This window comes from Haloplanus salinarum (assembly GCF_024498175.1).
In the GTDB taxonomy this organism is placed as follows: Archaea; Halobacteriota; Halobacteria; order Halobacteriales; family Haloferacaceae; genus Haloplanus; species Haloplanus salinarum.
The window spans coordinates 2,576,768-2,633,500 of record NZ_CP101823.1; the positions used below are offsets into that span (position 1 = coordinate 2,576,768).

General features: G+C 66.4%; 58 protein-coding genes and 1 pseudogene (2 of these 59 only partly in view). 30 read left to right on the top strand and 29 right to left on the bottom strand.

The window, feature by feature from the left end; all coding sequences use genetic code 11:
• The 3 genes from NO364_RS13490 to NO364_RS13500 all read left to right on the top strand — a co-directional run.
• Positions 1-1,718: the 3' portion of a hypothetical protein gene (locus NO364_RS13490; RefSeq protein WP_257627786.1), read on the top strand. The gene continues 961 nt to the left of window position 1, outside the view; only the last 1,718 of its 2,679 coding nucleotides appear in the window; its start codon lies beyond the left edge, outside the window; the stop codon is at positions 1,716-1,718.
• A 100-nt stretch (positions 1,719-1,818) separates the two neighbouring features.
• Positions 1,819-3,219 (top strand): ribonuclease FAU-1 family protein, encoded by a 1,401-nt coding sequence (locus NO364_RS13495; protein ID WP_257627787.1) that lies wholly within the window; start codon positions 1,819-1,821, stop codon positions 3,217-3,219.
• A gap of 46 nt (positions 3,220-3,265) precedes the next feature.
• Positions 3,266-4,003, top strand: a complete 738-nt coding sequence (locus NO364_RS13500) for an SDR family NAD(P)-dependent oxidoreductase (protein ID WP_157690347.1) — start codon at positions 3,266-3,268, stop codon at positions 4,001-4,003.
• Here the strand turns inward: NO364_RS13500 and NO364_RS13505 are convergent.
• Together NO364_RS13505 and NO364_RS13510 are read right to left on the bottom strand one after the other, a co-directional pair.
• On the bottom strand, positions 4,000-4,392 hold the full coding sequence (locus NO364_RS13505; RefSeq protein WP_157690346.1) for a DUF5611 family protein: 393 nt from the start codon (positions 4,390-4,392) through the stop codon (positions 4,000-4,002). The two genes, NO364_RS13500 and NO364_RS13505, sit on opposite strands and share 4 nt — an antisense overlap.
• Positions 4,393-4,444: 52 nt before the next feature.
• A complete protein-coding gene (locus NO364_RS13510; protein ID WP_157690345.1) occupies positions 4,445-5,401 on the bottom strand; it encodes a DUF7093 family protein in 957 nt (318 codons plus the stop codon).
• A 108-nt stretch (positions 5,402-5,509) separates the two neighbouring features.
• Here NO364_RS13510 and NO364_RS13515 point away from each other — a divergent pair, with 108 nt between their 5' ends.
• Entirely contained in the window at positions 5,510-5,809 is a 300-nt protein-coding gene (locus NO364_RS13515) for a DUF6432 family protein (protein ID WP_157690344.1), read from the top strand.
• A gap of 99 nt (positions 5,810-5,908) precedes the next feature.
• Positions 5,909-7,000: a CAF17-like 4Fe-4S cluster assembly/insertion protein YgfZ gene (gene ygfZ, locus NO364_RS13520; protein WP_257627788.1), complete on the top strand. Its 1,092-nt coding sequence runs from the start codon at positions 5,909-5,911 to the stop codon at positions 6,998-7,000.
• Here the strand turns inward: ygfZ and NO364_RS13525 are convergent.
• From NO364_RS13525 to NO364_RS13535, 3 genes are all read right to left on the bottom strand, one after another.
• The gene (locus tag NO364_RS13525; protein WP_257627789.1) at positions 6,988-8,127 is read right to left on the bottom strand and encodes a geranylgeranyl reductase family protein; all 1,140 of its coding nucleotides are present in this window, start codon (positions 8,125-8,127) and stop codon (positions 6,988-6,990) included. The genes ygfZ and NO364_RS13525 overlap by 13 nt on opposite strands.
• A 153-nt stretch (positions 8,128-8,280) precedes the next feature.
• A complete protein-coding gene (locus NO364_RS13530; RefSeq protein WP_157690341.1) occupies positions 8,281-9,675 on the bottom strand; it encodes an FAD-dependent oxidoreductase in 1,395 nt (464 codons plus the stop codon).
• 114 nt (positions 9,676-9,789) lie between these two features.
• Complete coding sequence (locus NO364_RS13535; protein WP_157691240.1) at positions 9,790-11,025, bottom strand: MFS transporter; 1,236 nt, start codon at positions 11,023-11,025, stop codon at positions 9,790-9,792.
• A 112-nt stretch (positions 11,026-11,137) separates the two neighbouring features.
• Between NO364_RS13535 and NO364_RS13540 the strand changes: the two genes are divergently transcribed.
• Positions 11,138-12,148: a PrsW family intramembrane metalloprotease gene (locus NO364_RS13540; RefSeq protein ID WP_157690340.1), complete on the top strand. Its 1,011-nt coding sequence runs from the start codon at positions 11,138-11,140 to the stop codon at positions 12,146-12,148.
• On the opposite strand, the gene NO364_RS13545 is transcribed toward NO364_RS13540, so the two are convergent.
• On the bottom strand, positions 12,145-12,723 hold the full coding sequence (locus tag NO364_RS13545) for a riboflavin synthase (RefSeq protein WP_157690339.1): 579 nt from the start codon (positions 12,721-12,723) through the stop codon (positions 12,145-12,147). The genes NO364_RS13540 and NO364_RS13545 overlap by 4 nt on opposite strands.
• 83 nt (positions 12,724-12,806) lie before the next feature.
• Here NO364_RS13545 and NO364_RS13550 point away from each other — a divergent pair, with 83 nt between their 5' ends.
• Positions 12,807-13,052 (top strand): DUF7533 family protein, encoded by a 246-nt coding sequence (locus NO364_RS13550; RefSeq protein ID WP_157690338.1) that lies wholly within the window; start codon positions 12,807-12,809, stop codon positions 13,050-13,052.
• Here NO364_RS13550 and NO364_RS13555 read toward each other — a convergent pair whose 3' ends face one another.
• The 4 genes from NO364_RS13555 to NO364_RS13570 form a co-directional block, all read right to left on the bottom strand.
• Entirely contained in the window at positions 13,053-13,721 is a 669-nt protein-coding gene (locus NO364_RS13555) for a M24 family metallopeptidase (RefSeq protein WP_257627790.1), read from the bottom strand.
• 4 nt (positions 13,722-13,725) lie between these two features.
• Positions 13,726-15,570 (bottom strand): UvrD-helicase domain-containing protein, encoded by a 1,845-nt coding sequence (locus tag NO364_RS13560; protein ID WP_157690336.1) that lies wholly within the window; start codon positions 15,568-15,570, stop codon positions 13,726-13,728.
• A 51-nt stretch (positions 15,571-15,621) separates the two neighbouring features.
• Positions 15,622-15,807, bottom strand: a complete 186-nt coding sequence (locus NO364_RS13565) for an HVO_0416 family zinc finger protein (protein WP_199243647.1) — start codon at positions 15,805-15,807, stop codon at positions 15,622-15,624.
• Between the two features lie 66 nt (positions 15,808-15,873).
• A complete protein-coding gene (locus NO364_RS13570) occupies positions 15,874-17,376 on the bottom strand; it encodes a carboxypeptidase M32 (RefSeq protein ID WP_257627791.1) in 1,503 nt (500 codons plus the stop codon).
• Positions 17,377-17,474: 98 nt separating this feature from the next.
• On the opposite strand from NO364_RS13570, the gene NO364_RS13575 reads away from it, so the two are divergent.
• Both NO364_RS13575 and NO364_RS13580 read left to right on the top strand, forming a co-directional pair.
• Complete coding sequence (locus NO364_RS13575) at positions 17,475-18,797, top strand: divalent metal cation transporter (protein WP_157690333.1); 1,323 nt, start codon at positions 17,475-17,477, stop codon at positions 18,795-18,797.
• 6 nt (positions 18,798-18,803) lie between these two features.
• Positions 18,804-19,373, top strand: a complete 570-nt coding sequence (locus tag NO364_RS13580; RefSeq protein ID WP_257627792.1) for a hypothetical protein — start codon at positions 18,804-18,806, stop codon at positions 19,371-19,373.
• Between the two features lie 23 nt (positions 19,374-19,396).
• On the opposite strand, the gene NO364_RS13585 is transcribed toward NO364_RS13580, so the two are convergent.
• Together NO364_RS13585 and NO364_RS13590 are read right to left on the bottom strand one after the other, a co-directional pair.
• A complete protein-coding gene (locus NO364_RS13585; protein WP_257627793.1) occupies positions 19,397-20,500 on the bottom strand; it encodes a glycosyltransferase in 1,104 nt (367 codons plus the stop codon).
• 422 nt (positions 20,501-20,922) lie between these two features.
• Positions 20,923-21,999 carry a M20 family metallopeptidase gene (locus NO364_RS13590; RefSeq protein WP_257627794.1) on the bottom strand — a complete coding sequence of 359 codons (1,077 nt, stop codon included), beginning with the start codon at positions 21,997-21,999 and terminating at the stop codon, positions 20,923-20,925.
• 100 nt (positions 22,000-22,099) lie between these two features.
• On the opposite strand from NO364_RS13590, the gene NO364_RS13595 reads away from it, so the two are divergent.
• Complete coding sequence (locus NO364_RS13595; RefSeq protein ID WP_257627795.1) at positions 22,100-23,974, top strand: PINc/VapC family ATPase; 1,875 nt, start codon at positions 22,100-22,102, stop codon at positions 23,972-23,974.
• Here NO364_RS13595 and NO364_RS13600 read toward each other — a convergent pair.
• Positions 23,971-24,255, bottom strand: coding sequence for a winged helix-turn-helix domain-containing protein (locus NO364_RS13600; protein WP_157690328.1), 285 nt, complete (start codon positions 24,253-24,255; stop codon positions 23,971-23,973). The two genes, NO364_RS13595 and NO364_RS13600, sit on opposite strands and share 4 nt — an antisense overlap.
• A gap of 117 nt (positions 24,256-24,372) precedes the next feature.
• On the opposite strand from NO364_RS13600, the gene NO364_RS13605 reads away from it, so the two are divergent.
• The 5 genes from NO364_RS13605 (at position 24,373) to pyrF (ending at position 29,125) form a co-directional block, all read left to right on the top strand.
• Positions 24,373-24,687 carry an EMC6-like membrane protein gene (locus tag NO364_RS13605; protein ID WP_157690327.1) on the top strand — a complete coding sequence of 105 codons (315 nt, stop codon included), beginning with the start codon at positions 24,373-24,375 and terminating at the stop codon, positions 24,685-24,687.
• A gap of 1 nt (position 24,688) precedes the next feature.
• Positions 24,689-26,518: a ribosome biogenesis/translation initiation ATPase RLI gene (locus NO364_RS13610; RefSeq protein WP_257627796.1), complete on the top strand. Its 1,830-nt coding sequence runs from the start codon at positions 24,689-24,691 to the stop codon at positions 26,516-26,518.
• A gap of 64 nt (positions 26,519-26,582) precedes the next feature.
• Positions 26,583-26,708 carry a hypothetical protein gene (locus tag NO364_RS13615; protein WP_257627797.1) on the top strand — a complete coding sequence of 42 codons (126 nt, stop codon included), beginning with the start codon at positions 26,583-26,585 and terminating at the stop codon, positions 26,706-26,708.
• Between the two features lie 37 nt (positions 26,709-26,745).
• On the top strand, positions 26,746-28,275 hold the full coding sequence (locus NO364_RS13620; RefSeq protein WP_257627798.1) for an amidohydrolase: 1,530 nt from the start codon (positions 26,746-26,748) through the stop codon (positions 28,273-28,275).
• Positions 28,276-28,312: 37 nt separating this feature from the next.
• Complete coding sequence (gene pyrF, locus NO364_RS13625; RefSeq protein ID WP_157690324.1) at positions 28,313-29,125, top strand: orotidine-5'-phosphate decarboxylase; 813 nt, start codon at positions 28,313-28,315, stop codon at positions 29,123-29,125.
• On the opposite strand, the gene NO364_RS13630 is transcribed toward pyrF, so the two are convergent.
• A complete protein-coding gene (locus NO364_RS13630) occupies positions 29,126-29,263 on the bottom strand; it encodes a hypothetical protein (RefSeq protein WP_199243646.1) in 138 nt (45 codons plus the stop codon).
• 25 nt (positions 29,264-29,288) lie between these two features.
• Positions 29,289-30,017 (bottom strand): DUF7847 domain-containing protein, encoded by a 729-nt coding sequence (locus tag NO364_RS13635; protein WP_257627799.1) that lies wholly within the window; start codon positions 30,015-30,017, stop codon positions 29,289-29,291.
• A gap of 92 nt (positions 30,018-30,109) precedes the next feature.
• Between NO364_RS13635 and NO364_RS13640 the strand changes: the two genes are divergently transcribed.
• From NO364_RS13640 to NO364_RS13675, 8 genes and pseudogenes are all read left to right on the top strand, one after another.
• Positions 30,110-30,598, top strand: coding sequence for a J domain-containing protein (locus NO364_RS13640; RefSeq protein ID WP_157690322.1), 489 nt, complete (start codon positions 30,110-30,112; stop codon positions 30,596-30,598).
• A 74-nt stretch (positions 30,599-30,672) separates the two neighbouring features.
• Positions 30,673-32,277: a GTPBP1 family GTP-binding protein gene (locus tag NO364_RS13645; protein WP_257627800.1), complete on the top strand. Its 1,605-nt coding sequence runs from the start codon at positions 30,673-30,675 to the stop codon at positions 32,275-32,277.
• A 173-nt stretch (positions 32,278-32,450) separates the two neighbouring features.
• Positions 32,451-35,435, top strand: coding sequence for an HVO_2072 family ArtA-dependent S-layer glycoprotein (gene csg / locus NO364_RS13650; protein WP_257627801.1), 2,985 nt, complete (start codon positions 32,451-32,453; stop codon positions 35,433-35,435).
• A 121-nt stretch (positions 35,436-35,556) separates the two neighbouring features.
• Positions 35,557-35,901: a hypothetical protein gene (locus tag NO364_RS13655; RefSeq protein ID WP_257627802.1), complete on the top strand. Its 345-nt coding sequence runs from the start codon at positions 35,557-35,559 to the stop codon at positions 35,899-35,901.
• Positions 35,902-35,989: 88 nt separating this feature from the next.
• A pseudogene (locus NO364_RS13660) lies at positions 35,990-36,475 on the top strand (peroxiredoxin family protein).
• A gap of 74 nt (positions 36,476-36,549) precedes the next feature.
• Positions 36,550-36,861 (top strand): ASCH domain-containing protein, encoded by a 312-nt coding sequence (locus NO364_RS13665; protein ID WP_257627803.1) that lies wholly within the window; start codon positions 36,550-36,552, stop codon positions 36,859-36,861.
• Between the two features lie 168 nt (positions 36,862-37,029).
• Positions 37,030-39,219: a bacterio-opsin activator domain-containing protein gene (locus NO364_RS13670; protein WP_257627804.1), complete on the top strand. Its 2,190-nt coding sequence runs from the start codon at positions 37,030-37,032 to the stop codon at positions 39,217-39,219.
• A gap of 68 nt (positions 39,220-39,287) precedes the next feature.
• The gene (locus NO364_RS13675) at positions 39,288-39,938 is read left to right on the top strand and encodes a DUF7344 domain-containing protein (RefSeq protein WP_257627805.1); all 651 of its coding nucleotides are present in this window, start codon (positions 39,288-39,290) and stop codon (positions 39,936-39,938) included.
• 676 nt (positions 39,939-40,614) lie between these two features.
• On the opposite strand, the gene NO364_RS13680 is transcribed toward NO364_RS13675, so the two are convergent.
• The 3 genes from NO364_RS13680 to NO364_RS13690 are packed head-to-tail and all read right to left on the bottom strand — an operon-like array spanning position 40,615 to position 42,577.
• Positions 40,615-41,628, bottom strand: a complete 1,014-nt coding sequence (locus tag NO364_RS13680) for a tyrosine-type recombinase/integrase (RefSeq protein ID WP_257627806.1) — start codon at positions 41,626-41,628, stop codon at positions 40,615-40,617.
• Positions 41,625-41,951, bottom strand: a complete 327-nt coding sequence (locus tag NO364_RS13685) for a hypothetical protein (RefSeq protein ID WP_257627807.1) — start codon at positions 41,949-41,951, stop codon at positions 41,625-41,627. The genes NO364_RS13680 and NO364_RS13685 overlap by 4 nt, the downstream gene beginning before the upstream one ends.
• Positions 41,948-42,577 (bottom strand): hypothetical protein, encoded by a 630-nt coding sequence (locus NO364_RS13690; protein ID WP_257627808.1) that lies wholly within the window; start codon positions 42,575-42,577, stop codon positions 41,948-41,950. The genes NO364_RS13685 and NO364_RS13690 overlap by 4 nt, the downstream gene beginning before the upstream one ends.
• Positions 42,578-42,811: 234 nt before the next feature.
• On the opposite strand from NO364_RS13690, the gene NO364_RS13695 reads away from it, so the two are divergent.
• The 5 genes from NO364_RS13695 (at position 42,812) to NO364_RS13715 (ending at position 46,515) form a co-directional block, all read left to right on the top strand.
• A complete protein-coding gene (locus NO364_RS13695; protein ID WP_257627809.1) occupies positions 42,812-43,081 on the top strand; it encodes a type IV toxin-antitoxin system AbiEi family antitoxin domain-containing protein in 270 nt (89 codons plus the stop codon).
• 34 nt (positions 43,082-43,115) lie between these two features.
• Positions 43,116-43,421: a winged helix-turn-helix domain-containing protein gene (locus NO364_RS13700; protein WP_257627810.1), complete on the top strand. Its 306-nt coding sequence runs from the start codon at positions 43,116-43,118 to the stop codon at positions 43,419-43,421.
• 195 nt (positions 43,422-43,616) lie between these two features.
• Complete coding sequence (locus NO364_RS13705) at positions 43,617-44,261, top strand: hypothetical protein (RefSeq protein WP_257627811.1); 645 nt, start codon at positions 43,617-43,619, stop codon at positions 44,259-44,261.
• Between the two features lie 103 nt (positions 44,262-44,364).
• Entirely contained in the window at positions 44,365-45,600 is a 1,236-nt protein-coding gene (locus NO364_RS13710) for a hypothetical protein (protein ID WP_257627812.1), read from the top strand.
• On the top strand, positions 45,601-46,515 hold the full coding sequence (locus NO364_RS13715) for a hypothetical protein (RefSeq protein WP_257627813.1): 915 nt from the start codon (positions 45,601-45,603) through the stop codon (positions 46,513-46,515). It abuts the gene before it with no gap.
• Between the two features lie 47 nt (positions 46,516-46,562).
• Here the strand turns inward: NO364_RS13715 and NO364_RS13720 are convergent, their stop codons facing one another.
• Positions 46,563-46,931: a hypothetical protein gene (locus NO364_RS13720; protein WP_257627814.1), complete on the bottom strand. Its 369-nt coding sequence runs from the start codon at positions 46,929-46,931 to the stop codon at positions 46,563-46,565.
• 100 nt (positions 46,932-47,031) lie between these two features.
• Between NO364_RS13720 and NO364_RS13725 the strand changes: the two genes are divergently transcribed.
• Complete coding sequence (locus tag NO364_RS13725) at positions 47,032-47,742, top strand: HNH endonuclease (RefSeq protein WP_257627815.1); 711 nt, start codon at positions 47,032-47,034, stop codon at positions 47,740-47,742.
• Positions 47,743-48,158: 416 nt separating this feature from the next.
• Positions 48,159-48,389, top strand: a complete 231-nt coding sequence (locus tag NO364_RS13730) for a hypothetical protein (protein WP_257627816.1) — start codon at positions 48,159-48,161, stop codon at positions 48,387-48,389.
• Here the strand turns inward: NO364_RS13730 and NO364_RS13735 are convergent.
• The 10 genes from NO364_RS13735 to NO364_RS13780 all read right to left on the bottom strand — a co-directional run.
• A complete protein-coding gene (locus NO364_RS13735; RefSeq protein ID WP_257627817.1) occupies positions 48,386-48,679 on the bottom strand; it encodes a hypothetical protein in 294 nt (97 codons plus the stop codon). The two genes, NO364_RS13730 and NO364_RS13735, sit on opposite strands and share 4 nt — an antisense overlap.
• Positions 48,676-51,438 (bottom strand): hypothetical protein, encoded by a 2,763-nt coding sequence (locus NO364_RS13740; RefSeq protein ID WP_257627818.1) that lies wholly within the window; start codon positions 51,436-51,438, stop codon positions 48,676-48,678. The genes NO364_RS13735 and NO364_RS13740 overlap by 4 nt, the downstream gene beginning before the upstream one ends.
• 151 nt (positions 51,439-51,589) lie before the next feature.
• Positions 51,590-52,702 carry an ATP-binding protein gene (locus NO364_RS13745; RefSeq protein ID WP_257627819.1) on the bottom strand — a complete coding sequence of 371 codons (1,113 nt, stop codon included), beginning with the start codon at positions 52,700-52,702 and terminating at the stop codon, positions 51,590-51,592.
• Positions 52,699-53,493: a hypothetical protein gene (locus tag NO364_RS13750; protein ID WP_257627820.1), complete on the bottom strand. Its 795-nt coding sequence runs from the start codon at positions 53,491-53,493 to the stop codon at positions 52,699-52,701. The genes NO364_RS13745 and NO364_RS13750 overlap by 4 nt, the downstream gene beginning before the upstream one ends.
• A complete protein-coding gene (locus tag NO364_RS13755; RefSeq protein ID WP_257627821.1) occupies positions 53,486-55,096 on the bottom strand; it encodes a hypothetical protein in 1,611 nt (536 codons plus the stop codon). The genes NO364_RS13750 and NO364_RS13755 overlap by 8 nt, the downstream gene beginning before the upstream one ends.
• Positions 55,097-55,339 (bottom strand): hypothetical protein, encoded by a 243-nt coding sequence (locus NO364_RS13760; protein ID WP_257627822.1) that lies wholly within the window; start codon positions 55,337-55,339, stop codon positions 55,097-55,099.
• On the bottom strand, positions 55,340-55,678 hold the full coding sequence (locus NO364_RS13765) for a hypothetical protein (protein ID WP_257627823.1): 339 nt from the start codon (positions 55,676-55,678) through the stop codon (positions 55,340-55,342).
• Positions 55,675-56,019 carry a hypothetical protein gene (locus NO364_RS13770; protein WP_257627824.1) on the bottom strand — a complete coding sequence of 115 codons (345 nt, stop codon included), beginning with the start codon at positions 56,017-56,019 and terminating at the stop codon, positions 55,675-55,677. Before NO364_RS13770 ends, NO364_RS13765 begins: the two co-directional genes overlap by 4 nt.
• Entirely contained in the window at positions 56,012-56,479 is a 468-nt protein-coding gene (locus tag NO364_RS13775; protein ID WP_257627825.1) for a hypothetical protein, read from the bottom strand. Before NO364_RS13775 ends, NO364_RS13770 begins: the two co-directional genes overlap by 8 nt.
• Before the next feature lie 46 nt (positions 56,480-56,525).
• On the bottom strand, positions 56,526-56,733 hold the 3' portion of the coding sequence (locus NO364_RS13780; RefSeq protein ID WP_257627826.1) for a hypothetical protein. 86 nt of this gene lie beyond the right edge of the window; only the last 208 of its 294 coding nucleotides appear in the window; its start codon lies off the right edge, out of view; it ends in the stop codon at positions 56,526-56,528.

The window sequence follows — 56,733 nt, forward strand, 5'->3', positions numbered from 1 at the left end:
ACGGGACGGTCACCATGGACGTCTCGGAGCTCTCGACCGGCACCTACACGATCAGGGTCGAGGGCGCTACCGACCTCGATCACGTAAACGGATCGACGACGGTGCGAATCCGTCCCGAAGCCCGCACCGTCTCGCTGAGTCGGACGCGCGTCGTCCACGGCGAGTCGACGGTAGCGACGGTGAGCGGCGCGCCGGGCGCGACCCGGTACGTCCGACTGTCGGGCGACGCCCTGCGCGACGGCCAGTCGGTGACGGTCCCCACCGCGAACGCCGTCTTCGGCGGGGCCGAAGGACTGGTGTTCGTCGACGCCGACGACGCGGCCAACGTCATCTACGCCGTCGTTTCCCTCGACGAGGACGGCTTCGCTCGGGTGAAAATCGGGACGGACCGACTCGCCGAGGGCGACCACGACGTCGCGGTGGCACGCGACGCCACGGCCGACGACGAGGCGACGGTGCCGCTCACGGTGGCCGACCGTGACGTCTCGGTGACGCCCGCACGGTCGACACTGGCGGTCGGCGAGACGGTGACCGTCTCGGGGACGGCCCGCGGCGCCGACGATGTGAAGCTGTACGCCGCCGTCGGCGGCGAGTACGCCCCGCTGTACGAGGACGACGACGAACTCGCGGAGGCACGCGTCCGCAACGACGGCTCGTGGACCGTCGACCTCGACACCCGTTCGGTCCTGACCGTCCCGGGACGGTACCGGATCGTCGCACTCCCCGACCCCGGCGACGACCGCCTGGGATCGACCACCCGTCTGTCCGAATCGACGGTCGAGGACGTCGACGACCGCGGCACCACGACCGTCCGGACGGTCGATCCGTCGCCGTCGGCGTCGGTCTCGCGGTCGTACGCCGCCACCGGCACCGACGACGACGTACGGATCACGGGCCGGGCACCCGGGCCGGCCGAGACCGTCCGCCTCCACGTCGTCGGACCACGCGGCGCGGTCGACTCCCGGGACGTGTCCGTCGACGACGACGACGGGTTCGACGTCGACTACACCGCATTCGACGAGACCGGCACCTACCGGCTCCTGGTCGTGACGGCCGGCCGCGACGGCACGTTCGGCGCCGACGGCGATGCGACGACGGCCGTCGAGGCGGAACTCTCCGGCTCCGAGACACGACGCGAGGCGATTGCCATCCTCCGCGACGCCTACGGTGGCGCCGGCGTCGACGACCGGCTCGTCGCACTGAACGTCACCGCGGCCGACCCCCGAGTCGGCATCGCGGCGGTGCGCGAACGTGACGGGGGACTCGTCGTATCGGGGACCTCGAACCGCGAGAACGGGACGGTCGTCCTCCTCGACCTCCGAGACGGGAGTCGAACCGTCGCCGCCGCCGACGCCACGGTGAACGCCTCCGGCCGGTGGCGGACCGCCGTCGACGCAACCGCCCTCGACGCCGGCCGCTACACGCTCCATGCCGAGATACCCGAGGCGAACGACGAACGGACCGTCGAAGTCGGGACGGCACCCACGGCAACGGCGGCGCCAGCCGGAACCCCGACGCCCGACTCGGCTGGGGCGGGAGCGGCGACACCGACGTCGACACCCACGGCGACCCCGGCCGGCGCCACGGGCGGGACCGCCGGAGCAACCGAGCGGGCGAACCGAGCCGAGACGACCGGCGACGGCGCCGGGTTCGGCGTCGGCCCCGCGCTCCTCACGTGGGTCGTGGCGTGCCTCGTGGCGGCGGGACGGCGGCGGTAAGGCGTCTCCGTCGCAGTCAAAACCCCACGGCTCCAAGCGCCGGTGTGATGTACGTCGAACTCCCCGCCCGGCCGTCGGCCGGCCGCCGATCGCGTCGCGCATGAACGTCCGCATCCGTGGCATCTACACGACGGCGCTCACCCGCCGTTTTCTCGACGCCGATCACGCCGTCGTCGACGCCTCCGACCCCATCCGCGACCGGTTCGACGCGTCGTTCGGGACGGCCCCGTACGACGTCCACGTCGGGACGACCCGGGACCGGCAGGGCGTCGAGGCGACGGGAGACCCCGACGCGGTGGCGACGGCGGTCGAGCACCTGGACGCGACCCGCGACACTTTCGCGTGGCCCGCCGCGGCCCCGAAGGAGGCCGTCTTCGACGCCCGCGTGACCGAGACGCTGGGGAGCGGAGCCGTGTGTGACCTCGGCGACGCGGAGGGCTTTCTCCCCTTCGGCAACGCCACCGACCACGTCGCGGTCGGGGACCACCGCCGCGTCCGCGTCGCGGAGCCGGCGGCGCCGTGGATCGATCGCCGGCCCGTCCTCGACACCGACCTGCGGGTGCGGGCGGGACCGGCGACGCTCGTCCACGGCGAGTCGGGCGTGACCGTCGACACCCGCGACGAGGCGGCCGGGCGTGAACTCGCCGGCATGACGGATCTGCTGGGGATCGAACCGCCCGACGGCTGGGGGCTTCGGTGGAGCGACGCGGCGACCGACGCCGACATGGGACGGCTGGAGGCGGCGCTCTCGCGGGCGGTCGAGCGGGCCCAGGCGCTCCCCGTGGACGACCCGGTCGAACCGGTCCGTCGGCTGGCCGCACCCGCGGCGACGACGTGGGTGTGGTTCGGCCGCGAGGCGCGCTTCGCCCTCGATTCGGACCGGCGGGCGGTGACGACGACCATGACCGGCCACCACCGCGTCAAGGCGGCCTCGTCGGACGCGAGCCGCGCGGTCGACCTCGTGGAGGCGCTGTCGGACGACGACGCGGGACCGGCGGGCGAGGAGTTCCCCTTCGAGGCCGTCACCGACACCTTCGGCCCCGTCGCCGGCGACGACGTCCGCCTCGAACACGGCAAGCCCGACGGCCGGCTGATCGTCCTCGGTCGGGCCGCGGTGACGGACCGCGACCCCGACGGCACGCTCACGCTCCGCCGCGAGATGACCGCCGGCGGCACCTACGACGCCCTCGGCGTCGACCGTGAGGCCGGCGACGTGGCGACCACGAAGGTCCGCGAGGGGCGGTGGTGGTATCCGACCGTCTACCGCGACGCGGACGGGGAGCGCAAGGGGACGTACGTCAACGTCTGTACCCCCGTCGAGTGTTTCCCCGACGCCGTCCGCTACGTCGACCTCCACGTCGACGTGGTGAAAGGACCGGACGGCGAGGTTCGCCGAGTCGACGACGACGAACTCGACGCCGCCGTCGACGCCGGGCTGGTCTCCGCGGACGCCGCCGAGAAGGCGCGGTCGGTGGCCTCGGGACTGGTCGAGGCCATCTGACCGGGCCGACCCGTATCTCTTTGCGCGTCCCCGTCCATCCACGGGTATGCTCACGACCGACCTCTCCGACCGGGTCGCACTGGTGACGGGTAGCGCGAAGGGCGTCGGCCGCGAACTGGCCCTCTCGATGGCCGAGGCGGGGGCGGCGGTGGCGGTCCACTACCACACGAGCGCCGAGGCGGCGCGGGCGACGGCCGCGGTGGCCAGGGAGGAGAGCGGTCGCGCGACGACGGTACAGGGCGACGTGACCGACCCCGACGACGTCGACGCGATGTTCGACGCCGTCGAGACGGACCTCGGCACCGTCGACGTCCTCGTCAACAACGTCGGCGACTTCGCGCCCCGCCACTGGGAGGACATCGACTTCGAGACGTGGAACCGGGTGCTGGAGACGAACCTCAACGGCACCTACCTCTGTTCGAAACGGGCGCTCCCGGCGATGCGCGAGGCCGAGTTCGGCCGCATCGTCAACGTCGGCTACGCGGGCACCGAGCGGGCGCTGGTCTACCCGAAGAACTTCCCCTACCTCGTCGCGAAAACGGGCGTCATCATGTTCACGCGGATGCTCGCCAACGACACCACCGAGGACGGCATCACCGTCAACTGCATCTCGCCGTACGTCGTCGAGAACTCCGACGAGTTCCCCGACGAGGCGCCGCGCGGCCGGTGGGCCTCCTTCGCCGACCTGCGGCAGGTGCTCTTTTTCTTCCTCGATGCCGACAGCGACTACGTGAGCGGCGAGAACGTGGAGGTGGACGGCGGCTGGATTCCGGAGGCGCTCTAGGCGTTCGGGACGTCGTCGGGGTCGTCCTCGACGGAGCGTTTCATCGAGTCGCGGCGGGATTTGGCGTCCCGACCCGTCACCTCGAGCAGGAAGTCGTTTTTCGCGTTCACCGCGTCCTCGGCGGCGTCGGCGTGACCCTCCTCGATGACCTGTGCGGCCGGCTTCTCCTCGAAGTGCACCGCGAGCTTGTCCTTCTTGCCGCTGTACTCCGCCGCACCGGCGACGATGCGCTCGAACACGGGGTTGTCGGGCTCGCCGACCACGAAGAGGTCGTTCCCTTCGTACTCCTCGGTTCCCGTGACCGAGCCGAAGTACTCCTCGACCGTCCCTTTCAGATCCGGCGCGTTCTCGTCCAGAGTTTCCCCGCGACGCATCTTGTACTCCTTCATGCCGTCCGATTCGGAAGGCGACGGTTTACCAGTTTCGTCCTCCCGACGACCGTCACCGCTCGCGCTCGGCGATGTAGCCCTGGTGACACTCGGGACAGATGTCGCCGGCGCGCATCGACGACCCGCCCGCACCCCGGGCGTGACCACAGTTGGGACAGAAGAACTCCGTCTCCGCCGCCGTCGTTCGGTCGTCGCCGACGGGTTCGACCTCCTGGGCGGCGACGAACTGCTTGCCCGCGGCGCCGCCGGCCGCCTCGGTCGTCCCGTTCGCGGCGGTGCCGTCCCCGACGGCGGGCCCCACCTCCTCGTCGAGAGCGACGTCGTCCGGCGCCGCGTCGCCGGGCGCCGCGTCGAATCCCTCGTCCTCGCCCTCGGGGTCGGGCCACCCCTCGCCTTCGACCACGGTCGTGCCGTCGTCGGCCTCCGGGACGGCCGCCGTCTCCTCCGCGTCGTCGGCGGTGTCGGCGGTGGTGTCGTCGGCACCGGGCCACTCCCCGGGCTCCCGGTCGACACTCGGTCCGTCGTCGTCGAGGATAACCGCGTCGTCCTCCTCCGCGCTGGGCGACGGATCGGTATCGGCCTCGGCGGTCGCCGGGTCGTGGGCGGGCGACGGGTCGGCCTCGGCGGTCTCCGACTCGTGGGCGGACACCGGATCGACGTCGGCCTCGACGGCCGGCTCCGACCCCGAGTCCGGATCCACCTCGGCGCCGTCGTCCGCCGGCTTCCCCCCGGTGGCCGGCGTCTCCGCGTCCGTCGTCGCCTCCGCCTCGGCGTCGTCGGCGTCCAGATCGGGCGTCACGCCGCCGCCGAGTCCCGTCGTCACGCCCTCCTCGGTCGGGTCCCGCACGGGGCGGACCTCCTTGTTCTCGCTGACGATCCGGCGTTCCCCACACCGCTCACAGGTCTCGACGGTCCGGTACGTCACGACCACCTCGTCGCCGCGCTCCTCCCGCTCACGCTCCACCTCGCGGTTCGCGTATTCGTGTCCCAGTAGGCACCTGAGTCCCATTGGGCACGGATAGCGGGGGCACCACCAAAAGCCTCCGTCAGACGCCCGTCCGACGGGTGAGCCCGGCGGTCGGTACTGGTAAACCGACCGCGGCCGTTACCACCGCTCATGAAGGCCAAACGGGAGTTCCGGGACCGCGCGGACGTCGAGGTGGCGGTCCTCGACGCGCTGGTCGACCGCGGCGAGGACGGCATGACCGTCTTCGAACTCCGTGCGGCCGTCGAAGTCGACATCGACACGCTCGAAGACGCCCTCGCGGAGCTGAAGTCGGACTCGCTCATCGTCGTCGAATCGAACGACGGCCGGACGGTCGTGCTCCCGGACGACCGCGTCGTCCCCGACCCGAGGGAGGCGCCCGCGGAGGACGAAAGCCTGCTCGACGCCGTCCGCGACCGGCTGGGACTCTGAACCCCCGGCCGCCGTCCACACCCTCGCCGTCGCCACCGGCCAGTCCCGACGCACCCCCGACCGCGGCGCTTTTTCCCCCTGCCCGCCTACGGGTCGTCGATGACACGGGGTCTCCACGCCGACTACGGCGCCGAGTTCGAGACGCGCGACGGGCGAACCGTCGTCGCCCACTACGGCCGTCCCGAGCGCACCCACCTCGCGGTCCGCAACGGCGTCGGCGTCATCGAGATGGACTACGGCGTCGTCGTCGTCGAGGGAGCCGACGCCGTCGACTTCGTCGACAACACCGTCTCGAACCGCGTCCCCGCGGCCGACGGCGAGGGCTGTTACGCGCTCCTGCTCGACCCCCAGGGCGGCATCGAGACCGACTGTTACGTCTACAGCGCCGACGAGCGCCTGCTCTGTTTCACCCCGGCGGAGCGTGCGACGCCCCTCGCCGAGGACTGGAGCGACAAGGTGTTCATCCAGGACGTCTCGGTCCGCGACGCCACCGACGAGTTCGCCGTCTTCGGCGTCCACGGCCCGTCGGCGACCGAGACGGTCGCCACCCTTCTGGCGGGGGCGAGCGTCCCCGAGACGCCCCTGACGTTCGTCCGCGGCTCCCTCGCCGGCACCGGCGTGACCGTCGTCGCGACGGACGAGCAGACCGGCGAGACGGGCTACGAGGTCGTCTGTGCCGCTGACGACGCCGAGGACGTCCTCGACGCCCTCCTCACCCGCGGCACGCCGACGACGCCGGTCGGCCACCGGACCTGGAACACGTTGACCCTCGAGGCGGGGACGCCGCGTTTCGACACCGAACTCGTCGGCCGCGTGCCGAACGTCGCCGGCGTGCGCAACGCGCTCGACTTCGACAAGGGATGTTACGTCGGCCAGGAGGTCGTCTCCCGCGTCGAGAACCAGGGGCGGCCCAGCGAGCGACTGGTCGGCCTCACCCTCGATACCGTCCCCGACGCGGGCGCGACGGTCGTCGACGCCGACGGCGCCGACGTCGGCGCGGTGACCCGCGGCGCCACGAGTCCGTCGCTCGATCGCCCGGTCGCGCTCGCGTACGTCGACAGCGGAACCCTCGAGGACGGCCCCGACCTCGCAGTATCCGTCGACGGCGAGACCGTCGACGTGACGGTGACGGCCCTCCCCTTCGTCGAGGGGAGCGGTCGCTCGGCCCGCCTGCCCCGTTACTCCGACTGACCCGCGTCCGTCCGCGTCGGATCGTCGTCCCCCCGCCAGGGGAGGAGGCCACCCGCGAGCGCGCGGAGGTGTGCCGCCGAGAAGAAGGAGGTCGGCCGATCCATGTGGACCCCGATTTCGCCGTCGAGCGCCCCGAGTCCGAGCCGCTGGACCGGATCGGGCAGGGAGTACGCCCGGCGGATCAGCCCCCCGAGTCGGATCTCGCGGCCGAGTTCGGCCCGCCACGCTCGCTCGTAGGCCGCGAGCGTCGTGGGGTCGTCGGGATCGATCGTCTCGGCGGCACGGTCCGCCGCCGTCATGCCGTAGAGGATGCCGCCGCCGGTGAAGGGTTTGGTCTGGGCGGCGGCGTCGCCGACGAGGAAGACCCGGTCGCCCGTGACGGTGTCGGGCGGACCGATGGGGATCCCCCCCGAGCAGCGGCGATCCGTCTCGACGCCGTAGGCGTCGGTCAGGCGCTCGAAGCGCTCGGTCACGTCGGCGCCGGGCGGCGCCGCGAGGCCGTACTCGACGCCCGCGTCGCCGCGAGGGATACGCCACGCGAAGAAGCGCGGCACCGTCAGGTGGACGTCGACGAAGTCGCCGTGGTCCGGCGTCTCGTCGAACGCGAGGACGCCGTGGAGCGTCTCGGACGGCTCCGGGAGGCCGGCCTCGCGGCGCACCCGCGAGGCGGGACCGTCACAGCCGGCGACCAGTCGCGTCTCGAACGTGACAGTCCCCCCGTCGGCCCGGGCGGTCACCGTCGCGCGGTCGTCCGCGACGGTCACGCCGGTGACGGTGTGGCCCTCGCGCACGTCGGCGCCGGCGGCCCGCGCGGCGTCGGCGAGGGTGCGATCAAGCGCCACGCGGTCGATGACGTTCGACACCTCGTCGGTCTTGTAGAAGGGGTAGGCGCGGGACCCGGGGCCGCCGAGGTGGAAGTTCGCGCCGTAGACGCGGTTCTGTCGGAGGTCGGCCGCGCTCCCCTCGGGCACGTAGTCCCAGATGTCGGTGCTGACGTGGCCGGAGCAGGCGAGCGGCGTTCCTACCGTCCCCTTCTCGAGGGCGAGGACGTCGTACCCGGCCTCGGCGGTCCGGCGGGCGAGGCGTGCCCCCGCCGGCCCGACGCCGACCACGACGAGATCGTACATAGCCGTACTAGCCGCTCGGCGGGACAAATACTCGGCGGTCCGGGTCGTCGCGGCGAGCGCCCGGGCGTCGTCATAGTGTTTATTGTAACTGTTTACCGGTGGTTCGCCGGGACGGGTCGGCGAACCACCGGCAATGACTTACGATAATCACTATCAGTCGTCGGCGGCGGGGACGCCGGCGGGGTCGGTGCCGGTCGACTCGTCGCCCTCGGTCCCGCGGGGGAAGTTGTCGATGGTGTCCGCGCGGAACGCCGCCTCGTCGAACTCGTAGTCCGCGTCGAGGAAGTCGAGCACCGTCCGCGTGTCACGCATGGCGTTTTTCAGACACGTCGAGGCGCCCGGCGAGGGCGTGATGTTGAAGACGATGTCGTCGCCGACGATCTTCGCCTCGCCCATGTCGAGGGACTTCGCCGAGGTATCGACGATCTGTGGACGGACACCCCCGTACCCCTTCGCGCGCTCGATGTCGTCGAGGTCGACGTCCGGGACGACCTTCCGGACGTGCGGGAGGAACTGCCGGCGCCCCACCTCGGGGAGGTCGTACACGAGGTTCCGCAGGACGTAGGGGAGGAGGACCCGATCGGAGAGGATGTTGGCGTAGCTGAGCGCCGCGGCGGCGTTCAGCCCGAACACGTCGAGGAAGTCGGTCACCGTCGAGAGGCGGCCGCGTTCGAGCGCGGGCACGAGCTTCGCGGTCGGCCCGAAGCGCGTGATGCTCGAATCGTGGACGTCGGCGTCGCCGTGGACGGCCGCGAAGGGGAGTTTCTTCATCTGCAGGGTGTATACCTTCCCGTTCAGGAGGTCGTCCGCGAGGAAGAAGCTCCCGGCGACGGGGAGCAACACCTTGTCCTGGCCGTAGCCGAGTTCCTTCGCGATCTGGAGGCTGTGACAGCCGGCGGCGACGACGGCCGCCGAACAGTCGAAGCGGCCGTCCTCGGTCTCGATCGTGTAGCCGTCGAGCGTCGGCGTGACGTCCGTGACCGCGGTCCCCGTGTAGACGTCGACGTGTGGCTCGTCGTCCGCGCGGTCGACGAAGGACTTCGCCGTCTCGCCGTAGTCGACGACGTAGCCGTCGGGGGTCTGGAGCGCCAGGAGTTCGGTCTCGGGATCCCGCCCCTCGACGACAGCGGGTTCGATCTCCGCGATCTCCTCGCGCTCGATCGGCCGCAGTTTGGGGAAGAGGTCGCCGAACCCCTCCTCGTCGTAGCGGCGTTCGAGCTTTGACACCTCCTCGTCGCCGACCGCGAGCACCATCTTGCTCCGCTTTGCGTGCATCTCGCGGTCCGCGTCGTGGTGCTCCAGGTAGCCAGCGAGGAGTTCCGCCCCCTCCTTTACCTCCTCCGCCTTCTCTAAGGTGTAGTTCGTCTCGATGTCGCCGAAGTGGAGGGTCTGGGAGTTGTTCGTGTGATGTGAGTTGATGGCCGCGATCTCCGACTCCTTCTCGATCAACGCGATCGAGTCGATGTCGGTGAACTTCGCGGTGGTGTAGAGGAGCGATGCGCCGCTGATACCGCCGCCGACGATGACCAGATCGTACGTACCAGACATAGTTGCCCCGTGGTAGCTACGTCCACGACTGCGCTCCAGCCTCATAACTCATTTTTTCTCCGTCTCGTTATCGACAATTAACGAAGCAGCTTCTCGACGGGAGACGGCGGCGGCTCACCACTGCTGGAGGGCCCGCGAGCCGTGGGTCCGCGAGAGGACGCCGAGAAACGTCGCGGCGCCGGCGAGGGCGGCGAACCCGCCGAGGAAAAAGACCCACTCGATCCCGAACCGGCCCATCACCCAGCCCCCGGCGAGCGGCGCGAGGACGCTCCCCGGCTTCCAGACGAGCGAGCGGACGCCGAAACTGCTGGCGATGCCCTCGCCTTTCCCCTCGTCGGCGAAGAGAGCCATGCTGGCCGGCTCCCGGACGGCGTCGGCGATCCCGAGCAGCCCGTTCAGGACCAGCGCGGCGACCACGGCGCCGGTCACCCGGCCCGCGGTCGGGACGGAGAGGTCGACGAGGCCGGCGACGGCGGGGGCGAAGGGAAAGGCGAGCGCGACCAGTCCGTAGGCGCCGCCGCCGAGGAAAACGAAGAGGGCCCGCCCCCGTCGGTCCGAGAGCTGGCCGACGACCGGCTGACAGAGCATGTTCGTGAACTTCTCGACGGCGAGGACCGCCCCGACCACGACCGTCCCGTACGCGAGGCCGCCCTGGGCGGCGGAGACGCCGACGAAGATGGGCACCCACTGGCGGACGAGCGAGACGGCGACGGCGTACTGGGCGCGGAAACTCGTGAGCGTCAGGATGCGGCGGTTCAGGGCGAAGTCGGTGAACGCGAACCCGCCGATTCGCGTCCGGTCGCCCTCGACGAACAGACGAACGGCCACCGCGGCGACGAACAGGAGCGTCGCCAGGAGTCCGAACACGACGCGAAAGCCCGTGAGCGTATACAGCACGCCGGCCCCGAGGGTGCCCACGATGCCGGCGGCCATCCGGAAGGCGTTGTACCTGCCGATGCGGTTGGCTCGGCCGTCGTCGGGGGCGAGTTCGCCCACGAGCGCGAGGCTCAACAGCCCGGCGCCGGCGAGGCCGAACCCCTGGAGCACCCGCGCGATCAGGAACCCCTGAACCGTCGTCACGCCGGCGAACAGGACGTACGCGACGACGCTCACGAGGAGGGCCCCGACGAGGAGGGCCCGCTTGCTGTACCGGTCCCCCGCCCACCCCAGCGGGACGATGCCGGCCGTCCGGGCGAGTTCGAGGGCCGTGATGAACAGCCCGACCGTCACCCCCGTCGCCCCGAGCGCGTCGATGTAGTCCGGGAGGAGCGTCAAGACCGTCATGTAGCCGAAACTGGCGGCGAACCGGGTGACGTAGAGCGAGGAGAACTGCAGGTCGTCGCGAGCGATGTCCATCCGGACGCCGCCTCACGGTGAGCACACAAAACCGGTTCGGAACGCGCGCGACGTGCCGACGGCGGTCCGGGCCAAGAAATTAAACGCTGGACGCCGAGTCGGAGGTATGTCGCGTAGACGGGACCCGGTCGAGGAGCGCGCCGGCGCCGACGTCGACCTGTACGACATCGCCACGTGGGAACCGCGCGGGGTGCTCGACGGGGTGGCGTCGGGCATCTATCGCGTCTTCGTGGCGTCGACTCGGCTGTTCGTCGTCGGCGTCGCCCTCCTCATCCTGATCGGGATCGGGGGGCTGAGCGCGCTGACCGATCCACAGATCGGTGCGCTGACGCTCCTCTCGGCGCTCCCGGCGCTCGCGCTCGCGCTCTACGTCCGCCGCTCCGACGTGACCAGCGGCGAACCGCTCTCCGTACTCGTCGCAACCTTCCTGCTCGGCGTGTTGACCGCGAACTTCGCGGCCGTGCTCAACTCCTACTCGCAGGGGCTGTTCGCCGGGTTCGGCTTCCTCGGCACCGCGCTGTTCTTCTATCTCGTCGTCGGGCCCGTCGAGGAGACGGTGAAACTCCTCGCGGTCCGGCTCTACGCCTACGGCCACGACCGGTTCGAGGCCGTCCTCGACGGCACGGTGTACGGGGCCGTCGCCGGCCTCGGATTCGCCACCATCGAGAACGCCCTCTACATCACCCAGAGTCTCGACGCGCCGACGGCCACCGCCGGCCTCGGCCTCATCGGCGTCGGCGGCGGCATCACCGCCGTCCGCGCGCTCGCCGGCCCCGGCCACGTCATCTACTCCGCCTTCGCCGGCTACTACCTCGGCCTCGCGAAGTTCAACCGCGAACACCGCGGCCCGATCATCGTCAAGGGCCTCATCGTCGCCGCCCTCATCCACGCCACCTACAACACCACCGTCGGCATCGGGACGGGGCTGATCGGCTTCGCGACCGGTCTCGGTCAACTCCCCTCGTTCCTGCTCTACGTCCTGCTCTACGACGGGGTCTTCGGGTTCGTGCTCTTCCGGAAGATCCGACGGTACAACCGCACCTACCGCACGGTACACGACGACGAGCGGGCCGAGGAGTCGGCCTTCGCGTCCGAGCCGACGGAGTTCGACCCCTAATCGACCAGCCGCTCGACGTATTTCGCCACCACGTCCACCTCGACGTGGACCGGATCGCCCGGCGCCTTCGACGAGAGCGTCGTCAGATCGTAGGTCGTGGGGATCACCGCGACGCCGATCCGGTCGCCGTCCCGGTCGGCGACGGTGAGGCTGATCCCGTCGAGCGCGATCGAGCCCTTGTCGACGACGTACCGCCCCAAATCGGCGGGCAGGTCGAACTCGAACCGCCAGTCGTCGCCGACGCGTTCGACCGCCGCGACCGTCGCCACGCCGTCGACGTGTCCCTGCACGATGTGGCCGTCGAAGCGCCCGTCGGCGGGCATCGCCCGCTCCAGGTTGACGGCGTCGCCGACCTCGACCGCCCCGAGGTACGTCTTCGCGACCGTCTCGGCCGCCAGGAACACTTCGAACCAGTCGTCGCCGTAGCCCTCGACGGTGAGACAGACGCCGGAGACGCTGATCGACTGTCCCGCCGCGAGCCCGTCGAAGTCGTGACCGATCCGGAGGCGACGGCCCCCGTCGGCGTCGTCGACGCCGATCACGTCGCCCGTCCCCTCGACGATACCGGTGAACATACTCCCCCTTGGCCGCCGCGGGGGTAAGTGGTTACGACATCCGTCGCGGCCGTTTTTTCATCCCCCACCACGTAGCGTCGGCGATGCGACTCGGGATCCTCGACACGCTCGGGCTGGTGGCGACCGTGATCTTCGCCGTCCCGGTGGGGGTGTTCGGGGTCGAGACGGCCCTCGCCGGGCGGCCGATGCTCGGCGTCGGACTGATCGTCGTCGCGGCGCTGATGGTGCTCCTGCCCCAGCGGCTCACCACCCCAACCGACCTGCCGGCGGCAGTCGTCGAACGCGTGGTCGGGGGCGCGGTGACGGAGCCGGACGACGACGAGGAGTGACTACCGGTACGCGTCCGGCGACAGCGACGTGGGGAGGTCACCGAGGACCCGACAGCCCGACTCGGTGACGACGTAGAACGCCCCGATCCGGATCCGGCCGCGGTCGGCCGCGGGGTCGGGGTCGACCGCCGTCGGATCGAGGACGAACACCTGCCCCGCGGCGAGCGGCGTCTCGTCCGAGCGGTCGATCGGGTCGCCCGCGGCCGTGCGGGCCACGGGGTCCTCCGTCGGGGTCAGCCCGTAGGCCCCCAGTTCCGCGACCGCCTCGTCGACGAGTCGTCCGGCGGGGCGGCCGGGTTCGGCGACGCGGGAGACGGCGTCGTGGGCCATCTCGACGGCCACGGCCGCACGGCGGTCCCACCCGCCGCCGCCGTCGACGACGAAGGTGCGGGCGAGGGGGGCACCGAGGACCGCCGGACGGACCGCCACGACGACCGGTTCGCCCGGCTGGATCCGGTCGCCGCTCGGACGGACCCGTGTGTCGGCGTCGCCGCCCGCCTCGGCGACGGCGGCCTCGGCGGCGGTCGCCAGCCGTTCGGCCGTGAGGGGGTCGCCGTCGGCACGGAGGCGACCGTCGACTACCGTGGCTCCGTCGAGGCGGGTCGCCACGGCGCGGTGGCCGGCGGCGACCGTCGAGAGGGCACGCTCCGTCTCGGTGGCGTCGACCACGGCCTCAGGGCTCCGGTTCGGGCACCGGCGTCGCCTGGGCCTCGTCCAGCATCTCCTCGGCGTCCGTCTCGCGGAGTTCGTCGTGCAGGAGGACGCTGATGGGGAGCGTGGGGGCGCCGCCGATCAGGTTCTCCAGCAACACGAGCCGTTCGCGGGCACGGCTCATCCCGACGTAGAACACGCGGCGCTCGTTGTCGGTGAGGAGGGGCACGGGGCTGGTGTGGGCGGTGAACTCCTCGACGCCGGGGACGTCGGTCGGATCGTCGACGCTCGCGGCCATCTGCTCGACCACCTTCTCCGTGAGGTCGGTACAGACGAACACGTGGTCGGCCTCGCGACCCTTCGCGGAGTGGATGGTGCCGACGCGGACGCGGCTCGGATCCATGCCCGCGTAGTCGCCGCCGAAGTAGGCGTCGACGGCCTTCCGCTGGAAGCTCGTCACCTTGCGGAGCATGTCGCCGGCGGCGGCGGGTTCGGGCATGAACGGCGCGTGATCGCTCACGACGTCGGGGTCGATACTGATCTCGGCGATGTCGTCGGTGTCGGCGGCCTCCTCCCGGTCGTCGAGGTGGTCGTAGAAGTCGTCGCGGTCGTTGGTGCCGAACGCCGAGTCCTGGAGCATGTCGGCGAGGCGACGCGCCTCCAGTCCCGTGATCGGCTCGTCGGCGTCGATCTTCTCGACCGCGCGGACGTACTGGGTGAGGCGGTCGGTCCACATCCGCTGGTCGGTCATGACCGAGAAGGGGATGCCCTTGGGGAGGAAGTCGTCGATGAACTGGAACATCTGGTAGCGTGCCCGGAACAGGACCATGATCGTCTCGTCGGTGGTGTCGACGGTGTGCTGGACGTTCCGCACCACCTCGAACATCGAGGGGCTCTCGATACCCTCGACGACGCCGCCCTCCTTGCGGGGGTTGAGGTCCTTCTCCTGGCGTTTCGTGATGTGACGGATCTCGCGGTTGACGACGTTGAGGATGCGCGAGGGGAGCCGATAGGAGTTGGGGAGGACGACGTCCTCGTCGACCTCGGCGTCGAGCAGGATGCTCGGGTCGGCGCCCTGCCACGCGTAGACGACCTGGTCGTCGTCGCCCGCGATCAACACCCCCTCCATGTGCGGTTTCCACTCCTCGTACACCTCGTACTGGAGCGTGGTGATGTCCTGGAACTCGTCGATGACGAGGTAGTCGACGTGCGGGACCAGGGAGCGTTCGGCGACGCGTTCCAGCATGTCGGCGAAGCCGACCAGCCCGTGTTCACCCTTGTACGAGCGCCACGCCCGGATCACCTTCGGCACGTCGATGCGCTCGTCGTCGGCGGGCCAGGTCGGCGTGTACTTGTTCCCCTCCTGGGCGTTGGGGTCGACGTCGGGGGGGAGACGGACCGTCTCGACGTCCCACTGGAAGGGCACGTCGTACCAGTCGGCGACGTCGCGCCGGGTGCGCTGGAGCCACTGGCTCGTCGCGATGATCTTGTTGCCGAGCGTCGTCGACCGGGCGGTTCGGCGGCCGGCGCCGCCGTACTCGTCCTCGTACTCGACGCCGTACTCCTCGCAGAACTCCTGTTTGTCGCTCTCGCCGACCACGTCGCCCCGCGAGAGGTCGAGCAGTTCGTACGCCTTCGCGTGCATCGTACAGACGTTGCCCTGGAGCGCCCGGGGCGACGTATCGAGGCGTTCGGCGAGTCGCTCGCGGACCTCCGCGGCGGCGGCACGGGTGTAGGAGACCACGAGCACGTCGCGAACGTCGACGTCGTCGTCCTCCAACAGGTCGTCGACGCGGTCGAGGAGGGCGGTCGTCTTCCCGCTACCGGGGCCCCCGAAGAGGCGGGTGACCGTGGCGTCGTCGCTCATAATCCGTTCACACGCCCCCAGTCGTGATAAACGACGTGGCTCGCCGACCCGTCAGGCCGCGGGGTCCCAGCCACAGACGGAACAGTCGGCGGCCGACTCGTCGTGCAGCGCCCCACAGTCCGGGCACTGCAGCTTGTTATAGGATCGTTCCCAGCGTACCGGTGTGGTCTCGTGGCCGTTGTCCGCGAGGAACTGGTCGAACAGTTCGTCGTCGCGTGCGCTGGGTTCGGCTGCCATACACGCTATGGTACGCCATACCATTACTTAGTCGTACTGGTGTGGGTAATTGTGACACGCTGACACCTACAGCCCGTACAGCGACCCGTATTTCTCCCTCGCGTAGTCGACGAAGGCGTCGGCGGACACGTCGTCGCCGGTCGCCCGGGAGACGAGTTCGTTCGTCTCGAAGCGCTTGCCGTGGCGGTGGATCCGATCGGTCAACCAGTCGTGGAGCGGGTCGAACTCGCCCGCCCGGATCGCGTCGTCGAGGCCCTCGACCTCCGCCTCGGCGGCGTCGAACAGCTGTGCGGCGATCACGCTCCCCAACGAGTAGGTGGGGAAGTAGCCGAAACTGCCGTGGGACCAGTGGATGTCCTGCAGACACCCCTCGGCGTCCGTCTCCGGCCGGACGCCCAGGTACGACTCCATCTTCTCGTTCCAGACGGCGGGCACCTCCGTCACGTCGAGGTCGCCCCGGATGAGGTCCCGCTCGATTTCGAACCGCAGGACGATATGCAGGTGGTAGGTGAGTTCGTCGGCCTCGACCCGAATGAGATTGGAGGGGTCGACGGCGTTGACCGCCTCGTAGGCCTCGCGGACGCTCGGGTCGCCGACGGCGGGGAACGCCTCGACGACGCGGGGGAGAAAGCCCTCCCAGAACGCTCGCGAGCGCCCGACGTGGTTCTCCCACAGCCGGGACTGTGACTCGTGGATCGAGAGGTCGCGGGCCTCGCCGAGCGGCGTCCCGTGGGCCTCGTCGGGCAGGCCGAGCGTGTAGGTGGCGTGGCCGAACTCGTGGACCGTCGAGAGGAGGGCGCCGATCGGATCGGTCTCGTCGTACCGGGTGGTGATCCGGGCGTCGTAGGTCGTCCCCGTCGAGAACGGATGCGGCGCGGCGTCGAGACGGCCCCGCTCCCAGGGGTAGCCCAGGTCGTCGAGCGCGTCCCGGACGAGCGCCTCCTGACGATCGGCGTCGAACGTTCCGGCGAAGGTGTCGGTCGCCAGGTCGGCGTCGGCCCCCCTGATGTCGTCGACCAGGGGTACCACCGCCTCGCGGAGCGTCGTCAGTACGTCCTCGGCGTGGTCGAGGGGGAGGCAGGGTTCGTACTCCTCGAACAGCACCGCGTAGGGGTCGCGGTCCGGGTCGACGTGCTCCGCGTACCGCCGCTTCAGGTCGAGGAGCTCCCGCAGGTGGGGCGCGAAGGTCCCGAAGTCGTCCGCCTCCCGGGCCTCGCGCCACGCGGTCAGCGCCTCCGAGGACGCCGCGGAGATGCGTTCGACGAGGTCGGTCGGGACGCGGACGGCGCGTTCCTGTTCGCGGCGCACCTCGCGGACGACCGCCCGTTGCTCGGGGGTGAGATCCGCCGTTTCGAGTTCGTCGAGCAGGCGGCCGAGTTCGTCGGCGACGAGCAGGTCGTGTTCGACCGCCGAGAGCGCCGAGAGCTGCCGGGAGCGGGCGGGTGTCCCCTCGTCGGGCATCATCACCTGCTGGTCCCAGGAGAGCAGGTCGGAGGCGTGCGAGACGTTCGCGATCCGGCCGACCCGATCGAGCAGGTCGTCGTAGGCCGCCGGCGTCGTGTCGCTCATGTCCGGACGTGGGTCCGGGTCGTAATCAACCCCCCGCCGGCCCCGGGTGATACCACGGAGTGGTAACACCTATACGGGCGAGGCGTCGACCGGGTGGCATGACGGACAACGCGGGCGTGGAGTCGGCCGGACCGGCCGAACGGATCCGAGGGTACGCCGGAGAGATGGGACCGTCGTGGATCGCCGGGGCCATCGCCGCGGGGCCGGCGACCATCGCCAGCCTGGTGACCGGGGGGGCGCTCTTCGGCTACGGCCTCCTCTGGGTGGTCGTCCTCTCGGCGGGCGCGGGCGCGCTCGTCCAGTACCTGTCGATGCGGCTCGGCCTCCTCACCGAGCGGGGCATCGTCGCCGTCGTCGAGGACCACCTCGGCACGACCTGGGCGTGGCTCCTCGTCGCCGACGCGGTGCTCGCGGCCGGCGTCGCCCAACTGGTCATCATGAAGACCGTCGCGACGGTGTCGGCGACGGTGACGGGCGTCGACGCCCGGATCTGGGGCGTCGTCTGGGCGCTCGTGCTCGCGCTCGGGCTGGCCGGGCGGGGGTATCGCTTCCTCGAACTAGCCGCGAAGCTCCTCGTCTCGCTGGTCGTCGTCGCCTTCGTCGCCAGCCTCTTCGTCGTCCCCGTCGACTACGGCGCGGCGGCGGGGGGTCTGGTGCCGAGCGTCCCCAGCGGGGGCGCGCTCGTCGCGGCCGGCATCCTCGGCGGCGCGGTCCACATCACGCTCATCACGATGCAGTCGTACACGATGCGCTCGCGCGGCTGGACCCGCGACGACTACGGGACCGCCGCCTTCGACGTCGGCGCGTCGATGCTCGTCGCCTTCGGGGTCTACAGCCTCGCCATCTTCCTCGTGGCCGCGAGCGTCCTCACTCCCGAGGACCCCTCGACGGCGGTGGGGGCGGCACAGGCGCTGGGCCCGCTGGTCGGCGCCGACGCCAAGTGGCTGTTCCTGCTCGGTCTCTGGGGGGCCGCCGTCTCGACGCTCGGCGGCAACACCATCGTCCCGCCGTTCCTCCTCGCGGACAAACTCGGCTGGGGGACCACCATCGACGACGCCCGCTACCGCTGGCTGCTCGTCGCCGCCGCCCTCCTCTCGGCGCCGGGGGCGTTCATCGGCGGCGCCGTCATCGGCCAGCTCGTGCTCGTCCTCGCGGTCGGCACCGTCGGCACCCCCTTCGCCATCGCCGTCGTCCTCTACCTCCTGAACTCCGACGCCGTGAGCGACCGGAACTCCCGGCTCGCCAACGTCGGCGGCGTCGCGCTGTTGCTCGTCACCGGCGCGCTCGCGGCCAACTTCGTCCGCGAGCAGGTCGCGGGCGGCATCGGGCCGCTGTCGGGGTTCGTGCTGGCCTTCGCCGTCGCGCTCGGCGTCGCCATCGTCGGCCTCGGCGGCAAGTACGCCGTCGAGGAGGTCGGCTGACCGGCCGTGACCGACGCTCTGCCCCGCCCGGGAACGACCCTGATCGTCGGTCCCTCGAACGCCGGCAAGACCCGCCGGACCGCGGCGGCGCTCGACGCCTGGCTGGACCGCGAGGGGCCCGAGGGAGTGGTCGTCTTCGAGTTCGCCCCGGAACTCGAACGGGACGGGCGGATCCTCGGCGGCCGCCTCGACCGGTTCACGACCGTCCCCGGCGACGTCTGGCACGGCGTCCTCGACGCCCACGCGCCGCGGGCGACCGCCGACGCCGACGCCGAGGCCGTCGAACTGGCGGCCGACAACGCCCGGCGGGCCGCCTCGCTGTTCGACGCCGCACCCGCCGACCCGCGGGCGGTCTTCGTCAACGACGCCACCATCCCTTTCCAGCACGCCGACGGCGACCCGAACCGCCTGCTCGACTACTGTGCGCGGGCCGAGACGGCGGTCCTGAACGCCCTCGCCGGCGACGCCCTCGCCGGCGAGGACCCCGTTTCGCGGGCCGAACGGGAGACGCTCTCGACTTTCCGACGACGGGCCGACCGGGTGGTGGAGCTGGGGAGCGAACCGTCGCGACGGTAGCGACCGCCGCTCGGTCGACCCCGTTAGTCGTCGGCGAGTGGCGTCTCGTCGATTAGGGTTTCCAGTATCTCTTCCGACATCTCGACGATCCTGTGCTCCGCCCGTTCTCCGTGAATGAGTGACCCGATGTCGAATTCGGCGTACGACAGGTTTCGCTTCGAGACCAGCAGCGTCAGCCCGATGTCGAACTCCCAGCCGGTGTACTCCGTGAGGCTACGCCGGTAGGAGCGCCGGAAGAAGACGATTCCCCCGAGCGGCTGATCGGCGCCCGCCACCGAGGGGAAGAAACGCCGTAACAGCGGTTTGACACACTGTACGACTAGCGGTGGATAGTAGTCGGGATCCGCGCGAACGATGTCATTCCCCTGGTCGTGTCGGTCGATCGCCTCGTACAGCCAGTCTGCCGACGGGTTCTCGATATCCCCGTCTATCGAAAAGACGAAGTCCGTGTCGGCCGCGTCGAGGCCGGCGAGGACCGCGTGTCCTTTGCCCACTCGCGTCTCCTTGATCACGTGGGCACCTGCCTGGCCGGCGGCGGTGGCTGTGGAGTCGTTCGAATCGTTGTCGACGACGATCACTTCCTCGACGGGAGCGAGGCCACGAAAGGTCGTGACTATCTTCGGGACGGTCTCCGCTTCGTTGCGACACGGGACGACGACAGTCACCTCGTTTTCGTATCTCTCGGGGGGGCGCCGGTGGTCGAGAACCCAGTCGTCTTTCGGGGATCGAGGCTCGATGGATTGCAGGTGATCCCAGTAGATATCACCGTCCATGAGCTGTCCTTTCTCGTCGAACACCACTCGATACGTGAACTGAAAGAACTCTCCGCTCGTTTTGCGCCAGATCTCGTCGATGTTCCGAACGACCAGTTCGACGCCCCCGAGGGTCCCCTGACCCCAGCAGCCGGCGACTAGAAAGACGACGTCGCCGTCGTACGGATGTGGCAGAAGGGACACGATTCCGTAGTCTTCCATCCGCTCTTTGGGATTCGGATCGGGCGGGTCATGAACCACGTAGTCATTGCTGAGCACACGATTCCGGTCGGTATCGAAATAAAACTCCAACCCCAGATTCCGCTCCGGATTCAGAACGCGTTCGGCGATAGTGTTGTTCACCGGGCCGCCCAACGCGATGACGTTCTTGTCCCGCCAGTCACCGGGATGTTGTTCGGTCACTGACGACGGCGTCCGGTCCGGCGAAGAGATTCCCGCCAGATGTGACGTCAGTTCCTGGAGGGCGCGAGCGTCGAACGGGCCAGTACCCCTAGTTCGGCCCGGATGCCTGTTTTCGGTCGTCGCGGAGATGATGATCGAGTCGTGATCGAGCCACGGCTCCCAGAAGTTGCGGGAAGCACGAACCTCGTATCGGTCGAGCAGATATCGGGCCGAACGATCGGCGGCGACACCGAGAAGTCCCGAAACGAGCGCGATACCGATAGAGCCTGTCACACTCATGACTGCGTACGATGATTAGTCAATAGATAAATATGTTTGTCGCCCTGCAGGCCGCGTGCGGCCCCGTCGGACGTGCAAACGGATCCGACCCCGGGTTAGCCGAGATCCGATTCGGCGGCCCCACGATAGATCCGCACGCACCGCTCGACGACGTCCACGGAGACGCTCTCGGCGTCGGTGTGGGCCTCGCCGGGTTCGGCCGCGCCACAGACCACGCAGGTCGTCCCCGCGGCGGCCAGCCAGCCCGCGTCGGTGGCGTGTGGTTTGACCACCCGCTCCGGGTCCCCCTCCTGGGCCGTTCGGGCTGCCTCGACCACCCCGTCCGCGAACCCGGCGTCGTCGCAGGCCATCGGCGGGAGGTCCTGGTCGACGACCCACTCGACGCCGTCGACCGCCTCCGTCCGTTCCAGCGCCGCCCGGTCGCCGGGGACCGTCCGCTCGTCGACGGTGACGGCACACGACTCGGGGATCACGTTCCAGGCCGATCCGCCCTCGATTTCGGTGACCGCGACGCTCCCGCGTACGTCGTGACCGAGCACCGTCGTCGCCGGGGCGTCGAGGTCCCGGACGACGTCGACGGCGTCGCAGGCACGGTAGACGGCGTTGGCGCCGGCCTCGGGCTCGCTGGCGTGGGCGCTCTCGCCGGCGACGCGGAGCGTGCTCCCGCGCCGGCCCTTGTGGGCGACGGCGACGTCGGTGACGCCCGGCGCTGAGTAGCCGGTCGACCCCTCGCCGACGACGGCGAAGTCGGGGGCGAAGCCGTCGTCGACGGCCGCGCGGGCGCCGACGCCACCCCGTTCCTCGCCGACGAAGGAGGCGAAGACGAGTTCGTGTTCGGGGGCGGCGTCGCGGAAGGCCACCATCGCCGCCGCGAGGCTCCCCTTCATGTCGGCGGTGCCGCGGCCGTACAGGCGGCCGTCGCGCTCCGCGATCACGTAGCCGTCGTCGGCGACCTGTTCGTCGGCGGGCGGCACCACGTCGTGGTGGCCGACGAGCGCGAGCGAGCGCTCGCCCGCGCCGCGGCGGGCGATCACGTTCCCGTGGGCGTCCCGCTCGACGGCGGCGTCGGTCTCCGTGCGGAGCCACGACTCGACGGCGTCGCCCGCGGCGCGTTCGTCCTCGTGGCTCGGTATCTCGGCGAGCCGGTGGGTCAGATCGACGGCGTCGTGCATGGCTCCGCCGAGGGGGGCCGGCCCCTTAGGCCCTGTCGGTCGTGCGGTCGCCGGAACGTCGCTTGAATACGCTTATCCGTCTCGCCGCCCGAATTCCGGCATGAACATCGTCCCGGACACGAGCGCGGTCGTCGACGGCCGCGTGTCCGAACGCGTCGAGTCGGGGGCCTACGAGGGAGCGACGATCACCGTTCCCGAGGCCGTCGTCGGCGAACTCGAGTGGCAGGCCAACGAGGGTCACGACACCGGCTGGGAGGGCATCGAGGAGCTCCAGCGGCTGATCGGCCTGGCCGAGGACGGCACGATCACCGTCGAGTACCACGGCGCGCGGCCCGACGCCGGACAGAAGCGCGACGCCGACGAGGGCGAGATCGACGCCATCGTCCGCGACGTGGCCGCCGACCTGGACGCCACGCTGCTGACCAGCGACGTAGTGCAGGCCGAGGTGAGCAAGGCCAAGGGCCTGACCGTCGAGTACGTCGAACCCCGGGGTCGCGAGGAGGGCGGCGACGAGGGCCTGGAGATCGAGCAGTTCTTCGACGAGACGACGATGAGCGTCCACCTCCGGGCAGGGGCGAAGCCCAAGGCCAAGCGCGGCGCCATCGGCGACATGCATTACGAGACCATCCGGGACGGGGCGACGACCGAGGCGGAGATGAAGGAGTTCGCCCACGACGTCATGGAGACGGCACGGGCGAGTCCGGACGGCTTCGTCGAACTCGACGAGCCGGGGATGACCATCGTCCAGTACCGCTCCTACCGGATCGCGGTCGCGCGCCCGCCCTTCGCCGACGGCTTCGAGATCACCGCCGTCCGGCCGATCGTCAAGACCGACTTGGACGACTACGAGTTCGCCGACGACCTCAAGCAGCGCCTGCTCGAACGCCAGCGGGGCGTGCTCATCTCGGGGGCACCCGGCGCCGGCAAGTCCACGTTCGCCCAGGCGGTCGCGGAGTTCCTCGCGAGCCACGACAACGCGGTCAAGACGATGGAGAAGCCCCGCGACCTGCAGGTCGGGTCCGATATCACCCAGTACACGGCGCTCGGCGGCGACATGGCCAAGACCGCCGATTCGCTCCTCTTGGTCCGCCCGGACTACACCATCTACGACGAGGTGCGCAAGACCGACGACTTCGAGGTCTTCGCCGACATGCGACTGGCGGGGGTCGGCATGGTCGGCGTCGTCCACGCCACCCGCGCCATCGACGCGCTGCAACGACTCGTGGGCCGGGTCGAACTCGGCATGATCCCGCAGGTCGTCGACACGGTGGTCTACATCGAGGCCGGCCGCGTCGACACCGTCTACGACGTGACGACCGAGGTAAAGGTGCCCGAGGGGCTGACCGCCGAGGACCTCGCGCGCCCGGTCATCCAGATCGCCGACTTCGAGACCGGCAAACCCGCCTACGAGATCTACACCTTCAACCGGCAGGTCGTCACGGTCCCCCTCGACGACGATGAGGGGAGCGAGACCGGCGTCTCCCGACTCGCCCGCAAGGAGGTCGAACGCGAGATCCGCTCCATCGCCCGCGGCCACGTCGAGGTGGAGTTGAAGGGGCAAAACGAGGCCGTCGTCTACGTCGAGGAGGACGACATCTCCTACGTGATCGGCAAGGGTGGCGGCCGGATCAGCGACGTGGAGGACCGCCTCGGCATCGACATCGACGTGCGGACCCTCGACGAGCGGCCGGGCGGGAGCGGCGGCTCGGGCGGATCGAGCGGGAGCGACGGGAGCGCCGCCGGCCGCGAGGGCACCGTCGTCACGCCCGAGGTCACTTCCCGACACGTCGTCGTCGACGCGGGGTCGGCCGCCGAAGTGGGCCAGACGGTCGAGGTGCGGGCCGACGGCGAGTACCTGTTCACCGCGACGGTGGGCCGCGGGGGCGAGATTCAGGTGTCACGGGGGAGCGCCATCGCCGACGAACTCGAGCGGGCCATCGACGACAAGCGACGGATCACGGTCGTCCAGGCCTAGTCGCACTCGGCGCAGGCCGCCTCCGTCTCGCCGCACTCCTCGGCCAGTTTCGCCTCGTTGAGTTGATAGAGGTTCTGTCGGGCGTCGGCGAAGTAGACGTCCTCGTCGACGACGCCGATATCTTCGAGTCGTTCGAGCGCGTACCGAACCGTCCGAGCCGAGAGCATCGACTCCTCGACGATCCCCTTCTGGGTCAGCGACCCGTTGTATTCGAGGACCTTGAAAACCAGTTTCGCGCTCGGGGGAAGGTCGTCCAGACCTTCCTCTTCAGTTCCAGCCATCGTGTGATGGAAGCGTAGCCACCGGCATAAATCTTCACGACCGACGCCGGTACGATGGACGACCGACCGGTTCCCCGTATCGAACGCCTTTTGACGCCCGGTGCCGGAGGGGCGTGTATGGCTACGGAAACGCAGACGGGCCTCACGGGACACATTCGTGGGGTGACCGTCACCACGCTCGCCTGCCTCGGCGGCCTCGTCGCCGCGGTGGTCGCGGGCGTCGTCGTCGGGACCGGACCCGAGGCGGCGAGCGACACCCGGGCGCTCGCCTTCCTGGTGGCCGCCGTCGCCGTCCAGTATCCGGTGCTGAAGGCGATCGGCGTCGACGTCTCGGACTTCGGCGCGAAGGACCACCTCTACGTGGCGTTCATGACCTTCGCGCTCTGGTTCATCACGTTCGCAATCCTGCTCACCACTGGCGCCTCGCTCTAACATGGCCGACGACAGCATCGCGGTCGTCGACCTCGACCGGTGCCAGCCGGACCGGTGTAACTACGAGTGTGCGAACTTCTGCCCGCCGAACCGCACCGGCGAGGAGTGTATCGTCACGCTGGAGGAGCGCCACGACGACCCGGACCTCTACGACGGCGGGCCCGACCAGATCAGCATCTCCGAGGAACTCTGTCTCGGCGAGACCTGTGGCATCTGCGTCGAGAAGTGTCCGTTCGACGCCATCGAGATCATCAACCTGCCCTCGGAACTCGACGACGATCCGGTCCACCGCTACGGCGAGAACGCCTTCTCGCTGTACGGCCTGCCGGTCCCCGAGTCGGGGACGGTCACGGGGCTGCTCGGTCCGAACGGCATCGGGAAGTCCACGGCGGTCCACGCCCTCGCAGGCGAGACCGTCCCCAACCTCGGTCGCTACAACGACCCGCCGGAGTGGGAGACGGTACTCGACCGCTACCGCGGCACCGCGCTCCAGAACTACCTCGAACGGCTGATGGCCGACGAGGTGAGCATCGCGCGCAAGCCCCAGTACGTCGACCGCATCCCGGACAGCTTCGACGGGAAGACCCGCGAACTGCTCGCGGGGACCGACGAGCGCGGCGTCGTCGACGACCTGGTCGACCGCCTGTCGATCCGGCCGGTGATGGACCAGGCCATCGACACGCTGTCGGGCGGCGAACTCCAGCGGGTGGCCCTCGCCGCGACGCTGGCCCGCGACGCCGACTTCTACTTCCTCGACGAGATCACCCCCTATCTCGACATCGGCCAGCGGGTGACCGCCGCGAGGCTCGTCCGCGAACTCGCCGAGGAGGAGGACCGCTCGATGCTCGTGGTCGAACACGACCTGGCCGTCCTCGACCTGCTCGGCGACCGCCTCCACGTCGCCTACGGTGAACCCGGGGCGTACGGCGTCGTCACCGACCCCAAATCGGTGCGCAACGGCATCAACGAGTATCTCCAGGGCTACCTCGACAACGAGAACATGCGTATCCGGCCCGAGGCGATCACGTTCGAGGAACACGCCCCCCGCCAGTCGACCACCGGGACGCCCCTGGTCGACTACCCCGACCTGCGGAAGTCCTACGGCGAGGGGGAGTTCTCCCTCGCCGTCGAGGGCGGGACCATCTACGAGAACGAGGTGCTGGGCGTCGTCGGGCCGAACGGTATCGGGAAGTCGACGCTCGCGAAGCTGTTCGCGGGCGCCATCGACCCCGACGCGGGCGAACTCGCCTTCAGTCTCGACATCGCCTACAAGCCACAGTACGTCGAGGTCGACCAGCCGATGCGGGTCGACACCTTCCTCTCGACGATCACCGACGACTTCGGCACCTCCTTCTGGAACACCGAAATCGCCCGTCCCCTCCAGCTGGAGCGGATCATGGAACAGCAGTTGACGGACCTCTCGGGCGGGGAGCGCCAGCGGGTCGCCATCGCGGCCTGCCTCTCGGAGGACGCCGACCTCTACGTGCTCGACGAGCCCTCGGCGCACCTCGACGTCGAACAGCGGGTGCAGGCGACGACCGCCATCCGCCGGTACGCCGAGAACCACGACGCCACGGCGATGGTCATCGACCACGACATCTACATGATCGACCTGCTGGCCGACCGCCTGATGGTGTTCGACGGCGAACCCGCCGAGCGCGGCCACGCATCGACGCCACAGGGCATGCGCTCGGGGATGAACGACTTCCTCGCGGACCTCGACATCACCTTCCGCCGCGACGAGCGGACGGGGCGTCCCCGCATCAACAAGCCCGACAGCCAACTCGACCGGAAACAGAAGCGCCAAGGCGAGTACTACTACGCCCCCTGACGCTCGGGCACCGCACGCACACGACCGCTTCAGAGGTTTACCGCTCCCGTCCCGAATCGTAGGTATGGCCACCGCGACCGACGACGCCGACGAGGCAGCCGAGGAACCCACGCGACCCCGCTTCCGGGGTTGCGTGATCTGTTACAGCGCCGAGTGGCTCGCCTACGGCGCGCGGACACTGTGGCGGTAGGGACAAGCGTTAGGTCCCTCGCCCGCGGCCATCCGCCATGACCGAGGCCGCCGACCTCCTCCTGACGAACGCGGAGGTCCACACGCTGACCCGCCCCGACGAGACCCACGAGGCGGTCGCCATCCGCGACGGGCGGATCGTTCGCGTCGGCGACGCCTACGAACTGAACTTTCTCGCCGGCGTCGACACCCACACCCTCGACCTCGGGGGGCGGGTCCTCCTGCCCGGGTTCGTCGACGCCCACACCCACCTGGACGTTGTCGGGCGAAAGCTCGTCCACGCCGACCTCTCGACGGCCGGGAGCCGCGCGGACGCGCTCGACGCGCTCCGCGAACGGGCCGACGCCGTCCCGGACGGCGACCCGGTCCTCGGGTTCGGGTACGACGAGTCGACGTGGGAGACGGCCGGCCACCTCACCCGGCGCGACTTGGACGCCGTCGACGCCGCGGGGCCCGTCGTCGCCGTCCGCGAGGACCTCCACGTCGTCTCGCTGTCCTCGACGGGTATCGAACGGTTCGGCGACGACCTGCCCGAGGCGGGGGTTCGGCACGAGGGTGGGGAGCCGACGGGCGTGGTCGTCGAGGCGGCCGCCGAGGCGGTCCTCGACGCCCTCGCGCCCGACGAATCGGGGACCGAGCGACTCCTCCGGGCCGCCCAGGAGCACGCGAACGAGCGGGGCGTGACGGGCGTCCACGACATGGTCCGGCGGTCCCACGCGCCGCGGGTCTACCGCGACCTGGCGGCGGCCGGGGAGTTGACCCTCCGGGTCCGGCTCAACTACTGGGCGGACCACCTCGACGCCCTCGTGGAGACGGGGCTGCGGACGAACCACGGCGAGGGGCCGGTCCGGGTGGGCGCGATCAAGACGTTCACCGACGGGAGCATCGGCGGGCGGACGGCGCGACTCTCGTCGCCGTACGCGGACGCCCCCGACGAGCGCGGCGGGTGGACCGTCGGCCCCGAGGCGTTCCAGGACCTGCTGGACAGCGCCGGGGCGGCGGGGTTCCAAGTCGCCGCCCACGCCATCGGCGACGTGGCGGTCGGGGCCGTGGTCGACGCCTACGCCGACGCCGACCCCGCGACCGTCCGCCACCGGATCGAACACGCCGAACTCGCGAGCGACGCGGCCATCGAGCGGATGGCCGACCTGGGCGTCGTCGCCTCCGTCCAGCCGAACTTCCACCGGTGGGCGGGCGAGTCGGGGCTGTACGCCGACCGCCTGGGCGACCGGCGGACCGAGACGAACCGGCTGGGTCGGCTGGCCGACGCGGACGTCCCGCTCGCCTTCGGGAGCGACTGCATGCCCCTCGACCCGCTGGTCGGCGTCGCCCACGCCGTCGACGCGCCGACCGACGCCCAAGGGCTCGGCGTGACCGAGGCGCTGCGGGCGTACACGCTCGGCAGCGCGTACGCCGGCTTCGACGAGGACCGACTGGGGACGGTCGAACCCGGCAAGCGTGCCGACCTGGTGGTCCTCGACGACTCGCCGTGGACGGCCGACGATATCGCCGCCGTCGACGTGGCGCTGACCGTCGTCGACGGCCGGATCGTCCACGAGGCGCTGTAGTCGCAACCTTCTAGTCCGCGCCCCGCGGAGTCGGTCCATGACCGCCTTCTTCGACCGTCTGAGCGAGCGGATCGACCGCGTCGACAGCGTCGTCTCGGTCGGCCTCGACGCCGACCCCGACCGGATCCCCGACTTCCTCGCCGACCGCGACCTGCCGCGGTGGGCGTTCAACCGCCGGATCATCGACGCCACCCACGAACACGCGGCCTGCTACAAGCCGAACGCCGCCTTCTACGAGGACGCCGACGGCTGGCGGGCGCTCCGCGAGACGGTCGCCTACGCCCACGGGAAGGACGTGCCGGTCCTCTTGGACGCCAAGCGCGCCGACATCGGCAACACCTCCCGGCGGTACGCCGATCTGCTCGACGTCGCCGACGCGATCACCGTCAACCCCTACATGGGACGGGACTCGCTCGATCCCTTCCTCTCCCGTGCGGACGCGGGCGTGTTCGTCCTCTGTCGCACCTCGAACCCCGGCGGGGCCGACCTGCAGGACCTCGAACTCGCCGCCGGCGAACCGCTCTACCGGCGGGTGGCAGCGCTCGCGGATCTGTGGAACGAACACGGGAACGTCGGCCTGGTCGTCGGCGCGACGGCGCCGGCGGAACTGGAGACGCTGCGGGCCGAGGTGCCCGACCTCCCCTTCCTCGTCCCCGGCGTCGGGGCACAGGGGGGCGACGTCGAGGCGGCCGTCGAGTACGGCCTCGCCGACGGCGTCGGCCTCGTCAACTCCTCGCGAGGGATCATCTTCTCGGGCGAAGACGCCCCTCGCGACGATCCGGACGCCTACTTCGGCGCGGCGGGCGAGGCGGCGAAACGGCTCAAGGGACGTCTCAACCGCCACCGCTGATTACGTCCGCGCCGCGCAGTCGGCACACAGCCCGGTCGCGCGGTCGTAGTGGGTCCCACAGACGGCCGCCCCGCACCCGTCACAGGTGTCCACGGCCGCCGCGGACTCACAGATCTGACAGAGGTTCGTGACGCTCACGTCCGGCGTAGGGACGCGGCCGGTTTCAGAGTTCGGGGCGGTCCGTCCCGCGCAGTTGTTCGAAGGCGGCCGACACCGCCGCGACGTTGTACATCGTCATCGGGGCGACGAGGACGGCGGTCAGCAGAGGTGTCAGGGGTTCGAGGCCGGCGAGCGCGAGGACGAGACTCGCCAGCCCGAAGCCGACGCCGGCGGCCGCGCCGAGCGCCGCCACGACGACGACGAGGCCGAGGATCGACAGGCGGTTGCCGCGGGCCAGCCCCCAGCTTCGCCGCATCGCGGTGACGAAGTCGTCGCCTTCGACGGCGATATACATCGCCATGAACGCCAGCCCGACGAGCAGGAACAGGCCGGGAAGGATCAGGAAGACGAACCCGACGGTCACGAGGACCGACGTCAGGAGGCCGCCGACGACGAGGTTGGGGAGCGCCCACCCGACCCCGTCGGTCCAGAAGCCACGCGGGATGGCGTCGCGTTCGCCGGCGACGAAGGTCCGGATGGCCACGAGGCTCACCCAGGTGAGCACGAGGAGGGCGGCCGCGACGACGGCGGCCGCGACCGGCAGGGGGAGGCCGATCGGCGCGGGAATCGCAGCTGGGAGCCCGATCCGGGCGTAGAGGGCGTTCATCAGGACGTTGAAGCCGGTCTGGTAGACGGCGTACAGGCCGAGATAGCTGACGGTGAGGAGGGTGCCTGTCCGGCTGACGAGCCGGGAGCCGCCGCTCTGCAGGGCGGCACCGATACGGAGGGACATACGGCGACTCGCCGGGGAACCGACCTGAACCTTTCGCCGGGTCGCCGGCGACGGGCGAGACGCTTACAACGGTGGCGGACGGAGTAGGGGGCGTGGACAGGGACCGGCTCGTACTCGGCCTGGCGGCGGTGTTCGCCGGCGTCACCACCGTACTGGTGGTGCTCGCGTTCGTCAGACAGCTGTTCTTGCTGTTTCTGGCGCTCCCCTTCGCGGCGACGACGTACATCATGTGGAGCCACGCGACGGGACGGCTGGCGGCGCGTACCCGACGGCGGGCGCGGCGGGCGTCGGGAGCGAGGACGGCACGGGCCGGGTCGAACCCCGGCCCCGGCGGCTTCGGCGCCACGGCCCGCGGTGCGGCCGGCCGGGGGGCCACCGGCGGACGGACCGACACCGCGGCCGAGACCGGCCCGACCCGGCGGGAAGCGTACGAGCGGCTCGACCTCGACCCGGACGCCGCCGACGACGAGGTGCGGCGCGCCTACCGGGCGAAAGTCAAGGAGGTCCATCCCGACACCGAGGGCGGCGACGAGGAGCGGTTCAAGCGCGTGAACCGCGCGTACGAGCGACTGCAGGACTGACTCCGGACCGCTCGTGTGTCGAACGTACCCACACGACGGAAAGGGTTTTGCCGGGTGATAGCGTACCACGGTCCATGACCGCCGATCGGGCCGCGCTGGAGCAGGCCCTGGAACGCGGCGAGGAGGAGGGCGGCCCAATCGAGTTCAAGGAACGGCTCTCCCGGGACGTCCACCTCGTGGACGGGCGGATGGAGAGTCTGGCGGCACAGCTTCGCCACCGCGTGCTGTCGGGCGACGGCGAGGCAACCTACGTCGTGGGCGTCACGGACGACGGCCACGTGGCCGGCATCGAACCGTCGGCGTTCTCGGAGTCGATGGACGTGCTCTCCTTGCTCGCCGAGGAGGCAGGGACTCACATCGAGGACGTGGAGACTTGGGGGGTCGGGCGCGAGGACGAGGACGGACTGGTCGGCGTCGCCACGGTCCGCGAGGGTTCCATCCTCGACACGGACGACACCCACATCGTCGTCGGCACCGCCGGGCACGTCGACCACGGCAAGAGCACGCTCGTCGGGACGCTCGTCACCGGGCAGGCCGACGACGGGGAGGGAGGGACCCGGTCGTATCTCGACGTCCAGCCCCACGAGGTCGAACGCGGCCTCTCGGCTGACCTCTCCTATGCGGTGTACGGCTTCGACGGCGACGGCCCGGTGCGGATGGACAACCCCCACCGGAAGTCGGACCGCGCACGCGTCGTCGAGGAGTCCGAACGGCTCGTCTCCTTCGTCGACACCGTGGGTCACGAGCCGTGGCTGCGGACCACGATCCGCGGGCTGGTCGGGCAGAAACTCGACTACGGGCTCCTGACGGTCGCCGCGGACGACGGCCCGACGAGGACCACCCGCGAACATCTCGGCATCCTGTTGGCGACGGAACTGCCGACCATGGTTGCGATCACCAAGGCCGATCTCGTGAGCGAGGAACGGCTACAGGAGGTCGAACGCGCGGTCGAGCGCCTCCTGCGGGACGTCGAGGAGACGCCGCTCCGGATCGAGCGCCACGGCGTGAGCGCCGCGGCCGAGGAGATCGGCGACGTGGTGCCGATCCTGCGGACCAGCGCCGTCTCGGAGGCGGGACTCGACGCCCTCGACGACCTGTTCGAGCGCCTGCCGAAGACCAACGGCGGCGAGGGCGACTTCCGGATGTACATCGACCGGACGTACTCGGTGACCGGCGTCGGCGCCGTCGCCTCCGGGACGATCAACGCCGGCAGCGTCGAGGCGGGCGACGAACTCCTCCTCGGACCGATGCCCGACGGCTCCTTCCGCGAGGTGGAGGTCCGCTCCATCGAGATGCATTACCACCGGGTCGACCGCGCGGAGGCGGGGCGGATCGTCGGCATCGCGCTCAAGGGCGTCACCGAACCCGCGGTCGAACGCGGGATGGTGCTCCTGCCGGCGGACGCCGACCCCACGCCGGTCCGCGAGTTCGAGGCCGAGGTGGTCGTCCTCAACCACCCGACCCGAATCGGGACGGGCTACGAACCCGTCGTCCACCTGGAGACGATCAGCGAGGCGGCGGTCTTCCGCCCCGAGGGTGGCCACCTCCTCCCCGGCGACCGCGGCACGGCGACGGTCGAGTTCAAGTTCCGCCCGTACCTGATCGAGGAGGGCCAGCGGTTCGTCTTCCGGGAGGGTCGGAGCAAGGGCGTCGGGACGGTTACCGACATCGACGGGTAGGAAATGCCCCGTCGTCCCGCTCCGGAGGGCGACGACGGTGCCGCCGCGGGTCGGCGTCCAACACAAGACATTTTACGTAGACGGTATGAACAATCATCCGGAACCCCGGGGATAGCCCTCCAGCGCGCGACACACGTTCGATGACACGTGTCGCATCCCCGGGACCAACAATCATGACAGGAAACAGTACCAAGATCCGCGCGGTCGTTCTCGCGGCGCTCATGGTGTTCAGCGTCTTCGCTGGCACCGTGGCGCTGTCGGGGACGGCTGCGGCCGATGTCAGTAACATCGGTAACACCAACGCGACAGACGTGACCGCTGGTTCCAGCGGTCAGGCGCAGACAGTATCGTTCAACGCCACCGGCGGCTCCGGTGGGACGGATAACTTCACACTGGTATACTCCGGCTCCGGCGCGAGTGACGTTACGGCCGCCGGCATCAGTAACATCGACGTCTCCGGTAACGTCGACGGCACTCCGACAAGTGTGAACAACAGCACGGTCACCAGCAGCGGTGACATCGTGGTCGGCCTCGATAACGTCAACTCGACGTCGCTGACTACCACGAACGCGCTGTCGAACCAGACGAGCGTCACCATCGACGCCACGGTCGACGTCGGCTCGGGCATCACCACCGGCTCCCGGACGCTCGGCATCAGTACGCAGTCGTCCGGTAGCGTCGGCAGCGCCTCGTTCAACGTGAACGTGGCCAGCCCGAGCAACAACCGTGCCGGTAACGCGGACGGCACTGACGACTTCGACACCGCGGACGGTGAAGGCTACATCTTCCCCGGTGCGACGGTCTTCCAGGGCGAGTCCGACGTCTTCCTGGGTGACAGCTTCGACGGCACCCCGACGAAGGACGCCGGGAACGACGAGGGTGTTCCGCTCGAAACGCCGAACATCCCCCAGAGCCAGTCCACCGGTAGCTACACTGACGACAGCGGCAACAGCGTCACTGTCCAGACGCCGCGTGTCACCACGCTGGACGTCCTGAACAGCAACCTCAACGACATCGCCGGCGGTTCGGTCGCGGAAGGTACCAGCCCGAGTTCCGACAGCGACGGTAGCGGTGCTGGTAACCTGACGGTCATCGGCGCCTGGAACTACCAGAACGCCGAGGACCTCGAACTGACCGTCGAGGACGACTCCGGTCTCGACGTGACCGGTGACGTCGTCGACGACAACGTCAACCCGTCCAACAGTCCCATCCGGTCGGCCGGCGACCGCGGGACCGAGTACACGACCGATGATGGTAGCGATCGCGGTGGCGACATCTCCGACAACGAAGTCGCCTACCCGATCGACCTCGCGAACACGGGTACCGGCACCTACACGATCTCCCTCGCTGGCACGGACGACCTCGGCTTCGGTGAGGCGTCCCAGTCCACGACCATCACCGTCACCGGTGACGACGACGCGAACCTCGTGCTCGACTCGGACGAAGTCACTCGCGGCGAGGACGTCCGCTTCGAGATCCAGGGTTCGGACGCCGGTGACACCCACACGGTCATCATCGAGTCCGACGACTTCCGTGACGACACCCTGACTGCGGAGAACGCCGCGCGCATCTTCCGCCAGGTTGGCGACACGGGCGAAGTCGGCTTCGTGAACAACTCCGGTGACACTGCGGTCAACCGCTCGGTTGCGGACTCGACCGGAGTCTCCGGCACCATCGACTACGCGTACGCGAACATCACCATCGACGACGACACCGGTGTCGGCGTCGGTCAGGTCGAAACGCAGTACCTCGACGACTCGGACGTCGACCTCACGCTGTACAACGCCTCGACTCAGGTTCCCTTCGAGATCGGCAGCAACACCGATCAGGAGGGTGAGGACGACGAGCAGACCCTCACCGTCAACGAAGGCGACCTCACCATCGAGTCGCCCGGCGGCACCTACGTCGTCGGCAGCGAAGTCGACATCAACGGCACGGCCTCGGAAGGCATCGACGAAGTCGCCTTCTACGCCCGCCGGAACAACAACTACGAACACGTCCCGATCGACGGGGAGGACACGCTCACCGTCGACGCTGACGACACCTTCGAAGAGGAAGACATCGTCCTCTCGGAGGACAGCGATATCCTGAGCCAGCCGGGCACCTACCGCTTCGGCGCGCTCGACGTCGACGGACTCAACCAGCCCGTGACCGACGACCTGACGACCTCGGAGTTCAACACGAACACGAGCACGCAGATGTCCCTGCGTGTGACCGACACGGAACTGACGGCCAACGTCAAGACCGTGGGCGGGCAGGTCTCGACGACCGACTCGACGGTCAACATCTCGGGCACCGCGTTCGGTGCCAGTAACGTCGACGTGATCTTCGTCGGCGACCGTGGCAACACCTACACCACGGACATCTCCGTGGACGACGACAACACGTTCTCGGAGGACGAGGTCACGATCAACAACGTCCAGGGCTCCCAGAGTGTCAGCGTCCACGTCCTGTTCCCGGGTCGTGACGGCAACTACGGCAACACGGACACGGACGTTGTCGACGACATCGTGCCGAGCGACGGCACGCTGACGGGCGCTCAGGTCCGTGCCCGGATCGTGGACAACACGACTGAAGCAGTCGCGAGCGACGACCGGATGGTCACCTCGACGTTCCGGTACGCCGACGCGCAGTCGACGATCCAGAACGTCTACCCCGAAGGCATGGAAGCCTCGGGCGTCAACCCGGTCGGAGTCGACGACACGATGGTCGTCGAAGGCCAGACGAACCTCCGTCCGGACGACAACTCGATCACGGCCGAACTGCTGACGACCGAGGGCGACTCGGTCGCGCTGTCGACGACCGACGAGTGGTCCTACGACGGCACGTGGTCGACCACCATCGAGCTTGAGGACGTCCAGACGGGGACGTACGACCTCGAAGCCGACGACGGTGAGAACACGGACATCGTCACCGTAGAGATCGTCCAGAACGTCCAGACGGCGACGCCGGAACCGACGGAGACGCCGGAACCGACGCCGACTGAGACGGCAACGCCCGAACCGACGGCCACGGCAACGCCCGAGCCGACGGACACGGCGACCGCCGAACCGACCGACACGCCGACGCCCACCGAGGGCGGCGGCCCCGGCTTCGGCGCCATCGTCGCGGTCATCGCGCTGCTCGCGGCCGCGCTGCTGGCCACCCGGCGCGACTAACTGATCACGACTGACCGCCGAAAGCGGTCACCCGACACGGTCTCTTTTATCGAACTCACCCACACAGCGACGGCCGGGTCGCAAACGATATACCGTCGCCGTCCGCCCCTCGGAACGAACGATGCCCGACCGTATCATGTCCGGTGACCCCGGCGAGCGTCCCTACGGGGGAACGTGTCCGGCCTGCAAGCGGGAGTATCGACGCGCGATCACGTTCACCGGCGACGGGGTGATCAGGGGCGAACTCACGGGAGACGTCTGTATCACGCCAGAGTTCCTGTTCGCTCACTCGGAGATCACGGTCGCCGAGCCCGACGACGACTTCCCGACCAAGGAAGTGGGTGGAATGGGGAACAGACGGGAGATCCCGGTCGAGCCGACGGCGGTGACGGACGTCTGGGTCTCGGCGGATTCGGCGGGTTCCGAGGACGACGGGTTCGTCTTCCCCGACGCGGACGAGGAGTAGCGGGAGCGAAACGGGACCACCGTTCCGGTCGTGTTGCCCGTGGATCCAGCCGCGACGGGGTCAATATCGTGGGGATCGACGATTCGATGTGACACTCGAAGGCGCGACGGCACCCGACTTCACGCTCGAGAGTACGGCCGGCGAACCGGTCACACTCTCGGAGACGCTCGACGACGGCCCGACGGCCGTCCTGATCAACCGCGGCCACTGGTGCAGCTTCTGTGCCGAGCAGCTACAGACGTTCAGCGAGGTGGCGTAGGACCTCTGGTTCCACGACGACATGGACGTCCTTCCGGTCGTGACCGACTCGCTCGGGCCGGCGACGGAGATGCGGGACCGGTACGACCTCGACGTCCAGTTGCTCGCCGACCCGGACGGGGAGGTGGCAGCGAAGTACAGCGGGACCGAAGAGACGAGCCACGGGCTGACGGGGGTCGGCGCGACGTACGTGATCGACACCGACGGGGTCGTCCGGTACGAACAGGTCGCCGACCACCCCGCCGACCGGACGTACGGCAACTACGTACGGTATTTCGTCCGCAACGACTTCGCCGACCCGTTTGGCGACACGTGACGCCGTCGGACCGTCACGACCGGCCCCCGTGACCGCGGCCGAGGGGTTTTGACGCTCCAGTCCCGTCCTCCGGTATGAGCGAACTCGACCCCGGAACGCTGTTGCCGAACGACCGTATGCGCCAGCAGGCCCTCGACGGCGAAGTGACACAGATCCACCGCGGACAGCGGTACGCGGAGTCGGGCGACACCTTCGAAATCGACGGGACGACCTTCGAGGTCGTCGCCGTCGACGCGCGGACGCTCGGCGACATGACCGACGCCGACGCCCGCGCGGAGGGCGCACGGGACCTCGAACACTACCGGCAGATCCTGGAGCGCGCCCACGAGAATTTCGAGTGGGACGACGAATCGGAGATCGTCCGACACCGCTTCGAGCGGGTCTGATCCGCGTTCGGTCGCGGGCGGTCCACCTCCGTCGGCGCGGAGTGGCGTCGCCATCCGGCGATCGTATCGCCCACATCGGCGGCGGCCACGACGGGCTCGGTCACGGGGATCGCGTCGGACGGGGACTTCCGTCGACGGAACTATATGTATTCGTTCGGATACGACGGTATGGCGTCCAGTTCGTCGGGGGATATCTACCAGCGCACCCTGGCCGTCTTCGAACGGGACGAGTACCGGCACGAACCGCTCACCACGCCCGAGGTGGCGGAGGCACTCGACGCGAACCGCCGGGCGGTGTACGAGCGGTTGCAGCGACTCGTCGATCGGGGCGAACTCGAGACGAAGGAGACGGGGTCACATTCGCGGGTCTGGTGGCGGCCGCCGGAGGCGTCGGACGTCGACGGCGCCGAGCGGACGTTACGGCGACAGTCACGGGCGATGGAGTCGGTCATCGACGGAATCGCGGTCGTCGACGAGGGCGGGGGATTCGTCTACGTCAACGAGACCCACGCCGACGTGTACGGCTACGACGACCCGGAGGCGCTGCTCGGTGAGCACTGGCACCTGTGTTACGACGAGTCGGAGATCGACCGGTTCGAGGCGGAGATCCTTCCCACGCTCTACGACGAGGGATCGTGGCGTGGCGAGACGTTCGGGCTGCGCGCGGACGGAACGACGTTCCCACAGGAGCTCTCGCTGACCGTTTCCGACGACGGCGGAATCATCTGTGTCGTCCGCGACATCACCGAGCGGAAAGCACAGGAACGACAGCTCCGGGACGCCCGGCGGTTCAACGAGGAGTTGGTCGAGAACGCCCCCTTCGGGATGTATCGCCTCGACGAGGACCTCCGGATCACCTACGAAAATCCGCGGGCGGAGGAGATCATCGGCCTCCCCGAGGAGAAGGATAGCTCCGACGCTATGGGCATGGACATCCGCAAGCTTCCCCCGATCATCGAGACCGGACAAGCGGGCATATTCTCCCGACTGCAGGAAGGGGAGACGATCGAGTTCGACTTCCCGTTCGAATCCATCTACGGGAAAGAAGCGTACTTCACGGGACGGGCCGTGCCCCTCTATCGCGACGGCGAGTTCGACGGGGCGATCCTGATGGCCACCGATATCTCGGAGCGACGACAGTACGAGCGGAAGCTAGAGCGACAGCGCGAACAGCTCGCGGCGCTCGACGAACTCAACGGCGTCGTGCGCGGTATCACCGAGGCGGTCATCGAGCAGTCGACCCGCGAGGAGATCGAGCGGGTGGTGTGTGATCGGCTGGCGGCCGCCGACTCGTACCGGTTCGCGTGGTTCGGGGCGGCCGACGCGGGCCCGGAACTGGAGACGCGGGCGGCAGCCGGCGTCGACGGCGGACTCGGCGACCGATCGATCGCCACCGACCCGAACGAGATGACCGGACAGGGTCCGATCCGGCGGGCCGTCCGGACGCGGGAGATGCAGATCACCCGGAACGCGCTCGATGACGCAACGTCACAGAAGCTTCGCGAGGCGGCACGAGAGTCGGGCTACCGGTCGCTGGCGGTGATCCCGGTCGTCCACCAGGGGATGTTCTACGGGGTTCTCGGAGTCTGCTCGGAGCGTCCCGACGCGTTCGCCGAGGAGGAGCGGGCGGTCATCGGGCAGCTCGGCGACGTGATCGGACACGCCATCGCCGCCGTCGACCGCAAGCGAGCCCTCATGAGCAACGAGGTCGTCGAACTCACGATCCGGATGCCACGGTTGCTCGACGGACAGCTTCCGGATTCGACCGACGGAACGATCACGATCGATCGGGTGACCCCCGTGGGCGACGACGAGTACCTCATGTACGGGACCGCGACCGGCGACGCCATGGGGACGATACACACGCTCGGGGAGTGCCGGTCGGAGTGGAAGGAGGTACGGACGTTCGACGAGCGTGAGGACGAGGTGCGGTTCGAACAGCGCCTCTCGAACCCGCCGATGACCTCCATCGTCGCCGACTACGGGGGGAACTTCAAGCGCGGCCGGATCGAGGACGGCGTGTACAGCGCGACCATCCAGTTCCCGCCGGGAACGGACGTGCGACGGGTCGTCGCCCGTATCCGGGAGACGTATCTCGACGTCAGGGTCGTCAGCCGCCGACAGGTGGTCCGGGAGGACCCCTCGTCACAGCACATCCTGAGCGTCCTCGCCGAGGATCTGACCGAGCGTCAGCGGACGGCCCTCGAAGCGGGCTACTTCGGCGGGTTCTTCGAGTGGCCCCGGCACCGCTCCGGGGAGGCGGTCGCCGACTCGCTCGACATCGGTGCCTCGACCTTCCACCAGCACGTTCGCAAGGCCGAAAAGAAGCTTCTCGACGTCGTGTTCGCCGAGCTGTGAGCGGTGTGGCCACCCGATCCCAGATTTTGGGTGGCTGAACTATGGTTTTCCAGTGTCTGACACGAGTCATGGATGGCGCACCGCGGCCACGTCGGGACGAGGACGGAGACCACCTCGTTCGCTCGTCGATAATCGGCGACTTGCGCCAGCGTCGGATCCTCTCTCTCCTGTTGGATCGGGACCGGCCGCTGACGGAACGCGAACTCGGCCTTCGCCTCCTCGAGCGTGAGCGCGGCCTCACGTCCGCGGACGCCACCGAGGCAGACCTCGATCCGATCCGGGTCGACCTCCATCATCGGTGTCTCCCGCAACTGGAAGCGGTCGGGTGGATCGAACGGCGTCCGGACGGCGTCGTCATCGACAAGCGACCGTCCGTCGAGTTCGCGGCCCTGTCACTGTCGGACCTGCGAACACCCGAGGACCCTGCCTGGGACGCCGTCAGTACCCTCCTCGTGCGCCCGTACCGAGCGGACGTCCTCGCGCTGCTCGCCGACCGGGGCCGCGACACCGGCCTGCCGGAGCTCGTCACCGCCCTCCGCGAGCGCCACGCCGCGTCCCCCCTCCCCGACGACGACCGGGGCCTCCGGGTCTCGCTCCATCACGTCGACCTCCCGAAACTGGCGTCCACGGGACTGGTCGCGTACGACCCGCCGGCACGAACCGTCACTCCCACCCCCCGTCTGCCGACGTTCGCCGCTCGGATCGACCTCGAGGTCTGAGCGCCGGCGCGACTATTCTCGGTCGCGGTCCCGTCCGTAGTAGTTCGGCCGCCACGGGCGCCGTCGCTCGTGGGTGGTAGAGAGACGGGGTAGGCCGGCCGACGGAACCACGCGTGGAAACGCGGGCTGAAAGGAGTCGACCCGCCGTGCCGTCTCCGAACGATCCGTGTCGCGACCACAAAACACCTCCGGTACGGGCGTGACGAGGCACCGTTCCCTACCGGCCCGTCCCACGACACCGAGAGAGACCTCGCGCCTCACCCCCCGCGATCCGTCGTGGCGGTTTCTGATTTCTCGAATGACAGACGGGATATTTTCCTCCGAGCCGCGAAGGTGGGGAGGAGGACCGGCGCCTCTGACATCTGCCGCCCGTCCTCGACACCCCATTTTTGTCCGGGGGAGCCGATCGGGCCTTGTCGATACCGACACCAGGCGTGCCCTCAGCGATCGGGTGAAATGTCGATGGACTCGCCGGGAGTCCCGCGAGCGAAGCGGACGGCACGTCGACGAATGGAGTGGACTCGCCGGGAGTCCCGCGAGCGAACGGAGTGAGCGAGTGGGACAACGGCGAGTCTATCGACTGGAGCGAACGAAGTGAGCGAACGGAGATGGACTCGCCGGGTAGGAGGCTTCGCTGTCTTGCGATTAGCCCCCTCAGTGGATCGGCGGGGCATCGCTACAGGTCCTCCAACTTGCTCTTCCGAACGGTCATCTTCTCCCGCTTGGTGCGCACGTCGTAGTGCTGGTACAACACCTCGAGAGACACGTCACAGCGCTCACTCACCGCCTCGGGCGAAATCTTCTGGTTCAGGTGGTAGGTGATGCTCCCCCGCCGGATCGCGTGCGGTGACCGGGCGGACGGGCACTTGCTCGCTTGGTGCCGATCACCGAACGCCTCGCAGGTCTCCGGTTCGCGGTCGTGCGGACACTCACCGATTTGGCACGGTTGCGTGAGCTTGTTGACCCACGAGTAGATCGTGTCGCCGGTGGGCCGACCCTGTGCGGTCGTGAGTAGTGGCTCCCGCCCGCAGTCGTCGGTCTTATCGAACCGGTCGGGGTTGTCGAGATAGTCGACAATCGGCTGGAACCAGTTCGGGCCGAGGTAGACCCATCGTTCGCCGTCGTCACCGTTCTTCAACTTCGTATCTTCGTCGGGTCGGTTCGTGACCGCGAGGGCGTGCTCGTCGTGGCGAAGGTCGTCGACGTCGATAGCGCGCACCGCCGACCGCCGCATCCCCGTCCGCCACAGGAGGATCATCAAGACGTGATCGCGGCTCGCGTAGCGATACTCCTCGAGGTAGTCGAGGATATCGTAGGCGCGCGACGCGTCGAGGTGGACGCTCTTCGCCTCGGCGCCATCGGGAAGGCTCGGCGAGTGAACCTTCTCAGCCATGCCGTTCTCGACGGCCTCGATATCGGCCCAGAACCGCAGCGCCTCGCGGATCGTACTCAACTGCTTCTGCAGCGTGATCGCCGCGATGTCGGGGCGTCGCCAGTCGACGAAGCCCGCGAGGTTGCGCCCGGTGAGGTCGTTCAGGTTATCGATCTCTCGCTCCTCGCACCACTCGCGGAAGAACCGGAGGCGGGTCTTCGCGTTCCGCATCGTCGACTCCTCGACGGACGGTTCGCGGTGGCGGAGGAAGCGCTCGATGCCCTCCTCAGGAGAGAGCGGACGGAGGTCGTCGCTCACCGCGACGCACCTCCCTCGTCGGTGACGAGATCGCGGAGGTCGCTGGCGTCGTTGTCGCCCTCGTCTTCCTCGTCGGCCAGCTCCTCGGTGAACGTCTCGACCTCCTCGCGGAAGAGTCGGAAGAACTCCCGCGTCGAGGCCTCGGTCGTCACCGAGGAGTGCTGCTTGGTGATCGAGTTGACGAGCGACTCGAACACCTGATCTTCGTCCTCAAGGACCTCGATGCCGTCGGCGAGGCGCCGGTAGGCGAGCGCCTTCTGGAACATCCGGGTGTTGACGACGGCGTGAATCTCTTCCTCGGAGAGTTCATCGGTGTCGATCACACCGACCCCTCCTTGCGAATGATTTCGAGACAGGCGGGACAGACGACCACGTCGACACCGTGGGTGTTCTCCGGGTCGTCGGCGTCGACTCGAATGAGGTTCGTCCCGCAGTCGTGCGTCTCGTCGAGTTCCGTCTCGTAGGAGGTCACACCGCCGTCGGTGACGAACGAGTGTTTTCCTTCCCAGTCGAACCGAGCACAGGCGGGACACTGCCACCCGCGCGGGCCGGTGGCGTCGTTCGGCTCGGCGAGGTTCATGTCCGTCCCACAGCCAGGGCAGTCGGGTTTCTCGACATGATCGGGGACGGTCACGCCGCCGTCGGTCACGATCTCGTCGTCTCCGCTCACGAGGGCCGTATCCGGCAGGCAAGCGAGATGGTAGAGTTCACCGTCGTATTTCACCGCAACCCCGCGGTCGAGCGGACGGGGACAAGCCGAACAGTCCACGATACCGCCGTCCGCGCGAATCTTCGCGCAGTTCGAACAGACCGGCGGATTGCCCTCGCGGGCGGCGTCGACGCCGTCGGCGTCGGCACGGCAGAAGGTGCAACTGCCGTCGTCAGGTCTATTGGAGCGCGGTACCTCGTCGGTCGTGCGGGGCGTAGCCCCCGCAGAGGTTCCGATCATGGTTCTCACCACGGAACCCTAACGCGGGTGGTGTCCTAGCACCGCCCGCGCTACCGACCAACCTCGGAGAGCCAACTGTATCTCGCGTCGGTTCCGCACCGACACATGTACGTTTTCTCTTCATAAATGTAACGACGCATTATTCGATTAGCAACTCATTACTAATACTGCATTCAGTACAAAAAGAGAGGTGAGTGTGTTAGCACAACGATGATGAGAAAGTCCGCCCCGTGGATGGTACTGTGGGACGACCGTCTACTGGAACTCGCCCGTGCAGAGGGGCACGTCTCTCCAAAAACGGCAGAGGAGAGTGGATACGTGCATATCAGCAACGCTCAAATCTCTCGTCGTCTCTCCAAGCTCGCCGATCACGGTCTTCTCAACCGTCTCCCCAACGGCGTCTACACGATCACCCAACAGGGAGAGGCCTATCTTGACGAGGAACTGAACGCCGAGGAGCTCACCGACGAGAGTGAGAACGGGAACGGGAAAGCCCAAGCGTAGCATGAGCGACGTAATTCGACGCAGTGGCTGTTGGATGGAGTACGCTGATGACCGAATCTTGGAGCATCTCGCCGACGTGTCCAAGGCGAGCGCGTGGGAGATCGCCCTCGAGGCGGGGATGCGGAACAAGCGGCGGTGGATCGAGCGGCGGTGCTGGGTGTTGGTCGAGGCCGGTTTCGTCGACGTATACGAGCGGGGGGAGTTAGATAATCACTACGAGATTACGACGTGGGGTGAGTTGTATCTGGAGGGGGAGGTTGATGCCGAGTTGCAGCGGCCGGTTCCGGCGACGAGGCCGCCCGATAAGGTGCGGCCGGGGTGGTGGGCTGGTTTTGGATAACTAATCATGAAATCAGGAACAAAATACGTTGCTCAGATCTTGTTGACAGGCGTACTTGGTCTGATTTTATTCTCAGTTGCAGATTGGATAGTCTGGGATGGTACGAAGTTTCTGAATGAATTACTTACATATAGCAAATCCCATCAAGCGGCTCTCTCAGTACTAGTATCTACGCTTCTACTAATTGCATATTTGATGCAGTACCTCGTCCAAGATATCCAAGCAGATATAGCTTCTCAGCAGAGTGAGCTGATGAGTGCTGGCTATACACCTATTGTCGGCGTAGTCTCTAGGAAGTGGGGAAAACAGCGTGACGACGATATGGATATCGAAACTCCTGAAGCAAACAAATACTACTTAGAGTTAGCTAATAACGGGAATTCTGCAGCAAGGGATCTTGAACTTTGGATCGGTGTCTATTATAGATTCAACCGATCAAAGACATACTTTTCATCAAATTCTGTTCCACTAAAGAGAACTCAAGAAGGTACTTGGTGGCCAACGGACGTTGGAGGTGCATTATCCGAATCAGAGGGTACCACCGAGTTCGTTGCGGAACCCAAATTAAGAAAAATAGAGAAGTCGTCTCTGTTGAAGCGATCTAAGGAAATTGACGAGACGGAAATTGGCGAGGCACTGAAGACAATTTATAATGACGGGGTTAACGAGGTCTCAGTTGTCTTCAGCGTGACGTATAAAACTGCGACGGGGGAGAATCAAGAAATCGAAGTCGGTGCGTATCAAGAGAAATTGTCACGTTTAGAAAATCATGATTGGAAATTATACTATGCACAAGAATCGACCATCAAATTCGATGAAATCAAATCCAAGTCGCATTAGGTCATCGTCAGAACTAGGACAACCGATTTATATCAGGAATATAGATACTCAGACATGATTCAGATAAACTTGGTGAGCCACATTGCTGTTCGATAACCAGAATTTGGAGGATACTCCAACTGAAGAGGTTCTAGAACAGTTCGTGGACTTCGTCACAAAAACCGATGAAGAGATCGCTGAAGAAGGAAGAAGAAAAGAAAAGAAAACGACCGAATTGAAGCTATATATTGCGGCTAACCGCGGTTTTTCACCTGATGCACTGGGGGAGACGATCCAAGACCTTCTTGTATCTGATGATTTAAATAAATCTCCCCGTGATTTCTTTGAAAGCCACTCTTTCTCCGTAGATTCCATTAATGCCGACGCTTCACTACTCGTTATTTCCACTCCGAAATATAACAGAAAGGATGAATTCTTGCTGATTAATGAGGGAGAATACTTGAAAGTATTGACTGTTGTGAGAAGGAGTATTGCTAAAGATACTATTGAAAAATTGATTCAATATCTCCCTCAGCTTGATCGCATTTTCCTAACTTCAGAGGATCTCAGAGAACTTGTTGAAGAAAACGAGAAGCGCGATTTGTCTGGTTTCACTGCAAAATACGAGCCTTTCTTCAAAGACGAGTATATAAGTGTCCAAGTTCATGGCGGATCTGATGAACACCTCGACAAAGTACAGGATGATTTTGACGCTCGAGCAAAGCGAGTAGTCTTCAGCCAAAGGAACAGCCCAGCTGAAGCGGTGAAGGGTACGGTTAACCAAGACGGCTACGCCTCCATCCCCAGAGTCCGTTCCGGCTCAGGTGAAGTGGGTTTAGAGACGATAGAAAACGTTGTTGAGGCTTGTCAAACCAAAGATAAGGAGAATTTCAAGGTAGAGCACCGACCAGAACGTCTAACTCCTGGTGATCATTATTTCCTATCTCAAGTAACCTTAGACGAATCTACAGACGGTAATGAAACCGATGGCGGACTTCCCGAACCTCTCCGTGATTCCGATCAAGGGAGTGTATTAGATGGGCTGACGATTTGTATATTTGAAGAAGAAATAGAGGACGAGGAATATCCAGATCAGGATGCGGTGGCCGGTAGTTTGGAGGAGGATGTTCTCGAGTACAAGCAGAGATACAGGTACTCCTCTATTGGTGAGAATCATTACCTAGTCTATGACGGAGATCGAGGACAGTCCTTCGAAATTGTAGTGTCAAATAAAGATTTGAAAGTATATTCGAGAAATAACACTACTCAAGAAGGTTTGAGAGACTTTTATCAAATTATAGATGGAGAGTTCAATTCATCATATCGTATTGAGAAGACAAGCAAAAAAATGAGGGCGTAGATGTCGGGGTGGGACAAACAAAAGGAGCATATAACTACACATAATCTCTTCCAATCGGCAGTTTTTGGCGAAGAGGAAGAAGGATTAGTAGATCTCAATTTCCGGGTTGTTGGCGATTTTATGTATATACTGGACACACGTAACGATGTCAATATTGAGCCTCCCTATACCGTACTCGGGACTGATACAGCGATATTCTTCGATTTTATTGAGCCAGGGCAAATCACTTCCGAGGATGTCGAAAGGATAAGCAAATATAACGAAATAAGCCGAGAAGCTGTTGAGAATCATCTTGATCGAGCGCCTATTTCGGAAGATAATCTTGACCCAGAGGAGGTAGAATGGTTTGACCACTGTACCATCCTTCGTCACGAACAATTTATTGATCATCAAGCCGGTTCGGCCGAACAAAGACAAAAGTTGGAGCAATTGAAATCGGAAAGCTGTATTGCGACTGTTTCGCCTGGAACATCTCTCTCGCTAGTGGATTCGGAGGAATTGCGCAATGGGCCGCTCACGAGTTTATTGCAAGAAGGTATATCCGTTCCAGAAAGCCCGCCCAATTTAGTGTATCTTACCAGAGAGATTGAGGATGAGGCGCTAGTACTTGCTATCTGCGAAGAAATCGTCTTAGGGAGCGATCTGTCTGATGGGGGTGTGGCTCTAAACTTCGAAGATGTTAAAGATCATTTCGGGCGGGACATTTCGTATGAGCAACTAGAAAATGCGTTTGAGTATCTCAGAGATATCAATGCTTGCCGAAAGCGGCGGGATGATGGACGATATCTGTTTACCAAATACGCACTTAATCAAGTACTCGGAATTAGAGATCGTCTAGAAAATGAAACTGTGGAAGAACATTTCTCTGAGGATGAAACTGAGACGAGTGAGTCGGAAATATCCGACTTTATGTGATCTGATCCGAGTTCCTCAACTTTCGACCCTTGGGAACGGAATTGGTGTTATTCGTGTGTTCCTGTTGATAAGTGAGCCAACGCCGGATTCTCTGGATCAACACCCTCGATAAACCGAAGCAACCGCTGAACCGCCGCCGGATCTTCTTCGATATTCCCCATGAAGTGAATCATCCCCTGCACGGCCCGATTTTGCTTGTGGTAGTCCCACCGATTCAACTCCTCTTCGAGATCGTCGTCGTCGTCGATCACCTCGACACCGGCCTCCTGAAGCGTCTCGGTCGCCCCACTACCGACCTCCTTACACATCGCGACGACGACCACGTTCGTCCGCCGCGCCAGCTCCATCATCGACCCGAGTTCACTGTGGACGTTCGAACTGTCGACGATGAGGTTCTTCACCTCAACGGAGAGCATCAAATCGGGACCGTAGTAGCCGTCGATATCGCCATATCGATGCTGCCGAGACGAGTGGGCCCACAGCTATATTTGAGGAAGGACTCCATTGAGAGACACAATGAGCGAGGCGTGGTCGCGTGACGAACACCTGGTCGTCCTCAACGCGTATCTGAACGACGGTGTTGGATCCAACGATCCAGAAGCCCGAGAACTAGCGAATCAGCTTGACCGAAGTGAGGGATCTATCACGAGTCGGCTCGCAAATTATCGCAGTCTCGACTCGGACGGACCGGAGGGATTGTCGGGGATTTCTCAGTTGGGTCGTGAAGTCTGGAACGAGTTCCACGAAGACAAGGTGCGACTGGCCCGAGAGGCCGCAGTCGCGAAGGAGCGACTGGCCATCGGTGCCGACGAAGACGACGTCGTCAGGACATCCACGGGAACGTCGGTCACCGTCGTACGGCAGGGACAATCGAGGTTCCGCGAACGAGTCCGTGAGCGGTACGGTGGCGAGTGCCTCCTGTGTGGCGTCGACGATCCGAGTCTACTCGAGGCTGCACACGTCGTCAGCTGGGAAGCCGCCGGTGAGGATCGAGGCGATCCGGCTAACGGCCTTCTACTGTGCGGTACTCATCATCGAGCGTTCGACGAACATATCTTCACGATCTCCGAGGATTACACACTTGAACTCGATCCGGCGTTCGAGACGGACAGTCGATTTCTCGAGCGGACTATCGTCTCACGAGACGGCGAGCGGATTGATTTCGGAGGAACACCTCCAGATTCGGAATATCTTGGGCAGCGGAATGGAAATCAGCGCCTGTGGTAGCGACAGTAGGGACCTGAGCCAAAGTACGTGGCGCTAGCTGAAACATTTCCACTATACTGATTTTGTCGGATACTTTCAGTAGAGTATTTAATAGAAATCCTGCACCTCTCATTTTGCGCTGTTTCCTGTTCTGTGAGCGCTCTGCCAGAATCCCGATTCAACCGCGGAAGAGTACGTTCTGACTTGACCACGGGGGGTCGCGCGTCGACAAATCCGGCACCTCTGGTTTTGCACACGAATCACCCCGATACTCCGATCGCTCATATCAGAAAACAGTAACAAAGTGTGCAAATCGGGCCGGTCTCCGCGCCGATCACGCCGGAGGCCCGACCCCTCGATAGAGGAAGTATATAAACAGGCCACCGTTCAGCAACCTTAGCGAAACGACTAGGAGCCGGTGTGTGCAAAATCAGAGTATGCGTATAAGAATGGACGACGAGCGGGAGGACCGACTCCGGCGACTCATGGAGAAAACCGGGGAGTCGACGAAGGCCGGCGCGATCGACGCCGCGATCAAACACTACCTGAACGACCTCGAGAACAAGCGGCGAGTCGCCGACGAACTCCCGACCGAGTTCATCGAGGAATTACACACGCCCTGGATGCCTCTCGAACGCGAGACGAACGTCGGACAAACCGAGGATTAGAAACCGGAAGCGACGGCGTCGGCGCCCATTTTGACGATAGTCTCGAATAGGTCCTGAACGAACGCGAGGAACGGACCAGGGTGCGGGTCGAGCCACCCGGCCCCGATCGCGACGGCCAGCACGACCAGGGAGACGACGACGTAGGTGAGCGTCGAGGCGGTGAGGGTGGCGACCGTCGTCGCGAGGCCAGCGCCCTTGTAGAGGTAGAGGGCGAGGACGACGAGGCCGGCCGCTCCCATGACCGAGCCGCCGACGCCGAGGGCCTCGAGGAGACCAAGGAGGAGACTCACGACCCTTTCACCACCACCGGCCGACCTCGGAACTGGTTGTAGGCCCACCACACGACGATGCCGACCGCCGCGATACCGGCGATCGGCCCGACCGATTCGATCACGTTCGCGAGCGCCGTGGAGACGCGACCGGAGTAAAACTCGATGATGAGGAGTGCCGAGCCGACGCTCCCGATCCCGGTGATGAGGCCGCCGGGGAACGGCACGGCACCGACGAACGGGACGCGCACGCCCGTCGGCCCACCCACGCGCCGCTGCAGCACGTAGAAGCCGGCGGTAAGGACTCCCCAGGCGATCACGACGACGGTCGGCGACGAAAGAGGGTCGCCGGAGTCGCCTCCGACGTTCACCGGCCCGACCACACCACTATCACTCGAGACGACATCTTTCAGGAAGACGAGCGTCTCGGCGGAGTCGTCGTCGGTGAGGGTGAGCGGCGAGTTCGCCGTTCCGTCGTCTCGAACCACGTCGTTCGTCTTGGACTTGAGGACGTAATGCGTCGAGTCGGCGGCATCGACGAAAGTGAACTCGACGGTGTCTCCCTCCTGGTCGCCGGGACGCACGGAGAACTGCGGTTCTTGCGTTCGCGGCTCATCGACGGAGAGGCGCACCTCACCGCTCGACGGATTCACCGAGACGGGAATCGTCGAGATTCGCGCCTCGGCGCCGGCCGAGGCACCGGGCATATAGACGTAGTTGTAGCCGTCGGCGGAAATCTTCGAGTAAGGGTCGGCGTTCGACCATGACTCTTTGTAGACGTAGTGAACGCGCCTCGAGTCGGGCGTGGCACCGACCGAGATATGAGCGTCGGTCGACCAGGAGTCGATGCGAATCTTCGAGTCGAGTCGCTCGCCTTTCACCGTTGGTTCGACCACGGTGATCACGCCGTTGATGACGTTGACTCGACGGCCGGTCGTTCGGACCTCGACGGTGTCGCCGCCGTTCATCGAGCCGAGGTCGACGGTGAGGGTCGTGTTCGAGAGGGAGTAAGACGATTGACTCACCGAGGACCACGTCCCGCCGTTAACTCGCTTTTCGACGTTTTTGATGCCGACTACGTTTCCGGCGAACGGAATTGTGAGCGAGGCCGACGAGCGGTCGCTCGCGAACGTCTTACTCACGTTGTAGGATTCCGACCACTTGTTCGCCGAGTAGTTCACCGACTGTTTGTCACTCGCTTCATGTCGGTAGTTGAGGTCGACCGACGCCGCCGGAGCATCGGAAGATAGCGACGCGTCGGCGACCGAGATATTGACGGTGTTGCTCGACTCGACCCACGAGTCGTTAGTTTCGAGTGAGGCCGTCGAGCCGTCTGCCAGAGTGCCGCCGTAACTCGTCGTGTGGCCGTTGACCGTGACGCTCGGATTTTCCGGAACAGTTGTCTCCTCATATGTCGCGGAGACATCGACTCCAAGGGACCGCCCGGAATACGAAACACCGAGCGATGTAGTTGAGAGGCTTATAGGGACGGATTTAGTGGCCGACTCGCCGGGGGCGAGGTCTCCGAACGGGACTGCGGACTCACCGGAAACCTCGGCATTGAGAGCCGTCTCATGGGCTGCATATCGCAGATCCCCCGCCTCGTCGGTCGTACCAGGCCCTGTGGCTATTGCATTTTCAGGAGCCGATGCTGTTCTGATATAGAGTTTGTCCGTTGTCCCGTCGCTATCGGTTGATTTCGTGATAAACTCGATTTCATACGTATTCCCCGCAGATACGGAGTAATTGCTAATGTCGATTGTTTGACGGCCAGTCGACCATGACGGTTGCCATGTTGATTTAACTACCGTGCCCTCTCCGTATGTGGTGTCCGCGTTTCCTGGCGCAATCCTAATCTCAACATCGGCATTGTAACTGCTCCCTGACGTGCTACTGATATTAGGCTTAAGAGTTGATATAGTTGCGTCCCTCTGTGGTTGAATCTCGATAGACGATGACTGTGTGTAATCTGGGCTATTATCCCCCACAAATTTTCTCAATCCCTTCTCAGAGGTTCCGATGGTCTCGTATGGATTGAACAAGTCAGATGCCGCGACCGTCACAGTTGCGTCACTCGGGGGTTGGTTTCCTGCGACCGAGAGCGAGAGCGACGAGCCGGGAGAGACCCAAGAAGATTCCGTATCGTTTTCGCTCCGGCTTCTCCCGGTGACGTTGATCGAGAAGTTCGAGACGGAATCAATCGAACTCACGTCGTAGTTAACCGTCGACCCGTCGGTATAGGTGCCACTCACGGAGACCTCACCGGAGAAGGTAATCGAGTTACTCGAGAAGTGCGGCACCTCGAAGACGAGCATCCCCGCATCGTACTCGACGGGCCGCGACCACTTCGAGCCGTCTTCGTGAGTGCCATACACGCGCTCGGGAGTGTAGCCGAGCGCGTCTTTCACGGCCTCGGCGCCAATCGCAACCCGCCGACCCTGCGAGTGGGTGTCGTCTTTGAGGACGAGCGTAAGGCTCCCGCTCGACCCGGCGACGGAGCCGTTCTCGAGATAGTCGCTCGCGCGATCGGGAGTCGTGACAATAACCCGGAGCGTCTCGGCGTGTTCGCTCGCCATGACGTTGCCCTCGAGGTGGCTCGCGTTGATCGGCGGGTTCGAGCCGACCGGCACATCTTCGCTTACGTTCGCGTCGGGAACGGTGACCATGCCGCTCGGAACGGCGGCGGCGACGGTGACGAAGGGACCGGCGAGGCTCGCGACCAGGAGGACGGCGACGAGCACGTTCACCGCTCGCTCACCACGACCGGTGAGGAACTTCACCGCCACCACCTCGGGGGGGACCCCTGTAGCCTATCCGAGACGCGCGCGCGTAACAGGGAACGCGAGCGAGCGCGCTCGGACTCGAGCGGGTGGTTCACAGAGTGGCCGATATTCGAGATTTTCTCGATATCGAGGCGATCGAGTCGATCACTCATCCTCTCACCTCGAGGTCGACCGAGAGGGTTCGGTCGTGGGGTGCCGGGATATCGTCCCACCGAACCTTTCGCTCGAAGTTCTGTTCCGTGAACGGGAGGCACTCGCCGATATCGTACCGGGAGGCCATGTCGTTGTCCATCGGGACGGAGTCCATCCCGATCACGTCGTTCTTGCTGGTCGGATTCGCCGAGCCGGGCATCGAGATACGCCACCGGATTTTGTGACGAATCAGGTTGTGAATGTCGCGTTCGGAGTGGCCGAACGCGAACAGGGAGAGGCCGTATTTGCGCGCGTCGACGAAGGTGTCGCGCAGGAGTTCGACCTTCTGGTAGGTGGCGAACTGGTCGGACCTCGCCGCCTCGGGAGCGATATCGCCGATTTCGTCGAGGATGAGCGACTGAAAGTCGTTCGGCCCCTTCTCGACGCGGGCGAGGACGTAGGCGAACCACCAATGATTCAGCGGGTCCTCTCGGTCGAACAGTCCGCGATCGTCGCCGGGCGCCTCGTAAGTCCGTTCGGGCGCCTCCTCGTAGACCCATTGGCACCCCTTCATGCGAGGGTCCGGGTAGAGAACATGGAACTGTCCGGGTTCGAGGAGTTGTCGGTTCACCTGAACGGGGTCCTCGTAGCGCTTCACCTCTCGGACCATGTCCTTGAGGTCGACCTCGAGGGCATCGTGGCGCGGGTTCTTGGGGACGAGTTCGGCGCTCACGTCGACGCCCTTCGGGACGAGCACGGTGGTCCACGGCGCGAGCGGGAGCCACTCCGAGCGACTCGTCGAGCCACGCCACACGACTTTCTCCTCGTTGACCTCGAGGAGTCGAACCGACCAGGAGAGGCCGAACGTCGACTTACCGCAACCGGGTTTCCCTGTCGCGAGGAAGTCGGTACCGCCGGCGTCTTGGTTCCGGCCGGCGTCCCAGGTGTGTTCGAGGGCGTTCGGAACGACGTTCGGATACTCGAACGCCTCACGGTCGTAGGGAGCGATGCCGAACTCCTCACGCATCGAACGCGCGTCGGTCCATCGGCCTCCCTGGCCGGTAGCCTGTTCTGTGTAGTCGATAGTATCGGTGAGATACTGGTCGGGGTCGTTCGCTTTGAGACTCATAGGTGTGCCCCCGTGGAGGGGTCTTTGTCTTCGTCGGGCTGTTCGCCTGCGCGGCCGACGAGGTCGCGCACGCCGCGATTGAACGCGGGCAGGAGATACGTGGCCGCGAATAATTCGCGGGCGCGCTCGTCGGCGCTCGCGTCGCTACAGAGCATCCGGCGGGTCGACGGTTCGACGTAGCACCGACGAACGAGGTCGCCGTCGACCTCGCCGTGAGTCGCGAGTTCCATGTCGCGACCCCACTCGAGGATATCGCGCGGCTCGTCGAAGCCGTCGAGCACGTCCTCGAGGACGGTCGACTGATTCTCATCGAGTTCGTCGACGGCCGGGCGCATGGCGATGAATCGCTGAACCTGGGGGTCGTGGCCGGAGGTCTTCGACTCCTGCGCGGAGTCGATGTATTCACCGGCGTCTTTCCGCAGGTGTCGGAGTGCGCGGTGGTAGGCCGGGGCGATCACAGTCGCGGCGAGGCGCTCGCGCAGCTCGTCGACGGTGCCGGCCTCGATGTCGCGGTCGCGAGCGGCAGGAACGAGCATCGCCGAGAGAAGCGCACGCTCGCGACTGTCGTCGAAGCGTCCTCGGAACTGTCGGGAGAGGTTCTCGATGAACGCCTGTCGAGTGCGGCCGAGTGTCCGCACGCAAAGGCGTTGCATCCAATCGAGCACGTCTCGGCGGCGTCGGAACCCATCGTAAAGCTCCGTCTCGAGTTGTTCGAGGTCGAGTTTGAGGCGGACGAGCGACGGTCGAACGAACTCGGTCGCGTCGCCGCCGGGGCGATCGGGCTTACTCATCGGCGGCCTCCTGGTCGTCGTCGGGGCCGAACTCGAAGGCGCTCCCGTCGACGGGGTCGCGGTCGCGGTTCATCGAGTCGGCGCCGTTCGTCGAGTGCATGGCCTCGATGAGCGTCTGGTCCTGATCCTCGAGGGCGGCCTCGACATCTTTCTGATTCTTTGCCTTCTCTCGAACGCGCTTCTGCCGGGACTCCTGTAGGGTCTCGGCCTCGTCGGCCTCTTTCTGCAGATACATCGAGGAGATCCACGCCGACCGGAGGTGAGCGGGAGCCGGCTCGACGCGCGCATAGCCGTCGGTGGCGTCGAGGTAGAGGACGGCGCCGAGCACGATCGCGCCGAGGGCGCCACCGACGCCGGCGAGTTGGCCGACGTAGTGGTTCAGGCCGAAGCCGGCGACGGCAGCCGCACCGAGGACTAAGAGCGGGTTCGCCGACCACTCGAAGCCCTCCGACTCGTACTTGAGCACGTCGTCGGCGTTCGGGGAGACGACGTAGAGTTCGTCGGCACTCCCTTCGGTATATTCGATGCGGGTGTCGAGGTGTTCGTGGCCTTCGAGAGTCGCCGTCGAGCCGAAGACGCGAGCGAGGAACGCTCCGAGGCCTTTGCGAACCACCGCAATCTCCTCGTCGGGAGTTTTGATGATTCGCTCCGAGCGCTCGCGGGCCTTCCGCGCGTCTAAGGCGTGTTCGCCGGAGGCGTTGCGAGCCGCCTCCGGCTGCGGCTGGATGAATCGAGCGTCGCTCACCCCGACCTCGTAGGTCTCGAGGACGACCACGCCGATCACGCCGATCGAAAAGGCGGCGATGATATGCGGGAGTTCGACGAAGACGGCGGCGAGGCTCCCGAACAGGGAGAAGACGCCGACGCCGGAGCCGATGAATATCAGGAACATCCACGGTCCGTATCCCCACATGGGACCGACGCCGGCGCGCTCGAGGGCGCGTTTGACGAGCCACCCAATCGCGAAGGCGCCGGCGAGCGTGGGCGCGATAAAGTCCTTCAAAGCGGAGATGAGGTAGTCTCCCTGGTCGTTGATGCCGGCACTCTGCGCATAAGGACTCGAGTGGTGAACGAGCGTCCATCGGGCTTCGTCGGGCGCCGAGGCGAGCCACATCGTCATGCGGACGGGGTCCTGGTGTTCGGGGAGATCTATCTTCGCGGTCGGCCACCCCTTACCGAGTTGGACCTCGCGAGTGACGACGGAAACGTTCGCGGCGACGGTCTCGGTGGTGGTCCCGTTCTCGGTCTTCACGGTGCGGGTCTCTCGCTCCCAAAACGCGATTTTGACCGTGGCGGTCTTCGACTCTGAAGCCGTCCGAATCGAGTTCAGATAGACCTCGTCGGAACGGATAGTGTTGGTCTCGACGAGGTCCTTCTCGTCTTGCCACGGCTTCGAGGCCGGCGTGTGGGTTAACCAGTAGACGTGACCGTCGGCGATGCGCGCGCTCGCCTTCTTGTAGTGGGTCCCGTCGCGAGCGAGTTCGTCGACGGTGAGGTCGTTCGAGGAACTCGACTGTGCGTCGACTCCCACGGCGAGGAGTGGCGCGGCGAGACTCACGACCAGGAGGCACCCGACGAAGACGGTGAACGCTCGGCGTTCCATCTACTCGGTCACCTCCTGGGGAACGCGCCGGTCGAGGCTCCGATCGCCGGGCCGCCACCCGAACAGGAGTCGCACGGTGAGGCCGCCGGCGAGAGAGAGGGGGAGCGCCGCGATGCCGAAGGCGGCGACGCCACCGAAGACGAGCGCGAGCACGACGGCGATCGCGCCGAGGCCGAACAGGACGGCCGAGACGAGCACATACACGTCGTAGGCCCGGATGCGGGAGGGGTCATCGACGCTCATCTACTCGCTCACCTCCCACCGATCGGACTCTTTGCTGCAGCTGTGGCAGGTGTGACCGGCGCGGAGGACACACACCGCCTGGTCGGCCCACTTCACAGCCACCGTGCCGGTTACTCCGACTATCGCAGCACCGAGTAGAGCACCGCCCGTAGACGTGCCGGGCTGCATGGTCGCGTAAGCGAATACGACAGCTGTCGCGAGGGCGGCGATCGGGGCGAAAACCTCGCGTCGAACGGCCGGATCACGGAGCGCCTCAAGGGCGCCGAGGTCACGACCGAGCATATCGAGGTGTCGAGAGGTCTCCTCAGCGAGGGGGGCCTCCGTCTGAACGATCGTCACACCGCCTCACCTCGCTCCCGGCGAGCGACGAACCAATGCACGACGACGGCGAGGCCGAGCACGGCGCCGAAGGCGGTCGACTCGAGGACGAGCGGCCACGTAACGGCGACGAGGATGCCGGCGTACAGCATCGTGACGTGAACCCCCGAGATAAGCACGGAGGCCGTCCCGGCGTCGGAGCGACTCGAGAGGGTGATACTCGGGTCGTCGTCGGTCGCGAACAGTCGGCCGTAGAGGGTATAAGCGAGTGCGACACCGACGACGATCGCGACGGCGATGCGAACGGAGCGAAGTTGCTCGAGGAGTGGATCGACGGCGTCGATCGCGAGCGGACTAAGCACGGGAGCCACCTCCCGAGTATCGTGCCCAAAGGACAAGGACGAACAGGAGTGTCGCGATCGCCGCGAAGATGACCGGGTCGGCCGGGATGAGGCCCTTGAGGCCGGCGAACGCGATGAGGCCGGTGATCGCTTGACCGAACAGGGCCGGCGCTTCGATCGCTTCGTTGAGCATCGAGCCGGTCATGAGCAACTGATTCGCGACGGTGACGGTGATAGTGAGGACGACCGTGAGAAGCGAGCCGAAGGCCCCGATAGTGCCGCCGAAAAACGAGTCGGCACGGTCGCCGGCGCCTTCGATCGCCTCAGCGGTGTCGTTGGCGTCTCGATACTCGTCGAGGAACCAGTAGGTGAGGAGTCCCGTCGCCGCGAGGCCGATGGTTAGAACGAGGTTACCCCCAAAGGCTTCGAGGACGGTCCCGACGAGAGAGTCGAGCGGGCCGAGACTCACACCGAACGGCATGATTCACCTCGCGAGAGGGGTCGAGTCGTCTGATTGGTGGTGTCGGTCATAGTCGGGTGTCGAGGTTCTGGTACACTCCGTACAGGAGTTTGGTGCCGTAGAGGACTCCCCCGACGACGGCCGCGATTTCGAGCGGCGCCGACGGAATGAAGTCGACTCTCGGGCCGAGCGTGAAGCCGCCGATCGACAGGACGGTGAACAGGCTCCCGGCTTTCGCCCACGCCACGGCGGCGAGGGCGTTGAATAACGGGAGG

Excerpts from the sequence above, each read along its gene's own strand:
- NO364_RS13725 (WP_257627815.1), top strand. The coding sequence starts at position 47,032 with ATGAGCGAGGCGTGGTCGCGTGACGAACACCTGGTCGTCCTCAACGCG.
- NO364_RS13670 (WP_257627804.1), top strand. The coding sequence starts at position 37,030 with ATGGCGTCCAGTTCGTCGGGGGATATCTACCAGCGCACCCTGGCCGTC.
- NO364_RS13565 (WP_199243647.1), bottom strand. The coding sequence starts at position 15,807 with ATGGCAGCCGAACCCAGCGCACGCGACGACGAACTGTTCGACCAGTTC.
- NO364_RS13730 (WP_257627816.1), top strand. The coding sequence starts at position 48,159 with ATGCGTATAAGAATGGACGACGAGCGGGAGGACCGACTCCGGCGACTC.
- csg (WP_257627801.1), top strand. The coding sequence starts at position 32,451 with ATGACAGGAAACAGTACCAAGATCCGCGCGGTCGTTCTCGCGGCGCTC.
- pyrF (WP_157690324.1), top strand. The coding sequence starts at position 28,313 with ATGACCGCCTTCTTCGACCGTCTGAGCGAGCGGATCGACCGCGTCGAC.
- NO364_RS13590 (WP_257627794.1), bottom strand. The coding sequence starts at position 21,999 with ATGCACGACGCCGTCGATCTGACCCACCGGCTCGCCGAGATACCGAGC.
- NO364_RS13775 (WP_257627825.1), bottom strand. The coding sequence starts at position 56,479 with ATGCCGTTCGGTGTGAGTCTCGGCCCGCTCGACTCTCTCGTCGGGACC.
- NO364_RS13610 (WP_257627796.1), top strand. The coding sequence starts at position 24,689 with ATGGCCGACGACAGCATCGCGGTCGTCGACCTCGACCGGTGCCAGCCG.
- NO364_RS13700 (WP_257627810.1), top strand. The coding sequence starts at position 43,116 with ATGGAGTACGCTGATGACCGAATCTTGGAGCATCTCGCCGACGTGTCC.
- NO364_RS13605 (WP_157690327.1), top strand. The coding sequence starts at position 24,373 with ATGGCTACGGAAACGCAGACGGGCCTCACGGGACACATTCGTGGGGTG.
- NO364_RS13645 (WP_257627800.1), top strand. The coding sequence starts at position 30,673 with ATGACCGCCGATCGGGCCGCGCTGGAGCAGGCCCTGGAACGCGGCGAG.
- NO364_RS13665 (WP_257627803.1), top strand. The coding sequence starts at position 36,550 with ATGAGCGAACTCGACCCCGGAACGCTGTTGCCGAACGACCGTATGCGC.
- NO364_RS13550 (WP_157690338.1), top strand. The coding sequence starts at position 12,807 with ATGCGACTCGGGATCCTCGACACGCTCGGGCTGGTGGCGACCGTGATC.
- NO364_RS13675 (WP_257627805.1), top strand. The coding sequence starts at position 39,288 with ATGGATGGCGCACCGCGGCCACGTCGGGACGAGGACGGAGACCACCTC.
- NO364_RS13615 (WP_257627797.1), top strand. The coding sequence starts at position 26,583 with ATGGCCACCGCGACCGACGACGCCGACGAGGCAGCCGAGGAACCCACG.
- ygfZ (WP_257627788.1), top strand. The coding sequence starts at position 5,909 with ATGACACGGGGTCTCCACGCCGACTACGGCGCCGAGTTCGAGACGCGC.
- NO364_RS13690 (WP_257627808.1), bottom strand. The coding sequence starts at position 42,577 with ATGATCGGAACCTCTGCGGGGGCTACGCCCCGCACGACCGACGAGGTA.
- NO364_RS13720 (WP_257627814.1), bottom strand. The coding sequence starts at position 46,931 with ATGCTCTCCGTTGAGGTGAAGAACCTCATCGTCGACAGTTCGAACGTC.
- NO364_RS13715 (WP_257627813.1), top strand. The coding sequence starts at position 45,601 with ATGTCGGGGTGGGACAAACAAAAGGAGCATATAACTACACATAATCTC.
- NO364_RS13600 (WP_157690328.1), bottom strand. The coding sequence starts at position 24,255 with ATGGCTGGAACTGAAGAGGAAGGTCTGGACGACCTTCCCCCGAGCGCG.
- NO364_RS13495 (WP_257627787.1), top strand. The coding sequence starts at position 1,819 with ATGAACGTCCGCATCCGTGGCATCTACACGACGGCGCTCACCCGCCGT.
- NO364_RS13705 (WP_257627811.1), top strand. The coding sequence starts at position 43,617 with ATGCAGTACCTCGTCCAAGATATCCAAGCAGATATAGCTTCTCAGCAG.
- NO364_RS13545 (WP_157690339.1), bottom strand. The coding sequence starts at position 12,723 with ATGTTCACCGGTATCGTCGAGGGGACGGGCGACGTGATCGGCGTCGAC.
- NO364_RS13540 (WP_157690340.1), top strand. The coding sequence starts at position 11,138 with ATGTCGCGTAGACGGGACCCGGTCGAGGAGCGCGCCGGCGCCGACGTC.
- NO364_RS13620 (WP_257627798.1), top strand. The coding sequence starts at position 26,746 with ATGACCGAGGCCGCCGACCTCCTCCTGACGAACGCGGAGGTCCACACG.
- NO364_RS13760 (WP_257627822.1), bottom strand. The coding sequence starts at position 55,339 with ATGAGCGTCGATGACCCCTCCCGCATCCGGGCCTACGACGTGTATGTG.
- NO364_RS13655 (WP_257627802.1), top strand. The coding sequence starts at position 35,557 with ATGCCCGACCGTATCATGTCCGGTGACCCCGGCGAGCGTCCCTACGGG.
- NO364_RS13505 (WP_157690346.1), bottom strand. The coding sequence starts at position 4,392 with ATGAAGGAGTACAAGATGCGTCGCGGGGAAACTCTGGACGAGAACGCG.
- NO364_RS13510 (WP_157690345.1), bottom strand. The coding sequence starts at position 5,401 with ATGGGACTCAGGTGCCTACTGGGACACGAATACGCGAACCGCGAGGTG.
- NO364_RS13570 (WP_257627791.1), bottom strand. The coding sequence starts at position 17,376 with ATGAGCGACACGACGCCGGCGGCCTACGACGACCTGCTCGATCGGGTC.
- NO364_RS13500 (WP_157690347.1), top strand. The coding sequence starts at position 3,266 with ATGCTCACGACCGACCTCTCCGACCGGGTCGCACTGGTGACGGGTAGC.
- NO364_RS13575 (WP_157690333.1), top strand. The coding sequence starts at position 17,475 with ATGACGGACAACGCGGGCGTGGAGTCGGCCGGACCGGCCGAACGGATC.
- NO364_RS13595 (WP_257627795.1), top strand. The coding sequence starts at position 22,100 with ATGAACATCGTCCCGGACACGAGCGCGGTCGTCGACGGCCGCGTGTCC.
- NO364_RS13635 (WP_257627799.1), bottom strand. The coding sequence starts at position 30,017 with ATGTCCCTCCGTATCGGTGCCGCCCTGCAGAGCGGCGGCTCCCGGCTC.
- NO364_RS13530 (WP_157690341.1), bottom strand. The coding sequence starts at position 9,675 with ATGTCTGGTACGTACGATCTGGTCATCGTCGGCGGCGGTATCAGCGGC.
- NO364_RS13515 (WP_157690344.1), top strand. The coding sequence starts at position 5,510 with ATGAAGGCCAAACGGGAGTTCCGGGACCGCGCGGACGTCGAGGTGGCG.
- NO364_RS13745 (WP_257627819.1), bottom strand. The coding sequence starts at position 52,702 with ATGAGTCTCAAAGCGAACGACCCCGACCAGTATCTCACCGATACTATC.
- NO364_RS13695 (WP_257627809.1), top strand. The coding sequence starts at position 42,812 with ATGGTACTGTGGGACGACCGTCTACTGGAACTCGCCCGTGCAGAGGGG.
- NO364_RS13750 (WP_257627820.1), bottom strand. The coding sequence starts at position 53,493 with ATGAGTAAGCCCGATCGCCCCGGCGGCGACGCGACCGAGTTCGTTCGA.
- NO364_RS13560 (WP_157690336.1), bottom strand. The coding sequence starts at position 15,570 with ATGAGCGACGACGCCACGGTCACCCGCCTCTTCGGGGGCCCCGGTAGC.
- NO364_RS13755 (WP_257627821.1), bottom strand. The coding sequence starts at position 55,096 with ATGGAACGCCGAGCGTTCACCGTCTTCGTCGGGTGCCTCCTGGTCGTG.
- NO364_RS13525 (WP_257627789.1), bottom strand. The coding sequence starts at position 8,127 with ATGTACGATCTCGTCGTGGTCGGCGTCGGGCCGGCGGGGGCACGCCTC.